47 protein-coding genes, 1 pseudogene and 1 riboswitch are annotated in these 54,542 nt (G+C 37.3%); of the genes and pseudogenes, 36 read left to right on the forward strand and 12 right to left on the reverse strand.

Annotation, left to right across the window (positions count from 1 at the left end; all coding sequences use genetic code 11):
- Positions 1 to 106 precede the first annotated feature (106 nt).
- Genes BALCAV_RS09005 through BALCAV_RS09015 form a run of 3 tightly spaced genes read left to right on the forward strand, consistent with a single transcriptional unit; the run spans position 107 to position 3,277 of the window.
- Complete coding sequence (locus BALCAV_RS09005) at positions 107 to 1,282, forward strand: DUF262 domain-containing protein (RefSeq protein WP_003321010.1); 1,176 nt, start codon at positions 107 to 109, stop codon at positions 1,280 to 1,282.
- Positions 1,272 to 2,393, forward strand: coding sequence for an AAA family ATPase (locus BALCAV_RS09010; RefSeq protein WP_003321009.1), 1,122 nt, complete (start codon positions 1,272 to 1,274; stop codon positions 2,391 to 2,393). The genes BALCAV_RS09005 and BALCAV_RS09010 overlap by 11 nt, the downstream gene beginning before the upstream one ends.
- A complete protein-coding gene (locus BALCAV_RS09015; protein WP_003321007.1) occupies positions 2,390 to 3,277 on the forward strand; it encodes a hypothetical protein in 888 nt (295 codons plus the stop codon). The genes BALCAV_RS09010 and BALCAV_RS09015 overlap by 4 nt, the downstream gene beginning before the upstream one ends.
- Before the next feature lie 1,031 nt (positions 3,278 to 4,308).
- Here BALCAV_RS09015 and BALCAV_RS09025 read toward each other — a convergent pair.
- Positions 4,309 to 5,528, reverse strand: a pseudogene (locus BALCAV_RS09025) (IS110 family RNA-guided transposase).
- Positions 5,529 to 5,840: 312 nt separating this feature from the next.
- Here BALCAV_RS09025 and BALCAV_RS09030 point away from each other — a divergent pair.
- The 4 genes from BALCAV_RS09030 to BALCAV_RS09045 all read left to right on the forward strand — a co-directional run bounded on the left by BALCAV_RS09030 (position 5,841) and on the right by BALCAV_RS09045 (position 8,890).
- Positions 5,841 to 6,620: a helix-turn-helix domain-containing protein gene (locus BALCAV_RS09030; RefSeq protein ID WP_003323595.1), complete on the forward strand. Its 780-nt coding sequence runs from the start codon at positions 5,841 to 5,843 to the stop codon at positions 6,618 to 6,620.
- Position 6,621: 1 nt separating this feature from the next.
- On the forward strand, positions 6,622 to 7,650 hold the full coding sequence (locus BALCAV_RS09035; protein WP_003323596.1) for a C45 family autoproteolytic acyltransferase/hydolase: 1,029 nt from the start codon (positions 6,622 to 6,624) through the stop codon (positions 7,648 to 7,650).
- Positions 7,651 to 8,012: 362 nt separating this feature from the next.
- The gene (gene rhuM / locus BALCAV_RS09040; protein ID WP_268746800.1) at positions 8,013 to 8,303 is read left to right on the forward strand and encodes a RhuM family protein; all 291 of its coding nucleotides are present in this window, start codon (positions 8,013 to 8,015) and stop codon (positions 8,301 to 8,303) included.
- Between the two features lie 182 nt (positions 8,304 to 8,485).
- Complete coding sequence (locus BALCAV_RS09045) at positions 8,486 to 8,890, forward strand: hypothetical protein (RefSeq protein ID WP_003323597.1); 405 nt, start codon at positions 8,486 to 8,488, stop codon at positions 8,888 to 8,890.
- Between the two features lie 255 nt (positions 8,891 to 9,145).
- Here BALCAV_RS09045 and rluF read toward each other — a convergent pair whose 3' ends face one another.
- The 5 genes from rluF to BALCAV_RS09070 all read right to left on the reverse strand — a co-directional run bounded on the left by rluF (position 9,146) and on the right by BALCAV_RS09070 (position 13,823).
- Complete coding sequence (gene rluF / locus BALCAV_RS09050) at positions 9,146 to 9,853, reverse strand: 23S rRNA pseudouridine(2604) synthase RluF (protein WP_003322653.1); 708 nt, start codon at positions 9,851 to 9,853, stop codon at positions 9,146 to 9,148.
- 165 nt (positions 9,854 to 10,018) lie between these two features.
- Positions 10,019 to 11,218: a M20 family metallopeptidase gene (locus tag BALCAV_RS09055; RefSeq protein WP_003322654.1), complete on the reverse strand. Its 1,200-nt coding sequence runs from the start codon at positions 11,216 to 11,218 to the stop codon at positions 10,019 to 10,021.
- Between the two features lie 19 nt (positions 11,219 to 11,237).
- A complete protein-coding gene (locus BALCAV_RS09060) occupies positions 11,238 to 12,110 on the reverse strand; it encodes a MetQ/NlpA family ABC transporter substrate-binding protein (RefSeq protein ID WP_003322655.1) in 873 nt (290 codons plus the stop codon).
- 47 nt (positions 12,111 to 12,157) lie between these two features.
- Positions 12,158 to 12,808: a methionine ABC transporter permease gene (locus tag BALCAV_RS09065; protein WP_040323819.1), complete on the reverse strand. Its 651-nt coding sequence runs from the start codon at positions 12,806 to 12,808 to the stop codon at positions 12,158 to 12,160.
- The gene (locus tag BALCAV_RS09070; protein WP_003322657.1) at positions 12,798 to 13,823 is read right to left on the reverse strand and encodes a methionine ABC transporter ATP-binding protein; all 1,026 of its coding nucleotides are present in this window, start codon (positions 13,821 to 13,823) and stop codon (positions 12,798 to 12,800) included. The genes BALCAV_RS09065 and BALCAV_RS09070 overlap by 11 nt, the downstream gene beginning before the upstream one ends.
- Positions 13,824 to 14,010: 187 nt before the next feature.
- Positions 14,011 to 14,120, reverse strand: a riboswitch (SAM riboswitch).
- 403 nt (positions 14,121 to 14,523) lie between these two features.
- Between BALCAV_RS09070 and BALCAV_RS09075 the strand changes: the two genes are divergently transcribed.
- The 6 genes from BALCAV_RS09075 (at position 14,524) to BALCAV_RS22260 (ending at position 19,123) form a co-directional block, all read left to right on the forward strand.
- Positions 14,524 to 16,056, forward strand: a complete 1,533-nt coding sequence (locus BALCAV_RS09075) for a malate:quinone oxidoreductase (RefSeq protein ID WP_003322658.1) — start codon at positions 14,524 to 14,526, stop codon at positions 16,054 to 16,056.
- Positions 16,057 to 16,179: 123 nt separating this feature from the next.
- Entirely contained in the window at positions 16,180 to 16,359 is a 180-nt protein-coding gene (locus BALCAV_RS21605; RefSeq protein ID WP_412142511.1) for a DNA glycosylase family protein, read from the forward strand.
- Between the two features lie 209 nt (positions 16,360 to 16,568).
- Complete coding sequence (locus BALCAV_RS09080; RefSeq protein WP_003322660.1) at positions 16,569 to 17,318, forward strand: methionine ABC transporter ATP-binding protein; 750 nt, start codon at positions 16,569 to 16,571, stop codon at positions 17,316 to 17,318.
- On the forward strand, positions 17,311 to 17,973 hold the full coding sequence (locus BALCAV_RS09085; protein ID WP_003322661.1) for a methionine ABC transporter permease: 663 nt from the start codon (positions 17,311 to 17,313) through the stop codon (positions 17,971 to 17,973). The genes BALCAV_RS09080 and BALCAV_RS09085 overlap by 8 nt, the downstream gene beginning before the upstream one ends.
- Positions 17,974 to 17,991: 18 nt before the next feature.
- Complete coding sequence (locus BALCAV_RS09090; protein WP_003322662.1) at positions 17,992 to 18,822, forward strand: MetQ/NlpA family ABC transporter substrate-binding protein; 831 nt, start codon at positions 17,992 to 17,994, stop codon at positions 18,820 to 18,822.
- Between the two features lie 157 nt (positions 18,823 to 18,979).
- The gene (locus BALCAV_RS22260; protein WP_160173396.1) at positions 18,980 to 19,123 is read left to right on the forward strand and encodes a hypothetical protein; all 144 of its coding nucleotides are present in this window, start codon (positions 18,980 to 18,982) and stop codon (positions 19,121 to 19,123) included.
- A 128-nt stretch (positions 19,124 to 19,251) separates the two neighbouring features.
- Here BALCAV_RS22260 and BALCAV_RS09095 read toward each other — a convergent pair whose 3' ends face one another.
- On the reverse strand, positions 19,252 to 20,859 hold the full coding sequence (locus BALCAV_RS09095; protein WP_003321989.1) for a glycoside hydrolase family 43 protein: 1,608 nt from the start codon (positions 20,857 to 20,859) through the stop codon (positions 19,252 to 19,254).
- Between the two features lie 47 nt (positions 20,860 to 20,906).
- Positions 20,907 to 22,088 (reverse strand): ROK family protein, encoded by a 1,182-nt coding sequence (locus tag BALCAV_RS09100; protein ID WP_003321991.1) that lies wholly within the window; start codon positions 22,086 to 22,088, stop codon positions 20,907 to 20,909.
- Between the two features lie 202 nt (positions 22,089 to 22,290).
- On the opposite strand from BALCAV_RS09100, the gene BALCAV_RS09105 reads away from it, so the two are divergent.
- From BALCAV_RS09105 to BALCAV_RS09115, 3 genes are all read left to right on the forward strand, one after another.
- A complete protein-coding gene (locus BALCAV_RS09105) occupies positions 22,291 to 23,589 on the forward strand; it encodes an extracellular solute-binding protein (protein ID WP_003321992.1) in 1,299 nt (432 codons plus the stop codon).
- Positions 23,590 to 23,666: 77 nt separating this feature from the next.
- Positions 23,667 to 24,545 (forward strand): carbohydrate ABC transporter permease, encoded by an 879-nt coding sequence (locus tag BALCAV_RS09110; protein ID WP_003321993.1) that lies wholly within the window; start codon positions 23,667 to 23,669, stop codon positions 24,543 to 24,545.
- Between the two features lie 12 nt (positions 24,546 to 24,557).
- The gene (locus tag BALCAV_RS09115; protein WP_003321994.1) at positions 24,558 to 25,379 is read left to right on the forward strand and encodes a carbohydrate ABC transporter permease; all 822 of its coding nucleotides are present in this window, start codon (positions 24,558 to 24,560) and stop codon (positions 25,377 to 25,379) included.
- Positions 25,380 to 25,391: 12 nt separating this feature from the next.
- On the opposite strand, the gene BALCAV_RS09120 is transcribed toward BALCAV_RS09115, so the two are convergent.
- Positions 25,392 to 26,009, reverse strand: coding sequence for a YesL family protein (locus BALCAV_RS09120; protein ID WP_003321995.1), 618 nt, complete (start codon positions 26,007 to 26,009; stop codon positions 25,392 to 25,394).
- Between the two features lie 121 nt (positions 26,010 to 26,130).
- Here BALCAV_RS09120 and xylA point away from each other — a divergent pair, with 121 nt between their 5' ends.
- Together xylA and xylB are read left to right on the forward strand one after the other, a co-directional pair.
- Complete coding sequence (xylA, locus tag BALCAV_RS09125) at positions 26,131 to 27,453, forward strand: xylose isomerase (RefSeq protein WP_003321996.1); 1,323 nt, start codon at positions 26,131 to 26,133, stop codon at positions 27,451 to 27,453.
- Positions 27,454 to 27,485: 32 nt separating this feature from the next.
- Positions 27,486 to 28,985: a xylulokinase gene (xylB, locus tag BALCAV_RS09130; protein ID WP_003321997.1), complete on the forward strand. Its 1,500-nt coding sequence runs from the start codon at positions 27,486 to 27,488 to the stop codon at positions 28,983 to 28,985.
- A gap of 101 nt (positions 28,986 to 29,086) precedes the next feature.
- Here the strand turns inward: xylB and BALCAV_RS09135 are convergent, their stop codons facing one another.
- A complete protein-coding gene (locus BALCAV_RS09135; protein ID WP_003321999.1) occupies positions 29,087 to 29,467 on the reverse strand; it encodes a VOC family protein in 381 nt (126 codons plus the stop codon).
- A gap of 197 nt (positions 29,468 to 29,664) precedes the next feature.
- Between BALCAV_RS09135 and BALCAV_RS09140 the strand changes: the two genes are divergently transcribed.
- From BALCAV_RS09140 to BALCAV_RS22265, 10 genes are all read left to right on the forward strand, one after another.
- Positions 29,665 to 30,594, forward strand: a complete 930-nt coding sequence (locus BALCAV_RS09140; protein WP_003322000.1) for an aldo/keto reductase — start codon at positions 29,665 to 29,667, stop codon at positions 30,592 to 30,594.
- A gap of 85 nt (positions 30,595 to 30,679) precedes the next feature.
- Positions 30,680 to 32,293: an ATP-binding protein gene (locus BALCAV_RS09145; protein WP_003322001.1), complete on the forward strand. Its 1,614-nt coding sequence runs from the start codon at positions 30,680 to 30,682 to the stop codon at positions 32,291 to 32,293.
- Positions 32,268 to 32,942, forward strand: a complete 675-nt coding sequence (locus tag BALCAV_RS09150; RefSeq protein ID WP_003322002.1) for a response regulator — start codon at positions 32,268 to 32,270, stop codon at positions 32,940 to 32,942. Before BALCAV_RS09145 ends, BALCAV_RS09150 begins: the two co-directional genes overlap by 26 nt.
- 203 nt (positions 32,943 to 33,145) lie before the next feature.
- The gene (locus BALCAV_RS09155) at positions 33,146 to 34,132 is read left to right on the forward strand and encodes a tripartite tricarboxylate transporter substrate binding protein (protein ID WP_040323822.1); all 987 of its coding nucleotides are present in this window, start codon (positions 33,146 to 33,148) and stop codon (positions 34,130 to 34,132) included.
- A gap of 13 nt (positions 34,133 to 34,145) precedes the next feature.
- Positions 34,146 to 34,604 (forward strand): tripartite tricarboxylate transporter TctB family protein, encoded by a 459-nt coding sequence (locus tag BALCAV_RS09160; RefSeq protein WP_003322004.1) that lies wholly within the window; start codon positions 34,146 to 34,148, stop codon positions 34,602 to 34,604.
- A 29-nt stretch (positions 34,605 to 34,633) separates the two neighbouring features.
- Positions 34,634 to 36,124 (forward strand): tripartite tricarboxylate transporter permease, encoded by a 1,491-nt coding sequence (locus tag BALCAV_RS09165; protein WP_003322006.1) that lies wholly within the window; start codon positions 34,634 to 34,636, stop codon positions 36,122 to 36,124.
- 707 nt (positions 36,125 to 36,831) lie between these two features.
- Entirely contained in the window at positions 36,832 to 37,002 is a 171-nt protein-coding gene (locus tag BALCAV_RS22540) for a hypothetical protein (protein WP_003322007.1), read from the forward strand.
- Between the two features lie 457 nt (positions 37,003 to 37,459).
- Positions 37,460 to 37,783 carry a (2Fe-2S) ferredoxin domain-containing protein gene (locus BALCAV_RS09170; RefSeq protein WP_003322008.1) on the forward strand — a complete coding sequence of 108 codons (324 nt, stop codon included), beginning with the start codon at positions 37,460 to 37,462 and terminating at the stop codon, positions 37,781 to 37,783.
- 56 nt (positions 37,784 to 37,839) lie between these two features.
- The gene (locus BALCAV_RS09175) at positions 37,840 to 40,272 is read left to right on the forward strand and encodes a heavy metal translocating P-type ATPase (protein ID WP_003322009.1); all 2,433 of its coding nucleotides are present in this window, start codon (positions 37,840 to 37,842) and stop codon (positions 40,270 to 40,272) included.
- Positions 40,269 to 40,421 carry a hypothetical protein gene (locus BALCAV_RS22265; RefSeq protein ID WP_160173397.1) on the forward strand — a complete coding sequence of 51 codons (153 nt, stop codon included), beginning with the start codon at positions 40,269 to 40,271 and terminating at the stop codon, positions 40,419 to 40,421. The genes BALCAV_RS09175 and BALCAV_RS22265 overlap by 4 nt, the downstream gene beginning before the upstream one ends.
- A 108-nt stretch (positions 40,422 to 40,529) precedes the next feature.
- On the opposite strand, the gene BALCAV_RS09180 is transcribed toward BALCAV_RS22265, so the two are convergent.
- Both BALCAV_RS09180 and BALCAV_RS09185 read right to left on the reverse strand, forming a co-directional pair.
- Positions 40,530 to 43,094 (reverse strand): ABC transporter permease, encoded by a 2,565-nt coding sequence (locus BALCAV_RS09180; protein WP_003322011.1) that lies wholly within the window; start codon positions 43,092 to 43,094, stop codon positions 40,530 to 40,532.
- Positions 43,060 to 43,758 carry an ABC transporter ATP-binding protein gene (locus BALCAV_RS09185; RefSeq protein WP_003322012.1) on the reverse strand — a complete coding sequence of 233 codons (699 nt, stop codon included), beginning with the start codon at positions 43,756 to 43,758 and terminating at the stop codon, positions 43,060 to 43,062. Before BALCAV_RS09185 ends, BALCAV_RS09180 begins: the two co-directional genes overlap by 35 nt.
- Before the next feature lie 219 nt (positions 43,759 to 43,977).
- Between BALCAV_RS09185 and BALCAV_RS23080 the strand changes: the two genes are divergently transcribed.
- The 8 genes from BALCAV_RS23080 to BALCAV_RS09220 all read left to right on the forward strand — a co-directional run bounded on the left by BALCAV_RS23080 (position 43,978) and on the right by BALCAV_RS09220 (position 54,125).
- Complete coding sequence (locus BALCAV_RS23080; RefSeq protein ID WP_268746799.1) at positions 43,978 to 44,103, forward strand: hypothetical protein; 126 nt, start codon at positions 43,978 to 43,980, stop codon at positions 44,101 to 44,103.
- Positions 44,104 to 44,516: 413 nt separating this feature from the next.
- Positions 44,517 to 44,891 carry a MazG nucleotide pyrophosphohydrolase domain-containing protein gene (locus tag BALCAV_RS09190; protein WP_003322013.1) on the forward strand — a complete coding sequence of 125 codons (375 nt, stop codon included), beginning with the start codon at positions 44,517 to 44,519 and terminating at the stop codon, positions 44,889 to 44,891.
- A 37-nt stretch (positions 44,892 to 44,928) separates the two neighbouring features.
- A complete protein-coding gene (locus BALCAV_RS09195) occupies positions 44,929 to 47,085 on the forward strand; it encodes a S9 family peptidase (RefSeq protein ID WP_235213096.1) in 2,157 nt (718 codons plus the stop codon).
- Between the two features lie 325 nt (positions 47,086 to 47,410).
- Positions 47,411 to 48,829, forward strand: coding sequence for a PTS mannitol transporter subunit IICB (locus BALCAV_RS09200; RefSeq protein WP_003322015.1), 1,419 nt, complete (start codon positions 47,411 to 47,413; stop codon positions 48,827 to 48,829).
- Positions 48,830 to 48,848: 19 nt separating this feature from the next.
- A complete protein-coding gene (locus BALCAV_RS09205) occupies positions 48,849 to 50,951 on the forward strand; it encodes a BglG family transcription antiterminator (protein ID WP_003322016.1) in 2,103 nt (700 codons plus the stop codon).
- The gene (locus BALCAV_RS09210; protein ID WP_003322017.1) at positions 50,948 to 51,379 is read left to right on the forward strand and encodes a PTS sugar transporter subunit IIA; all 432 of its coding nucleotides are present in this window, start codon (positions 50,948 to 50,950) and stop codon (positions 51,377 to 51,379) included. The genes BALCAV_RS09205 and BALCAV_RS09210 overlap by 4 nt, the downstream gene beginning before the upstream one ends.
- 2 nt (positions 51,380 to 51,381) lie before the next feature.
- Complete coding sequence (locus tag BALCAV_RS09215; RefSeq protein ID WP_040323823.1) at positions 51,382 to 52,509, forward strand: mannitol-1-phosphate 5-dehydrogenase; 1,128 nt, start codon at positions 51,382 to 51,384, stop codon at positions 52,507 to 52,509.
- 125 nt (positions 52,510 to 52,634) lie between these two features.
- Positions 52,635 to 54,125, forward strand: a complete 1,491-nt coding sequence (locus BALCAV_RS09220) for a methyl-accepting chemotaxis protein (protein WP_003322019.1) — start codon at positions 52,635 to 52,637, stop codon at positions 54,123 to 54,125.
- The last annotated feature ends 417 nt before the right edge of the window (positions 54,126 to 54,542 follow it).

Consider the following 54,542-nt stretch of genomic DNA (forward strand, 5'->3'; position numbering starts at 1 on the left):
TAGGAATAAAAACAATCAATTAATGTAAAGTGACAAGTTATAAATATTAAAGTTATTGATGGTATAATACCATTAACAACTATTTTCAGTTTGGGGTGATGAAGAAATGAGCCAATTAGAGGATAATTGGGATAATTTGGATGGACAAATAGAAAGCGATGTAGAAGATTTAAATGAGGAGTTCAATGATTCCGAAGAAAAACCATTTGATGCTGATAGAATAAGGGTTGATGTAAAACCAATATCTGTGCATCAGATGTGTCAGATGATTGATGCTGATGGTGGTCAGATCAACCTAAACCCAGAATTCCAACGTAGGAAAGTATGGAAAGAAAGAAAAAGAAAATCTTTACTTATAGAATCATTAATGTTGAGAATTCCAATACCAGTTTTTTATGTCTATGAGGATGAAGATTCTGTATGGCATGTCGTTGATGGATTACAAAGAATGAGCACTATCTATGATTTTGTTAAAGGGAACTTTAGTTTAACGGGTTTAGAATATCTAAAAGGCAGTAATAGCAAGTATTTTGAACAACTAGATCAAAAGTATAAAAATAGAATAAACACTACTACGCTAACTATAAATGTGATTGATTCTCTTACACCATCACAAGTAAAATTTGATATTTTTAGAAGAATTAATACCGGAGGAGTTCCATTAAACGCCCAAGAAATAAGAAATTCAACAGCTAATAAAGAAACTAGGAAATTCTTCAAGGAGCTTGTTCAATTAGAGTCTTTTCAGAATGCCACAAATTCAATGAATGATCTAAGGATGCAAGGACAAGAATTAGCTTTACGCTTCATTGCTTTTTATAGGAATTATAATCTTAAAACCGGTGAAGTTATATATAAAAAAGGAATGGATACTTACCTAGATAATGCACATGATTGGTTAAATAAGTCTTCCGAGAATGAGCTAAGGCAACTTATAGATGTATTTAACAATGCAATGAATAATTCTGACCTTTTATTTGGAAAGTTTGCATTTAGAAGAATTACCTTAGATGATTTAAATCCAGAAATAGATACTAAATTAAATCCTATAAATAAATCCCTTTTTACATGTGTTAGCGTTATATTACATAATATCCCTAATAAAGAGTTAAGAAAGTTAAAAATTGGGGATGGTATGTTAGTTAGATTGGCAAAAGAGCTTCTGCGTAATAAAGACTTTGACGAATCATTATCAAAAGGTACAGGAGATCCCTCAAGAATAAAAATCCAATTTCAAACAGTTCAAAAAATTATTAATGAGGTAATTAGGGATGTTAAATAAATTATTTTTAAATAACTTTAAATGCTTTAGATATAATGAAGTGAATTTTAAACCATTAACATTTTTGGTCGGTGGAAACGGAGTAGGAAAGTCAAGTGTTATCCAATCTATTCTTTTAGCAAAGCAATCTATAGATAACATAAAATTAGATGAAGAGGTTCCAAGTAGTTTTGAGGTTAAACTTAATGGCCCTTATCTACTGAATTTAGGTCTTGCAAAGAATATACTATCTAGTAATGCAACATCTCAAACCATAAATTTATCTCTTCTGAATGACTTGAATGAGGAAACAAAAATTAACTACTCCTTTGATGGGAAATATGGGGAGCACTTACTAGAAGGGTCTTTTGAAACATTAAATAATAAAAGAAATATCCCCTTCAGCGAAAACTTTAGTTATATAAATGCTGAGAGATTAGGGCCAAGGCAAGCTCTTTCTATGGGACCATCATTTAATTTAGAAGTCGGGTTCAAAGGTGACCATACTTCACATTCTTTATTTAGAGCAGACAATATTAACTTACAAGTACATGAATCTTTAAAAATTCAACAGTCGCTAAGGTTTTCCAGACAAGTTGAGGCTTGGATGAGTCTGATATTCCCTGATCTACAACTCGATTATAAAATGATTGAAGAAGTTAATATGGTTTCAATGAAGTATAAAAACGGAGCTTTAGATACTGACTTTTTTGCTGCTCCAAACAATGGATTTGGAATTAGCTATACACTGCCGATAATTGTCGCTGGTTTAATATTATCATCAAAAAATAATGGGGTTCTTGTTGTTGAAAATCCTGAAGCTCATTTACATCCTTTAGGTCAGTCGAGAATGGGCCGATTTTTAGCAGCATTATCATTGTCAGGAGTTCAAGTTATTATTGAGACGCATAGTGAACATGTAATAAACGGTTCTCGAGTTGATATGGCTAAAAGCAATCGAACCGAGGATCTTATGGTCAATTTTTTAGCAATTGAAAAAGATGGTGTAATGGTCCAAGAATTAACGATAAATAAGTTCGGTGAATTACTAGACTGGCCTATTGGCTTCTTTGATCAGGAACAACAAGACCTAAAAGAACTGTTTCTAATAAAGAGAGAAAAGAAGCAATGAACATATCATTAGTCCTGAAAAATGAATCCTTTAACCATATTGAAAATAAAAACCATGATGATCTCTATGAATTACTAATTGATCTCCAAGAAACTAAAGATAATATTAAAATTAGCGGGGAAAAAACATTTAGGAATGATGAAATATATAATGAAGAAATTAAAAAGGGAATAGAAATTTATAAAATAGTCTTTATGGAGGATCTTGACGGTATCTCCGTTGAAGAAGCGAAATTACTTTCGAAAATTATTAATCACACAACTCCTATGGACGATATCACTTACAATGACTTAAGCGGCAATATTGGAAATAGAAGTAATCCATTTGGTTTCCTGTGTTGTTTCTTAAACGATGATACTCCTTTGCATATTAATAATCCAACCCAAATTAGTTCAATAAGGAAGCATTATTTACATTTTATCACAGAACCAAGTAAATTCATCCAATCTTGTAAAATATGCTTTCCAAATCTTGCATTTCACGAAAGTGTTGCACAATCACTTAATAGTCTAAGTACTCCTTTAAATAACTACTCCCGTGAAATTATAAGACATCTAGAAGCTATTAATGATATTTTCCACCCATTATATAAAGAAACTAAACATGATGGGATGGTAGAAATTTTAAAGATTTTAAAAGCCCAAGCACCCTTAGAGTGTTCACTTGAAGGCGATGCAAAATCAGCTAGAAAAAGATTTCTATTTGAATTCATTAATGATTCGGGTGAGATTGAAGAACTAGTTTGTGAGCCTCATACTAAACTTGAGGGCACAGGAAACCCAGGTGACACTGAATACAGAACAGACCGTATTTACTTTCATGGTGGAAGGGAAAATATAGAAAGTGGAAAAACACTCATTGCACACATAGGGTGCCACTTATAAATCTGCAAAAATATTATTAGTTGGTCTAGATAAGGATTTTGAGATTTTATTTCTGAAAAGCTACCTGAGTGTAGGGTGTGTGCAATAAACTAGATAATTATACAAGAATAGCCATTATGGGACTTTTAACTGCTTGAGGTAACTTACCTTCTTAATATTGATTTGACAAGAAGCATATTAATAACATATAAAAGGAACACAAAATTCGTTACGAGGTTTTACTTACGTTTATTCTAATGTTTACTCAAAATTGTGTTCCTTCATTAAATTTTTGTGTATAAAAACTATAAGTGTTACTCTTCTAAATACTGCTAAGACTGGATACCAATAAACTTTGTATATCTTTAATAATAAAACATATAAAATAAACTTTTAGCTACCTTTAAATCACCACGGTGAACCGTATCACTAGTAAATGAGGTTTTTTAACCATTGCAAGGTCAGAGTATTAGTTATTTGATTAACAACCTTTGAGAGGAGAGGCTTTGACAAAGCCCACCTCTGATATGAAAAGCCGGTGACATTCTACTCATTTAAAATGTCACTGGCTTTCATGATCTTTATTTGTATTGGAACGGAAGTAGATAGCGTTCTTCTCACTGTTCCCGAAAATCATGCTCCACGTCAATCGCAAGGTGCCGAACTACCAGCCTAGTCGGTGGATTTCGGCTCTGCCACTACTTCCCATGGGAGTCTCCGTATGACCGTCCACTAGGGCATAGGGTAATCTTCATTTTTATAATTAAAGGTCCTAGCGTGAAGTGACTAAATTCCAAACGGAGAAATAAAGAACCGAAAAACAACTAAAATATGTTCTTTGAACTCGTTTTCTACTTTCTATAGCTAGTTATGTCTCAGCCTCTTTTCTTACGATTAGTCAAGAGGGTTGATTGAAAAACATTACTGAAGGTAACTATATCTTTTGAGTGAAAGGGGGTACCCCCTTTCACTCAAACATTTAAACATAACAAATAGACCTAACGATTTCCTTTTTTTCGAAAGGTCAATGTGCTATAGTTAATTAAATTGGGTTACGATTTTTGAGCTGGTAGTGCGGACTCATAATCGTACAATATGCCGTGTGTAATAAGCTGGAACGTCACTTTCAGGAACTTATTTATACACGCTATAATCGCGACCTTATGAGGCTTTCTCTGAGGTTGCGTTTTTAATTTATAATAATAGTCCACTAAGTGATTTGGTTTTTCTTTTGCCATAAGCATCGAGCAAATCATAAAAAACACTTTCGTAGCTTCTTATTCCCTCGTTTATTAATACGATCACGATATTGCATGTTACCAGATTGATAGCGCATAATATCGATGCCAGCGTAGGCGTTCAGTTGTTTAGCACTTTTAAAGCGGCGAATATGGCCTAGTTCGCCAATAAGTCGGCACGCTGTCGTATCTCCTATTCCTGGAAAAGAACGTAATACCTTATATTCTTTTTTCCCCTCTGACATAGCCACCATTTGTTTTACGAGCTGGTCCTTTTTCTCTATTAAATCTGCAATACGTCGAGCATAATCTCTTACTTGATCACAGCGAATGTCCGTTGGCTCAATTGCGGGATACGAGTTTTTCGCAACTTTTAATAAAATAACTGCCTTTTTCTCTGCACGCTCTAAAGATAAGTTTTTTCGGGTATTGCTTTTCAAGCGATTTTTGATGGTCGTTTTTGAATGTACTTGTAAAAGTGCTGGGTGTGGATAGAGCTGCACGACATTTAAAAATAATGCTGAACTCGGTGTAATCAGCTGTTCCAATTCCGGAAACGATAGATGTAAAATGGCATGCATTCGACTGCGTAATAGAATCATTTCTTCATCGATTTCATCATAGTAACGTGTAATCGCCCGCATCTGTTCATAATAGTCATTCTGTTGATATGTTGATTTACGGTCCATATTAAAATGGGTTTTCGCAAGCTCATGGGCATCGCTTAAATCCGTTTTATGACGACGCATCTTAGTCATTTGTAGATTCGCTTCGAGTGGATTCATACGGCAATATGGGTGACCGTTAATCGCTAGGAACTTTTCTACTGGTTTTGAGTAAATACCTGTTGCTTTGAATACAATCTCAGGGGCTTGTCCATCCAAAGCTGTCATTTCTTCAATACGTTGGTGAAGCCAATCAAAGTCGACACGTGTATGATTTAATTCCCCTTCGAATTCACATTGTTTATACCTATCATAAATGGCCATTGTACTTTTTCCTTTACTGACATCAAGTGCGATGACATGTTTCATATGAATCTTCTCCTTTTAGCCAATTATAGAAGTCTTCACAGCTCCTTGTCGATTCCATTTTCTTATACACGATCTCTTGGACCCAACATACTAAACTGATTCAAACAAGGGTGTGAAATTGGTCTGTTTTTAGTACGGACTCTTATTTGGTCCCAGAGGCTGGTCGACCTTCCTTCACTTCTACTATAAAAAAATAGTAGCACAAACCATGGCCTTGGTTTGTACTACTAATGTTAGTATGTTTATTTTGAAAAATTTACTTGACCTTAAAGTAACTTTAAGCTGTAACATTAGGTATAGGAGGTGCAATAATTGAGTAAGTTCATGAAAATACAAGATTTCTCTGAAACAACTGGAGTCTCCAAAAGTGCATTAAGATATTATGAGTCAATAAATTTACTACATTCTGTAGAAAGAAACTCCAGTGGCTATCGGGTTTATTCGGATGATCAAGTGGAAAAAATTAAGCTCATCTCTAGTTTACGGTTGGCTGATGTACAGATTAAAGACATTCAAGCATATTTAAAGGAAGAGGATGATAAAATCCGACAAAAAATGATGAATCGTTGGATCCAGTTGATAAAGGAAAGGTTAGATATCTTGAATGTAAGTTTAAGATATCTGGAAAGCGATTCAGCGAATAATCAACTTTATCTAATTGAAAAAAATGCGGAAACGATAATATGGTTCTCAGCCGAATCCGAAACTGGAAAGTTCAGAGAGCATTTTATCAAAAGAGGTAAAGAACTTGAAAATTTTAAAATTCCTATAAAAAGTTGTTATTTAAAATATTTATCTGGAAAAGAATTGATCAAAGCACAAATTGGTTTTCGTATACCATCTGAAATCCCAATAAGCGGACTGTCTGAAGTTGCTCTAATCGAACAGATGGATTCAAGTATATGTATTGCTTTACCGTTCAATGAACCGATAACAGAAATACAAAAAGGCTATCGAAAATTAATCAACTATGCAAACGACAATAAATGGATCCCAACAGGTCCTATACTAGAATGGTATCGTGGAGATGATTTCACAGATATCAATTTACTTTTGCCTGTCGCTCAAATGAATAAAAGAGAGGATATGTAAAGTGTATAAAAATGAAGAGTTGAATGTTAGAATAGCAGAATTAAGAGGTAACTATTACCAAATTGGTTTGGAACAAGGGAACGAATTAAAGTCATTACCAATCTTAAAACAACTGGAACAGCTTAAGGAATTGACGAAGAATTCCAATGTGCAATCGGCGAAACAAATAATTAGGAGTGCTTCACCAAATTTTTTTCAGGAACTAAAAGGCTTGGCAGCAGGTTTAGGCATGGATTTGGATTCGGCTATTCAACTTTTTAGTGGATATGATGTAGTATTTCCAGAAATGGGCTGTACTACATTGATAAATAATGGCTACTATGTTCGAAACTATGATTTTAGTCCAGAAATGTACGATGCAAGGCTTGTATTTATGAATCCTGTAGATGGCTATTCAAGTGTAGGATTTAGTCAGCAAGTTATTGGTAGACTTGATGGAATGAATGAAAAAGGCCTCGTTGTAGGCTTGCATTTTGTAAATAATAATCATAGGGAAGAGGGATTTATTGCAACGACTATTGTGAGAATGTTACTCGAACAGTGCACAAATATAGAAGAGGCGATAACCTTTATTACCAATATTCCTCATGGTTATTGTTACAATTACTCCATCACAGATCAAAGTGGAAAAAGTGTTTTAGTAGAAGCTGCTCCACAGCATCAGGTAATCAATTCCGTTAGTCCTCTCATTTGTACAAACCACTTTGAATCAGAAACACTAAGAGGGAAAAACAGGATGCAGATACAGGGATCAGTAAAACGGAAGGAGTATGTGAACTCCTTATTAAAAGAAAATCTAACAGCAATGTCTGCTTATTATCACTTTAATGAAGAAAGTTCCCCTCTATTTTTTAAATACTATAAAGAGTATTTTGGTACGTTACATACCGTTGTTTATTCACCAGAAGATTTAAGCATAATCATTGGAGTTGGCGGAAACAGTAAACCGATGGTGTTTTCTCTTATTGAATATATCGAGGGAAGAGCGAGTCTTCCTAAATTTATAAAAGGGATAATAAAGCATTCTTGATAAGATCGAGGTTTTCGAGGAGAAAGTATGGTTATACTTAAGGGTTTAAGGGAGCAAGAAAAAATTGTTTTAAAAGGTCAATCAAAATCGAGTAAATATAAATTAAAATAATGAGCCACAAATATTACAAGCAATTAAAAAATAATCTGAAACCTCATATACATACACCACGAAGAACCGTACCACAAGTAACTGCAAACCAATTTTTGAAATTTAATGAATGTTCATGACGCTTATGTTTATACGAAACGGTCTGGATGACACAAAAGGCGATTGCAGAGCTTTATCAAAAGAGTGTTAATACAGTTAATGAACATATTAAAAATATTTATGAAGAAGGAGAATTGTAGGAGTTAGCAACTATTCGGAAAAACCGAATAGTTCAAATCGAGGGTAAACGTGAGGTAGAACGAGAAGTTTCATTTTACAACCTCGGAATGATCCTTGCTATTGGCTATCGTGTTCGCTCACATAGAGGGACGCAATTTCGTCAATGGGCAACGGAGCGTTTAAATGAATATCTTGTCAAAGGCTTTACAATGGATGATGACCGTTTAAAAGAGATGCGTAATCTTGGACAAGACTACTTTGACGAACTTCTTGAACGGATTCGTGATATACGAGCATCAGACATTACAACTCCCTTTCCTTAATAGTCTTCCTGCTTATTCCTTCATCGACGTACTCTTTGGCAACTTGCCATCCGTGAAGTGCAGTATAGTTCCTTAAAGTTTGTAGGAACTATGGTAAGATTAATAGATGGAAAACTCTATCATGCAGATGCGGACTACAATAGATAAATGATAGAGCTCAATAATCTTAAGTAGGGTGTATTATGAATCGAAAAATCATTCTGACCTTTTTTTCAATGGCAATATTAGTTGTATTAGGAAGTGTATACATTATCAAATCACCTTCTCCAGGTGAGGTTTCATTAAAGATTATTAATCAAACGGATAAAGATATAGACGAGTTATTAATTACTTATAATAATGATATTGAAAATGGTGTTGAACTACCAATTGTTTATTCTAATGACGAATTAAAATATTTGGTTGATGTTAAGGAAACGTCTACTGAAGAGTTTTATGAGGGTTCAATGGAACTTACTTATTTAGATTCTAGTCAAATAATCATTCCTTACTTTGGAGAGACTTGGAGTGGCGAAGTAATCGTTGTTATAAACTCCATTGAAAATAATCAATTAGACATCACTATAGAGAAAACCGTTCAATTATAATAAAAAGAGGCTAGGACATAACTAGTTATAGAAAGGAGAAAACGAGTTCAAAGAACATATTTTAGTTGATTTTCGGGAGCGGTGAGTCGAACTCCATTCATCGCCATCCAATCCGTTCCAATAAATATAATGAAAGCCGGAGACATTTTAAAAGAGTAAAATGTCTCCGGCTTTTCATATCAGATAAGGGTTTTGTCTCTTAAATTGTCACGAGCAATCTTATCAAAAATAGTAAAAGATGGTCCCCAGCGTATTTTACCATTCTTTTGGTTCGTAGTTTAATTCTCTAAATAATTGAGTACGCTCTTTTTTGGACAAATCTTTCCATTGGCCAGGAGGGAGGTTGCCTAAATGAATATTCATGATTCGTGTTCTTTGCAATCGGTAAACGTCGTATCCGAGTTCAGCACACATGCGGCGAATTTGACGATTTAGTCCCTGTGTTAAAATGATTTGAAAATCAAATTTTGATAACTGAACAACTTTACAAGGGAGTGTTTTCGTCCCTAATATTTTGACACCTTCTGACATCTTTTTTAAGAATTCAGGAGTAATCGGCCTGTCTACGGAAACGATATATTCTTTTTCATGCTTATTTTCAGAACGTAGAATTTCGTTTACAATGTCACCATCGTTTGTAAGCAGTATTAAGCCCTCTGAATCTTTATCCAAGCGTCCAATATTAAAAACTCTTAATGGGTGGTTAACTAAATCAACAATATTTCCCTTTACGCCTTTTTCTGTTGTACTAGTAATGCCCACAGGTTTATTTAAGGCAATATAAACATTATTCCTTGCTACTCGAATTTGATTTCCGTCTACTCGTACGTCGTCGCCCGGTTCAACTTGGCTTCCGATCGTTGCCCGTTTTCCATTAATGGTTACTCTACCAGCCGTAATAAATTTATCAGCACCTCGCCTAGACGCTTTTCCTGATTCACTTATGAATTTATTTATACGCATATTGACACATCCTTAATCAGAGGATTGTTTGATTCGATACTAACTATACTTTATTTTAAGGATGAATCACAAACTTTTATTCCGGAGATTTAGAAGAAGTTAATGAACTTCAGTTGAGAAATGGAAAGAGCTGAAACGATTTGACGCCGTTTCAGCTCTTTCTCTTTATTTTTTTTCAGCAATTGCTTGCTCGTATTCTTTTCTCACTCGATGGAGAAGTTCAGAGTCTGTGAGCAAACGGTAACCAGTCGAGGTAAGTGATTTCGCTCCAGTGATCAGTGCCTGATTGCCTTGTTCTGATTTGGCCGCTTCTCTGAATTCGACCGTATGAGCAACGAGATCGTCTGGACCAATTTTAATATACCCATGGGCAGTGGGTACTTCATAGCTGATGTTTCCAGCGTCTGTGGAGCCTTTGCCTTTACGTTTTTCTGTATGCACGGTTTCGCCGAGTGCTTCGAGCTCTTCGTGTAAAGTTTGATCCAACACGGAATTGAGAACAAAATCTTTCACTTCATTTTGGAAACGCTCAATTTTCACAGTCGCTCCAGTCGCTAATGCGGCACCGTCAGCGACAGCCCGGACTTTCGTTGATACCTCTTCCGTCTTACTCCATGTTTCAGCTCGTATATAGAAGCGGGCTGATGCATACTCTGGAATAATGTTTGGAGCATCGCCGCCATGTGTAATAATGCCGTGGATGCGGACATCGGATGGGAGCTGTTGACGTAGGGCATTGATCCCATTAAATAATTGGATGACCGCATCAAGGGCATTGATTCCATTTTCTGGTGAGCCTGCTGCATGGGCAGGTTTTCCATAAAAATGAAAATCAAGTGGGTCAACGGCAAGTGTTTCACTAGTTAAGGCCGTTTTCCCTGCCGGATGAAGCATGAGTGCTACATCCACCTCTTTCAAAAAGCCATGTTTAACAAAACTTCCTTTTGCACTGCCGTTTGGTCCACCTTCTTCTGCAGGTGTACCTAGTACGACGACACGACCACCAGTATCAGGTAAGGCTTCTGCAAGGGCAATGCCAGCAGCCACACTTGTTGTCCCTATAATGTTGTGTCCGCATGCATGGCCGATTCCAGGTAGGGCATCATATTCGGCCAGAAATGCGACAGTTGGTCCGTCTTGGCCACTCTCCTTTACTGCATAAAAGGATGTTTCGTGTCCGGCAACAGCTGTTGTGACTTCAAAGCCTGCCTTTTTTAAAATCTCCACATGTTTCTCGCTGGCATACACTTCCTCATTTCCTATTTCAGGATTCGCATGAATGTCTTGGCTCGTTTTAATATAAAGCTCACGATTATTTTCGATGGAATGAAACAGTGCGTCTTTCGAGTAATTTGTAACGCTCATTGCAACTCCTCCTAAAGGTTTATTTTTTTAGTTCTTCAAAAGCGGCATCTAATTGTGCTTGAGTTAATTTAACAAGGATCGAACCGCCGTTTGTATCATCCTTGATTGCTTGTTCGATGTCCGCTTCTTGGTAAAGCTCCACAACACGTTTATAAGTTTTGTTCTCTTTATTTTCAGCACTTGTCGCAATGATGTTGACGTAAGGGTGGATATCGTCATTATCTTCATCTTCTTTCAAAATCGGATCATCAGCTGGTGATAAGCCTGCTTGTCCCGCAACTCCATTATTTATGATAGAACCCGCAACATCCGGTAGAACACGTGGTGTTTGTTGGGCAGTCATGGGGATGATCTCCAAGTTTAATTGATTTTCGGTAATCTTTGAAGGGTCGCCGAACATTCCAAAATCATCTGCCAGTTTAATTAAATCAGTACTCTCGAGGAGGCGGAGAGCTCGAGCTTGGTTAGAAGGATCATCTGGAATCGCAATTTTGTCCCCTTCTTTAAGTTCGGAAATATCTTCAAGCTTTTCGGAGTATAGACCCATAGGTGCAAACATCGTCGAACCAATTGGCAAAATGTCTTCTCCACTTTCTTTAACATATTGTCCAAGGAAAGCGATATGTTGGAATGCGTTAATGTCAATTTCACCATGTGCTAATGCGTTGTTGGGCAAGGTATAATCGGCAAATTCAATAAGTTCAATTTCAATCCCTTCTTTAGCAGCTTTCTCTTTTAAAAGCGGCCACTGAGCACCGTCTGCACCATTTACCCCAATTTTCACTTTGACGGGTTCATCCTCACTACTATCGGCGTTACTAATATTACTACCACAAGCAGCAAGAACTAAAACGGTTAATATAGTCAAACATAAAATCGAAAATTTCTTCATTTCAAAACAACTCCTAGTTTTATATTTTTGGGTAGATTAACGACGCATTATTTTTTTGAAAGGGTATTTCCAATCCATTGGGCCACTTGCACCAAGATAATCAAAATTAAAACCGTTACGAGCATGACACTACCATCAAAGCGTTGGTAGCCGTAAGTCATCGCGATATGTCCAAGGCCACCACCACCGACTGTGCCAGCAACGGCTGAAAAATCGATTAGCATAACCGTTACAAAAGTAAGGCCTAAAACGAGCGGGCCGAGTGCTTCAGGGATCAACACAGTGAAAATGATCCGAAGTGGACTAGCTCCCATCGCTTGGGCAGCTTCAATGACACAGGGGTCAATGCTGACTAAGTTATTTTCTACGACTCGGGCAATCGTAAAACTGGCGACAATGGTCATTGGAAAAATCGCGGCCGCTGTCCCGATGGTTGTTCCCATTACTAATCTAGTAAGCTGAGAAATCGCAACTAGGAAAATAATAAAGGGTATCGGCCGAATAATATTAATGATGATATTTAATACTTGAAAGATGATTTTATTTTCTAAAATATTATTTTCCCTCGTGACAAAGAGAAGTAGACCAAACGTAATTCCAATGATGGAACCAAAAATAAGGGTGGCGATAACCATGAAGAGTGTTTCCCCAGTGCCTTCGAGTATTCGTGGCCAAAAAGTGGTCCAATCAACATTCATGTTCTGTTACCTCCTCTAGTTCCACGATGGATTTTAGTGTACTTAATACGTTTTGAATCGCTGTCTGTTCTCCAATAAAGGAGATGATTAAGTTTCCAAATAGTTTTTCTTGTAGCTCTCGTACTGAACCGTAGACGATATTAAAATCGACCCCATGTTCTTTAGTAACCGTTGATAGAATGGGTTCATTGGAAACATCTCCTTTAAAGATGATTCGATACAATTTCCCACCACCTCGTGTTCGCCACTTTTCTAAAATTGTTTTAGATGGTAAGTCTTGCTGAACCGATTGAATAAATCGCTGGGTTGTTGGATGTTGCGGAGCAGTGAAGGTATCAAACACACTTCCGGCTTCAATGACCTCTCCGTTTTCCATAATTGCTACTTTGTCACAAATCGATTGGATCACATGCATTTCATGGGTAATTAATAAAATCGTGATCCCAAAATCTCGGTTTACTTTTTTTAATAACTTTAAAATATCAGCGGTTGTTTCTGGATCGAGGGCAGATGTAGCTTCATCACAAATAAGAATATCTGGTGAAGTAGCAAGGGCTCTTGCGATACCGACTCGTTGTTTTTGTCCGCCCGACAGTTGATCCGGGAAATCTTTTGCTTTATCGGCAAGTCCAACAAAATTCAATAATTCTGTTACACGTTCATTGATTTCTTTTTTTGGAACACCAGCCAATTTCAATGGGTAGGCAATGTTCCCAGCTACTGTACGTGAGTTAAATAAGTTAAAGTTTTGAAAAATCATCCCAATATTACGTCGTCTTGTTCGTAAGTCCTTAGAAGATAGCTTACTGACATCTATATCTTGGATAAAAACAGTGCCAGAAGTGGGACGTTCAAGCATGTTTACTAAGCGAAGCAGTGTGCTTTTTCCTGCCCCACTGAAGCCAATAATTCCGAAGATTTCCCCTTTGTTAATCGATAGGGAAACATTCTTAACGGCATGGACTTCTCGTTTTCCGAGAATAAAAGTCTTGGAAACATCTATAAATTCAATCATGTGTTGACCTCCTGAAGAGTTCTTCAATTCTATGTAGACAATGATGCATCCATCGAACTTTCTAAACTAGATTCGAAAATGAACAATCTATTTCATCACAACACCTAACAAAAATCTCCAACAAAAAAATCCCCCCTTTTCTCAATAAATAAGAAAAAGAAGGATTCTATAAAAAAGCACGATCTTTTTCTCATCTTTCAAATGCCTAAGCATTTGTAGGAGTTGGCACAGTTTTCTAATATAGAATCTGTTGCCGAGACGTCATAGGGCCTTTCCCTCGATCTCTCTTGATAAGAAAATGATGTATAGCTATTCGATTGTTACAAGAATTAATTTTCATCTTAGAGGGATTATGTAAAAAAGTCAACAAAAACTTTTATAAGATAAGTTTAGCTTTAAATAATTATACTAATATACCAAGTGTCAAGTAGAATAAAAGAATAGCGAGCAGGTAAAAAACAACAATGTAGTTAAGCCATTTTTCAATGGAGTGTTCTATAAATAAAATACGATTAGACAAATAGATAAACGTATGTCATATCTTTAGTTTACAAACATTTACTCTATGTAAAACGACAAGAAATATTTTAAATTTCTAACAATAGTGCTACAATGTGATTAGGTAATTAATCCAGAAATGATGTATGACAACTTGTGTTTACATTCTTTCTGCGAATTTTAACGTATAAGGAAGGAAAACATGACGAACAAACAAAATACAACGGACGTTATATTAATTGGTGCCGGAGTCATGAGTGCGACTTTGGGGATACTTCTGAAAGAATTAGTACCGGATTGGAATATAAAAGTATTTGAGAAGCTTTCAAACGCAGGAGAGGAAAGCTCTAACGAATGGAATAATGCAGGAACAGGGCATGCGGCACTGTGTGAGCTTAATTACACGAGTGAAAATCCGGATGGATCTGTCGATATTAGTAAAGCGATAAAAATTAACGAACAATTTCAAGTTTCTATGCAGTTTTGGTCTTATCTTGTTAATCATAATCTGATTCAGAATCCAGAAGATTTTATCAGATTATTGCCTCATATGAGTTTAGTACAAGAGCAACAAAATGTCGATTTTTTAAAAAGGCGTTTTAAAGCGCTTTCAGAAAATCCTTTGTTTAAGGGAATGGAATTTTCTGATGATGCCAAGAAGCTGATGGAATGGATTCCGCTAATTATGAAAGATCGTCCAGCGGATGAAGTGATTGCGGCCACTAAAATTGATTCAGGGACAGATGTCAATTTTGGAGCTTTAACGCGCAAGATGTTCGATCGATTAGAGAAGCAAAGTGTCGAGATTAACTATAATCATAGTGTCACAAATATAAACCGTACGAGTGATGGCTTGTGGGAATTAAAAGTACGGAATCATGAAAACGGTTCTCTTGACCATCATAAGGCTAAATTTGTCTTTATCGGTGGTGGTGGCGGAAGTCTTCATTTGTTACAAAAATCAGGTATTCCTGAAGGTAAGCATATTGGAGGATTCCCGGTTAGTGGAATCTTTATGGTCTGTAATAATCCAGATGTGGCAGAGCAGCATCATGCCAAAGTATATGGGAAAGCTAAAGTTGGGGCACCGCCAATGTCTGTCCCACACCTGGATACACGTTTTATCGACAATAAAAAAATGCTGCTCTTCGGACCGTTTGCCGGTTTTTCACCTAAGTTTTTAAAATACGGGTCGGTATTTGATCTGTTAACATCGGTAAAACCAGATAATTTGGTTACGATGTTGGCGGCCGGAGCCAAGAACATGTCGTTAACGAAATACTTGATTCAGCAAGTGATGTTAACAAAGGAACAACGGATGGAAGAGTTACGTGAGTTTATTCCGAACGCTAAAAGCGAGGATTGGGAGTTAGTAGTCGCCGGTCAACGTGTGCAAGTCATCAAAGATACGGAAGCTGAAGGAAAAGGAGCCCTTCAATTTGGAACCGAAGTCATTAGTGCAAAAGATGGTTCGATTGCGGCCTTATTAGGAGCCTCTCCAGGTGCTTCCACTGCCGTTCATGTGATGCTTGAAGTCATCCAAAAATGTTTCCCACAACATATAAAAGAGTGGGAACCGAAAATAAAAGAAATGATTCCATCCTATGGTGTGTCATTAATGGATAATCCTGAGCTTCTTGAAGAAATTCATGCTTCAACAGCAGAGTCGCTCGGCTTAAACGACAATAACCAAACAGATTCAAAAAGAAATTCTCGTTTTTTAAAGCAAGCATAGTATGAGGTCATTTTTAATAAGAGTGATAGAAGCGTCAAAGTACAGTTCATTGTCTTTGATGCTTTTTTTAGGTTCGTAATAATAGGTATCCCTGATTTATTTGAAGCTTTAACATGGGCGATTATAGGTCAACAAATTAATTTAACATTTGCTTATACTTTAAAGAAGCGGTTTGTCGAGCACTTTGGTGAAAGCCTAACTTTTGAAGGAGATAATTTCTGGGTATTCCCATCTCCTGAGAAAATCATAAGTATAAAGGTAGATGAGTTGAGAGACCTTCAGCTTGTCGTCAAAGTCTCGTAAAACGAGATAGTCGACAAGCTTTTTTATGTTGAGAGAGTAACCGTGCTAAACTATATTATTTAGCATATAGTAATTATTGGATAATTTTCTTTAGGAAAACATACATATCAAGTAAGTTGATTAAAACAGCGAAAGTGACATCCCTTATAATTTAAGCTATAATAATGAACGTTGTAATCACCTTTCAACCGATAGAAAGGGGTTTTTTTATGATTAAATTACGTCATGTTAGTAAAAGTTATGCACGGTTTGAGGCTGTTAAATCGGTATCTTTAACGATACATAAAAGAGAGATTTATGGGATTATTGGGGCAAGTGGAGCCGGTAAATCAACCGTACTACGGTTAATTAATTTGTTGGAAACACCAGACAGTGGAGAAGTGGAAGTGAATGGTCAAACGTTAACGAGTTTGAGCAGTCAAAAACTTCGCCAAGCTCGGAAATCGATTGGGATGATCTTTCAGCATTTTAACTTAGTGGCTAATAAAACGGTTTATGAAAATGTTGTCGTCTCATTAGAACTGGCTAATTATCCAAAAAAGGAACGAAAAAGCCGAGTGATTGAGTGTTTACAATTTGTTGGACTGGAAAGCTTTATTGATAAATATCCAGCTCAATTAAGTGGGGGACAAAAGCAACGTGTTGCCATTGCGAGAGCGTTAGCAAATAACCCGCAAGTTTTGTTATGTGATGAACCGACCTCTTCTCTTGATCCGAATACTACGGCTGAAATATTGCGTGTATTAGAAAATATTAATAAAAATCTTGGTGTTACGATTGTCGTTGTTAGTCATGAGATGGACGTGATTAAAAGTATCTGTCATCGTGTCACGGTCATGGCCGATGGAGAAGTTTATGAGACGATTTCAAATGAGCGAAAAGGAATCCCTCAAATCGGTATGGATCCTAAATATTTTGTCAAACAGCTAACTAAGGGCGGTGAAAGTGACCATGCCTGAAATATTAGTTCAATATCAAGCTGTAATTTGGCAGGCTATTGGCGAAACTTTTATTATGGTGGGTATTTCGATTCTAGCCGCGGTTCTAGTAGGACTTCCAGTTGGAACCTTGCTTTTTTTTACTAGAAAGGGGCAAATTCGTGAGAACCAATTTGTATACTCAACGTTTAGTTTGTTGGTTAATATCATCCGTTCTTTTCCTTTTTTATTGTTAGTAGTCTTCTTAATCCCATTTACAAGAATGATCATTGGGACGGCAATGGGGACCGCTGCGGCAACGGTTCCGTTATCGATTATTGCTATTGCCCATTATGCTCGTTTAGTTGAACAGTCTTTATTAGAAGTACCAAAGGGCGTTATAGAAGCGGCCATTTCAATGGGAGCTTCTGTAAGGGAGATTATGTTTAAGTTCCTTTTTGTAGAAGCTCGTTCAGGACTTGTGCTTGCGTTAACGACTTCGATTGTTAGTTTTATTTCTTATTCGACGATCATGGGAGTGGTCGGCGGAGGTGGGATTGGGGATTTTGCGATTCGATACGGCTATCAACGATTTCAAACTGATTTAATGCTATATGTCATTGTGATTATGGTCATACTGGTACAGCTCATTCAATTTACAGGGACAACTGTATCCAGGATGATCGACAAAAGATAAATAATAGGAGGTAATAAAATGAAAAAAATACTTGCTCTAATGTCGATATTTATATTAATTTTAGCAGCTTGCACCCAAAATAATGAAACGAACGATGGTGGAGATGTAGCTGAACAAGAGGTGGAAGAGGTAACGTTAAAAATTGCTTCGCTAATCCCGCCAATGACAGAAATCCTTGAGTTGATTCAACCAACATTGGCAGAAGAAGGTATTGAGCTAGATATCCTTGTTTTAAGTGATAATGTTCAACCTAATAGTGTTCTTGCAGCAGGGGAAGTAGATGCAAACTTCTTCCAGCATGTACCGTATATGGAGGAATTCAATCGAAACAACGCGGCAGAGATTGTGCCAATCGTGCCTATTTATTTCGCTAATTATGGTATTTATTCAAAAGAGTATGATTCAATGGACGATTTACCGGAGGGTGCTACAATTGCGATTGCCAACGACATTTCAAATATCGATCGTTCATTGGCATTGCTCGCTCAACATGAAGTTATCACGTTACAAGAAAAAACAGATACTTATTATACACAAGCTGATATTATCGAAAATCCCAAAAACTATAATTTTGAAGAAGTCGACTTATTAATGCTTGCGAGAACATATGATGATGCAGATGCAGTTGTGATGACTCCTGCGTACGCTTCACCACTTGGATTAACACCAAAAAGTGATGCGCTACTTACGGAAGGAATCGATAATGAATTTGCGATTACATTAGTCGCACGTGAAGACAACAAAGACTCAGCTCCGATTCAAAAGCTAGCTGAAGCGATGACAAGTCCAGAAGTACGCGAATTTTTAGAAGAAAATTATGAAGAAACGGCAATTCCAGCCTTTGAATAAGGTTTAAAGTAAAGGACGATTCGAGTTGTATTGACAACAATGAATCGTCCTTTTCTATTGAATGGAGTACTTTCGCTAATTTAATCTTTAAAAGCAGCACTATTGATGCTCTTACAGAATAAGTTAATGAAAAGTGGAACGAATGGAGGGCAAGCTGATGAAAAGGTGGTTCAAAGAGTTTTTCTTTTATCCAGACGTGCTTGTCATGGTGATATTACTTGCTGTTGGTCTAGTGTGGACGGTGCCACAGTTGGCGAGTGAAGAACCCTCGACTTGGCTTAAACAACATACAGAACCGTAGGAATCGACGGGGATAGCTTGGTCTATAAGAGAAACCTCTGTCGGCAAAGAAATGCGCTGGCAAGTACGCTCTGTTCCCAAGAATCTCCCACTTCAAGCGTTAGCTAAGTAGCGAGTAGTTCAACCTGTTTACTTCTTTTCCTCATAACTAAAGTAATCAAAATCGGCATGTAGATTAGCGCCAGATGTATCTTGGCATTGCATTCCAACGAAGGCTCCGGTAAAAAAGCCTCCACCTTGAATATAATCGTCTGATAGTTTATAGGATTCAAAGTCGATCTCGATTTGAGTCCAGTTTGTACCGTCAAATGAGTAGGAATAGCGATAAACGTCCGTTTCGACATCAACGCGTAAAGAAACGTATTCGACTTCATCTGGTATGACAATTTCGCGATTTAATAAAGGTCGAGCAAAAGTGAAATTGTCGCATGTCATGAGGTCAAGAATTCTTCCCTTTTCTTCATGCCAAGTGATTTGCAAGGCGGTCCAGTTTTGGGTGTTGTAGTAGTTTACAAGGCCAGCAGCTTGCTGAAAGCTTTCAGGGTTAAATTTTACTTTTGTTTCAGCATGAAAACGGAAATGTTGCCATCTTCTAGCGGCAAAAGCCTGTGTAAACTTAGATGTAAGAGACTCTTTCCCATAAAGGCGTAAATGTCCTGGGTTATCTTTAAGGGAGAGGATATTTTCTCCTAAGGGGATACGTAATGATTGAAAATGAAGGCTCAGCTCTTCAGCATCAAAGTCATCTTTTACGCTGTCTTGTTCCCATGGAGTTTCTGGAATATCAGGACCTTGTATTTCAAGAGCTGGTTCGTTTCCACCGACAACGTAAGGCCAGTCGTTTTGCCACTCTAATCTTTGAATCGCCGTTTCACGACCAAGTGGACAATATCCGCGTGGCAGCAATAAAGCCTGTCCTTCCCTTGGTAATGGTCGACCTGTTAAATGGACAAGGAACCACTCATCGGTATGCGTTTGGACAATAGAGGCATGTCCTGCCTTTTGTAATGGGTTCCTTGGCGAAGTGTAAGAGGTGATCAATGGATTCTCTGGATGAACTTCATAGGGTCCCCAAATATTTTTAGAGCGAGCAATCGTCGCTTGGTGCTCAAATTTTGTGCCACCTTCAGCGGTTAGTAAGTAATAATAGTCACCAATTTTGTATAGGTGAGGTGCTTCCGTTAATTTAATATCTGTCCCTGTAAAGATGATTTCTTTTTTACCAACCAATTTTTGTTTTTCTGGATCAAATTCTTGGAGAACAATTCCGTAAAAGCTGTGATTAGGTAAACGATGATCCCAAACCATATTAACAAAATATTTTTTGCCATCCTCATTATGAAAGAGGGAAGGATCAAATCCAGAGCTGTTTAAATGAACGGGTTCAGACCATTCACCATCAATTGTTTCACATGAAACAAGATAATTATGACAGTCCTTCCATTGTCCTTCCGTTACTTTTACATCGGTATAAATCAACCAAAATTTCCCGTCAGAGTAGGAGAGGGCAGGGGCCCAAACGCCACCTGAATCAGGGTTTCCACTCATATTTAATTGACTTAGTCGATTAAGCGGTCTCGAAACAAGACGCCAGTTTTTTAAATCCTTGGAATGGTAAATTCCTACTCCTGGAAACCATTCAAATGTGGAAACTGCAATATAATAATCTTCACCTGCACGGCAAATGCTCGGATCAGGATTAAACCCTGTTAGGATTGGATTTTGAATGAAGGACATGATAATTCCACCTCTCATAAGTGATTAAGTTAAAAAAGCTATGTTTGTTAGTTACTTCCTAAGTTAATCTTGATGAAGTTTTCCGTTGAAAAGGCTGCTACACCAAGTGCGGCAGAACGTTTTTCTAATTCAGAAAATTGCAGGTTCAGATTAGCTTGATGATTTGTTAAAGAAGACTGCTCTAGTTGAATCTTTAATTCTTCTGATAGCCATTTTTGCAGGGAGGCTAAGCGATTGCCAATAATAATTTGTTCAGGGTTAAAAATGTTAATGATATTATTTAGTCCAATCGCTAAATTTCGCCCAAGCTTATGAATGAGTTCAATGGTTTTTGCATCACCAGACTCAGCTAATGCAATTAAGGATTCAAGTGATAAATGGCTGTTGTCGGGCGTTGTAATCCCTTCATTTCGGGCTGACTGTAATAAAGCTTTTTCTGAAGCGAATAACTCCCAACAGCCTTTACTACCACAGTTACAAGGTGGTCCATCCGTATTAATCGTCATATGACCGAGCTCTCCAGATAAACCATTCTGTCCTAAATAGAGTTGGTTATTTAAAATAAGGCCAACACCAATCCCAATTCCACCACTTATATAAATAAGGTTAGTGAACTCTTGACCAGCTCCAAATTTCTTTTCCCCGTAAGCACCAGCATTCGCTTCGTTATGAATCGTAACAGGGAGGTTATACTTCTGTTCGATCACACTTTTTAAATTAATATTTTTCCAGTTGAGGTTAGGGGCGAGGAGAATTTCTCCATCTTTACTTACCGTACCAGGAACACCAATTCCAATCCCAACAATGCCATAGGGACTTTTAGGAACGGCGGCAAATAGGTCATCAATCACATTAAATAAAACCTCAGTCGTTTCTGAAAAAGTTAATTCATGAATCTCAATTTGTTTTTCATAACAAATCTTCCCTTGTAAATCAGTAAGAATAGCAAGGACATAATTAACGCCAATATCAATCCCAATTGAGTAACCAGCTGCTTGATTAAAAAGAAGCATAACAGGTCTTCTGCCACCACTTGAAATTCCTGGACCAGATTCGAGGATTAACTCTTCTTCTAATAGTTCACTAACTAATGAAGAGACAGTTCCTTTGTTAAGCCCTGTTTGATTCGCTAAGGCTGCTCTTGATATCGGGTAGGAATTCTTAATGGAGTTGAGGATAAGCGATTTGTTTCTTTGTTTGACTACATGTTGATTATATGTCTGAATCAAATAATCACTCCTTCTATAGTAAATAGCACTCGTTGTTAATCATTATAGTATAAACGAGTGTAAGTGCTTGCTAATACTTAAAATATAAAATCTATAAAGTTATTATACACTTAGTTTATCCACTAGACAAACGATGTTTTGCGTGATATTCTAAATTTGTAGTTAGGCTAAACTACGTTATACATTCAAGGGGGGAAATGCAATGGTTAAAAGGAAAGCGGTTACAAGTATGGTGGCGATATTTATGGTATTGCTCTTAGCGGTTGGTTGCTCTAATTCTTCCGGTGATGATACAGGTAGCACAGAAGGAACAGCAACAGTTGATTTTATGCATTTATGGCCACAAGGTAGCTCGGCTGAACACTATCGAATTGTCAATGAGATAATCGCAGACTTTGAAGAAGAAAACGAGATTAACATTAATTTACAAGTATTAAGTAATGAGCAATATAAGGATCAAATTACGATTTTATCAGCATCAAATGAACTTCCTGATGTTGGTATGACTTGGGCAGCAGGTTATTTAGATCCATTTGTTGAAGGAAATAAATTTACTCCATTAGATGATCTATTAGGTGATGGGTTAAGAGATGAATTTGTTGCTGGAACACTAGAAGCGTATGAAAAGGATGGGCAAACATATGGATTGCCTCTTGAGCTAAATACGGTATATGTCTATTATAATCAAGCGATTTTTGATGAACATAATTTAACAGCACCAGAAACATATGAAGAGTTAGAGCAAGTAGTAAATACATTAAATGAAAATAATGTAAATCCGATTGCATTAGGAAATCGTGATCGTTGGACAGGTTCGATGTGGTATATGTATTTTGCTGATCGAATTGGTGGAAGTGATACATTAACAAGTGCCATTGATCGTTCTGGTTCATTCGAAGACCCAGCATTAGTAGAAGCAGCTGCAAAAGTTCAAGAATTAGTAGAGAACGATTCATTTATTAGTGGCTTTAATGGATTAGCAGATGAAGAAGCGAAAAGCATGTTTATGAATGAGCAAGCAGCTATGTATATGATTGCTACTTGGGATCTGCCTAACTTTACAACTAATGAAGATGTACCACAGGAATTCAGAGACAGTGTTGGTTATTTCAAATTCCCAACTGTAGATGGAGTAGGAGATACAAATAGCTTCGTTGGTGGACCTGGTGTTGGTTTATTTGTAAGTGAAGATTCAGATGTACAAGAAGAAGCGAAACAATTTGCGAAGTATTTTGTTGAACAATGGGGAGAGAGAGCGGTATCAGAAGCGGGTGTTCTTCCAGCAACTATCGTTGATGGTGATAGCTTAGATTTACCAGATATGTATGTTGAAGTATTAAATGACTTAAATGAGGCGACGAATTTAACGCTGTATGCAGATGTACAAATGTCAGCAGCTGCCGCTCAAACTCATTTAGATTTAATTCAATCACTATTTGGTTTACAAATAACACCTGAGGAATTTGCAGAGTTACATGAAAGGGCTTTATCTGAAGAATAAAAGGTTTTGCTTTTAATAAAGGGCTATTTCTCGATTAGAATGGCCCTTTTCCACTCTTATAATTGGGGTTGTGTGAAATGAACAAAGTAATGTCCAATAAGTGGTTTATAACACTGTATCTATTACCAGCATTGTTATTAGTAGGTATATTAATCTTTATCCCACTTGTTTTAACAGGTTATTACGGACTGATGCGATGGGATGGAATCGGTGCGATGCAGTTTATCGGGCTCGATAACTATATAAATGTGGTTCAAGACAGCAAATTTTGGCAAAGTGCCGGCCACTCCTTTATGTTAGCTCTTTTTTCTACTTTGAGCTTAGTAATTTATCTACTTGTTTCAATGATTTTAGCTTCAAAAATTAAAGGGGCCAACCTTTTAAGAAAGTTATATTTAATACCAATGCTCTTATCGTCGGTTGCCATTGCCCAGCTTTGGATCAAAGTATATAACCCATCAAATGGGATGCTAAATACGATATTAAGCTGGTTTGGTGTTCAAAATCCTCCTTTATGGTTGGCGGATCCGAACATTGTTTTATATTCAATCTTTATTCCGATTCTTTGGCAGTACGCTGGTTTTTATATTTTAATTTATTATGCGGCATTAAAAGGAATACCAGAGTCGATTATTGAAGCGGCAAAAATTGATGGAGCCAACCCAATTCAAATCGCTTATCGGATTAAACTCCCTTTAATTATGGGAGTGGTGAAGGTGACGATTGTCCTTGCAGTTGTCGGATCACTAAAGTACTTTGATTTGATTTATGTAATGACCGGAGGAGGGCCAAACGGTGCGAGTGAAGTAATGGCCTCGTACATGTATAAGCTTGCTTTTGGAAATTACAACTTCGGATATGGTAGTGCAGTAGGGTTTATGCTACTTGTTATTACATTAGTCGTCACCTATATCGTTCGAAAAGTTACGGCCGATAAAGAAGAAATTCAATATTAATGGGGTGATTTGATGAGGAAATTAGGCTATTTTTTACTTTATTTCTGTTTAATTGGTGTCGCCATATTTCAAGTCTTTCCGATTGTCTGGTTATTTCTTTTCTCATTAAAGGATAATCGTGAAATATTTGCAGGTAATCCTTTTGCTTTGCCACAACAAATTAAATGGGAAAATTATTTAAGTGTTTGGGAAGCGGGAATTGGCAGTTACTTTTTTAATAGTATTTGGATTACAGGTGTCGCCATTCTCTTAACACTATTGTTCGCTAGTATGGCCGTGTTTGTTATTACGAGAATGAATTGGAAGTTAAACAAACTTGTATTAGGAATATTTATGATTGGCTTAATGATTCCGATTCATTCCGCCCTTATTCCACTGTTTAGTATGTTTTTGAATGTTAATTTAATTGATAATCCGTGGTCGATTGTTCTTACTTATACAGCCTATAACTTACCAATTACGATGATGATTCTTTTAGGATTCTATTATACGATTCCTAAAGAAATAGAAGAAGCGGCTATTATTGATGGAGCTTCATTACACCGTTTATTCTTTACGATTATTTTACCATTAACGACGCCAGTCCTTTCGACAACGGCAATCATCAATATGATTTATAACTGGAATGAGTTTGTTTTTGTTAATACTTTTATTAGTTCTGATAAATATAAAACATTAACGGTAGGGATACAGAATTTTGTTGGACAGTATATGACAGATTGGGGAGCAATTGGAGCAACACTCGTTATTAGTGTTTTACCGATTTTAATTGCTTTCTTATTCTTTAGTAATAAAATTGTTGAAGGCATTTCATCAAGTGCAGTCAAAGGGTAGGACAAAATGGAGCTAACTTTGTCCTAGTTGTTGCTTATCTTGAATTTTGTTAAAAGCTTTAATGGCAAACCAAAGGGTAAGAAATCCATAAAAACTAGCTCCAAAAATAAAAGCAATTGCTGGAAAGACATAAACAATCAACGAAGAGGAACCTATGCTAATGAGCATGGCCAACGATTGCAGCGGGCTTACGAGCATTATTAAAAAAGTATTTTTGATAAGAGGTAGAGTCTTAAGCTCAAAGTGGACGTAGGCTGGAAATAAATAAAAAAGAAACAGGACAAATAATATCATTCCAGCAAAAAGTGGAGCAGTCGCCCAGGTTAGTTGTTGTCCGATGTTCAAATATAAGAAAAAGAGGTTATAGCCAATAATAACAAAGGCGATATAGATCCAAATGGCTAAAAGGTTACCTTTTATAAATTCAGCTTTATAAACCTTCCAAAAGCTAGGGAAGATTGGCTGGTCATGCTCACCGATAATCCATTTTCTTATGACGGTAAACATCGCAATGGTTGCAGGGAAAAGGCCAAAAATAACGGCTCCTACAAGAGTGAAAGCGATCCATAATAAATTGATGTAGGCAAATCGTGTGATCCATTCTAATAGACGATAGAGTGCTTGGCTCATAGCTGTCCTCCTTATCAATGCTGCTTTTATTATATAGGAATGAATGAAGATTTTAAATCAAGTTTAGCTACTTTGTTTGTCTAATCGACAAACCTAAAATATATTTGAGGAGGAATTTACAATGACTTATTTTTCTAACATGTCCAAAATTCAATTTGAAGGTGCAAAATCAACGAATCCTTATGCTTTTAAGTTTTACAATCCGAACGAAATGATTGATGGCAAAACGATGGAAGAATATTTAAGATTTGGTGTCGCCTACTGGCATACTTTCACAGAGGATTTATCGGATCCATTTGGAGCAGGAACAGCAGTTAGACCTTGGAATCATTTGCAAGGACTTGACTTAGCGAAAGCGCGTGTGGAGGCGGCTTTTGAATTTTTTGAGAAGTTAGGTGTACCGTATTTTTGCTTCCATGATATTGATATTGCTCCTGAAGGGGACAGCTTACAAGAAAGCAATAAAAACTTAGACGTTATCGTAAGTATGATTAAAGATTATATGAAAGATAGCAAAACCAAACTGCTTTGGAACACAGTGAACAACTTCTCTAATCCTCGCTTTGTACATGGAGCTGCTTCGTCTAGTAATGCGGATGTGTTTGCGTATGCAGCAGCCAAAGTGAAAAAAGGTCTTGAAGTGGGTAAAGAGCTTGGAGCAGAAAACTATGTGTTCTGGGGTGGACGTGAAGGATATGAAACGCTTCTAAATACAAATATGAAATTAGAGTTAGATAATCTTGGCCGTTTCTTCCATTTAGCTGTTGATTATGCAAAGGAAATTGGCTTCGATGCCCAATTTTTAATTGAGCCAAAACCAAAAGAGCCAACCTCTCATCAATATGATTTTGATGTAGCGAGTGGGTATGCGTTTTTACAACATTATGGTTTAGAGAAGCAATTTAAATTTAATATTGAAGCGAATCACGCGACATTAGCGGGTCACACATTTGAACATGAACTTCATTATGCTCGTATTCACGGTATGCTCGGTTCTGTTGATGCGAACCAAGGTCATCCACTATTAGGATGGGATACAGATGAATTCCCGACAGATTTATATGCAACAACACTTGCGATGTATGAAATCTTAAAAAATGGAGGACTAGGTAGCGGAGGTTTGAATTTTGATGCGAAGGTGAGAAGAGGATCATTTGCACCCGAAGATTTATTTGAAGCTCACATTGCTGGTATGGATAGCTTTGCGATTGGATTGAAGGTGGCGAAAAAGCTACTTGATGACAAAGCGCTAGAAAATATTATTGAAGATCGTTATCAAAGCTTTACCGATGGAATTGGTAAACAAATTGTTGATGGTACAGTTGGTTTGAAAGAGCTTGAGGAATACGCGTTAAATTTAGGTGAAATTAAACAAACATCTGGCAAATTAGAGCGTATCAAGTCGACAATTAACCAGTATTTATTAACAGCTTATGCTGAATAATTTCTAATAAACGATGGCTGGATGTGATAACGATGAAATATGTTTTAGGAGTTGATTTGGGGACGAGTGCAGTTAAAATTGTACTCGTCAACCAAGCTGGAGAAGTTGTTCATGAAGTTTCAAAAGATTATCCTTTAAAGCAAATAAAGGCCGGGTTTAGCGAGCAAAACCCAAATGACTGGGTAGAGCAAACGCTTGCTGGACTTTCTGAGTTGGTGGCCAGTTTTGAAGGAAACGCTGAAGGGATTGAAGGGTTAAGTTTTTCTGGACAAATGCATGGTCTCGTATTATTAGATGAAGATCACGAGCCGCTTCGAGACGCAATCCTTTGGAATGATACAAGAACAACTGAGGAATGCCGAGCGATTTATGAAACATTAGGTCAAGAAACTTTATTGGAAATTACGAAGAATCCAGCTTTAGAAGGGTTTACTTTGCCAAAGATTTTGTGGGTCAAAAAACATGAACCTGAGTTATTTGCGAAAGTGAAGACCTTTTTATTACCAAAGGATTATGTGCGCTTGAAGTTAACTGGGAACCTACACATGGAATTCTCAGACGCAGCTGGAACACTTCTATTGGATGTAACGAATAAAAGGTGGAGTGAAAAACTTGCAAGTGTATTTGAGCTAGAGGAAAGCTTTTTCCCTCCGTTAGTCGATTCTCATCAAGAAGTTGGTCTTATATTAGCTGAAGTCGCTGCTCAAACGGGTCTCTCCGCTCAAACTCGTGTGTTTGCTGGAGGAGCGGATAACGCGTGTGGTGCGATTGGAGCAGGAGTGAATGAAGAAGGAAAAACGCTTGTAAGCATTGGCACTTCTGGTGTTGTTCTCTCTTTTGAGTCAGGTAGTGATAAAAATTTTGCGGGAGAGGTTCATTATTTTAATCACAGTGTACCAAATAGCTTTTATACCATGGGTGTTACGTTAGCAGCCGGTTACAGCCTTAGTTGGTTTAAAGATACTTTTGCAAAAGAGGAAAGCTTTGATCTCCTATTGGCTGGAGCTAAAGAGGTACCGGTCGGTTCAAATGGGTTACTTTTTACTCCTTATCTTGTTGGGGAAAGAACACCACATGCGGATTCTGCAATTCGTGCGAGTTTTATCGGCATTGATGGTTCTCATGAACGGGCACATTTTGTTCGTGCTGTTATAGAAGGAATTACCTTCTCATTAAATGAGTCGATTGAGATATTTAGAAGTTATGGCAAAAAAATCGATACGATTACTTCCATTGGTGGCGGTGCTAAAAGTGATTTATGGTTACAAATCCAAGCGGATATCTTTAATGCAAAAGTCGTGAAACTTTCAAGTGAACAAGGGCCAGGGATGGGTGCTGCCATGATCGCCGCATACGGCTGTGGCTGGTTCAAAACATTGAAGCAATGTGGAGATGCCTTTTTACAGGTTGATAAAGAGTTTGAACCGAGTGAGGAAAACGTCAAAACGTATCAAGAACTCTTTAAGGTTTATCAATCTGTTTATAGTGGAACGAAGGAAATGAACGAACAGTTAGTGGCCTTTAGAAATTAAATCGATGAATATAGTAGAAAAAAGAAGCAGGGTCATCAATTGATCCGTGCTTCTTTTTAGGTGGTTATTGACTTGGATGGAAACGTTCGAAAGGCGTAAGCTTAGTCTCCTGTTTGGACTTCACTCATTAAAGCATGAGTATTTTCTTCACTATCTTGAAAAAAGACCATCCAAGTTTCCTTGCTGCCGACTTTAGCGACAAAATGTGGCTCATCAATAAAGGATACTCCGTTGTTTAACATCGATTCGTAGCTTTCTTTAAGATGATCTACTTGAAAATAGAGAACAGAGCTCTTATGAGCAAATTCCTCTTTTTCTGGCAATGTTAGAAGCACAGTTTGTCGATCACATTGCAAAAAAGCCATACTATCAGTGTGAAAGAGCAGAGAAAGAGCAAGCTTTTTTTGATAAAATTCAATCGCCCGTTCTAATTTTTTGACAGGTACCCCGATTTGTCCGATCTTTTTAATCGATGTATTCATTTACAAAACTCCTTTCATAAATTCTTATCCGAACCAACCTTTATTTGAGTAGTAGATAGAATATTTAGATAGTTATAGTATATCGTAATTTTTTGAAATGGGGGAGGGGAGAAGAAAAGTGATGTATAGGTATACAGTTTGAATGAGCTTTAGTAAACTATTCAATAAGATAAAACTCATTACGAGGAGGAAAATAGATGAAACGATTAAATATAAAAGGAACGGACTTGAATGTTTCTAAGATCATTATGGGATATATGCGAATTGATAGTCTTTCATTAAAGGAAACCGAGCGTTTGATTCGTACAGCACAGGAGTCAGGTATTAATTTTTTTGACCACGCTGATATTTATGGCGGTGGGAAATGTGAGGAGCATTTTGCGAACGCAATTTCAATGAATTCGTCTATAAGAGAAGAAATGGTCATTCAAAGCAAGTGTGGTATCCGCAAGGGCGCAACTGGCTATTATGATTTTTCAAAAGAGCATATTCTCACTTCTGTTGATGGAATTTTAAAAAGATTACAAACAGATTACCTTGATCTTTTATTGCTACATAGACCAGACCCATTAATGGAACCAGACGAAGTGGCTGAGGCTTTTGACCAGCTTCATGAGTCTGGAAAGGTTCGTTATTTTGGTGTATCTAATCATAATCCGATGCAAATGGACCTTTTACAAAAAAGTCTTAACCAGAAGCTTGTCGTTAATCAAGTTCAGTTTAGCCTTGCTCATACACCACTTATCGACTCTGGAATGTCTTTAAATATGAATACGAATAATGCGATTGACCGTGCGAGTAGCACATTAGAGTATTGTCGATTAAATGACATTACATTGCAAGCATGGTCGCCTTTCCAATCCGGCTTTTTTGATGGGCCATTTGTTGGTGACACGAAAAAGTACCCTGAATTAAATCAAGTGTTAGAGAAAGTCGCGACAAAGTATCAAGTATCTCCGACAACAATTGCGGTCGCTTGGATAACACGTCATCCAGCCAATATTCAAGTCGTGTTAGGGACAACAAATGTAGGACGTCTACAAGAGTCTGCGGCAGGGGCAGAGCTTGAATTGACGAGAGAAGAATGGTACGAGCTATACTCAGCAGCAGGTAACATGATTCCATAGGGAAAGAGAAAAAACGTGGGACCTTGCTTTCTGCACGGTTTTACGTTTTTTTGTTATTCTCTAAAGGGAAGTTGGGAGGTGCTGAATGAATCAACATTGGTCATTAGAGCGAAAGTTCATGATCCTTATCTGTATATTAATCGCGATTATTATGTTTATGGTGACAGCTGTTTATATATATATTGAGCGAGAGCAGGCTCATGAATTAATTGGCCATCAAGCTTTAACGACTGCGGTTGTTGTATCTGAAATTCCTGAAGTGAAACAAGTGCTTACAATTGGCAGTAATCCTGAAGAGATACAGCCTTTAATCGAAAATATAAGAGTTCAATCTGGTGCGGAATTTATCGTGATCGGAGATGTTGAAGGAATTCGTTACACCCATCCAGAACCTGATAAAGTGGGGCAAGCGATGGTAGGTGGCGATAATGAAGGAGCTCTTGTATATGGAGATAGTTATATTTCTTTAGCAGAGGGTTCACTCGGTGCCTCAGTTCGAGGAAAAACGCCTATTTATGATGAATATGAACAAATTATTGGGGTCGTTTCAGTTGGATTTATGATTTCATATGTGGATTCAATATTTCGACAAGGATTAATGGGCTTTGTGCTTTGGTTAGTCTTGATTTTTATGGTCGGTTTAGTTGGAAGCATTCTTTTGGCAAAAAGTATTCGTCGTGACACTTTTGGATTAGAGCCTTATCAAATTGCCCGTATTTATAAAGAAAAAGGAGCTATTTTAGAGTCGATTAAAGAAGGGGTAATCGCGACCGATCAAAAGGGTTGTATCACCGTTCTAAATCAATCGGCTAAAGAAATATTAGCAATAAGTTCAGAGGCGGTAGGGCAACCAATTAAAGAAGTGATGTCCGAATCTGAAATAGCTCATGTGCTCGCAAGTGAAAAGGCGACAGGTCAATATGAAACATTTTATGGAGAAAAGCAATTGCTTGTTCGTTATCAAACAATCGATGATGATGGTATTTATGCTGGGAAAGTGGCCAGCTTTCAAGATAGGTTAGGTATTCAAGAAATTATAAATACATTGTCAGAAGTACAGCAATATTCCCAAGACTTAAGAGCTCAGACACATGAATATACGAATAAATTGTATGCGATTTCAGGGTGGTTACAACTTGGGCATACCAAAAAAGCGTTGTCATTTATTCATCAGGAAATAGGCCAGCAAAAAGAATATGAGCAAGTTTTATTCGAACAAATACAAGACCCAACAATTCAAGCGATCTTAATAGGGAAACTCTCGAAGGCTTCTGAGAAGAAAATAACCTTTTTACTTAATGAAGAAAGTATGTTGAACTACACATGGCCAGTAGAAACAACCGCAGCAATGGTTACCATCATTGGAAATGTGTTAGATAACGCTTTTGATGCAGTGAGTGAAGTGGTTGAACCTAAGGTCGAAATTTTCCTAACGGATATTGGTCATGATTTAATTATTGAAGTAGCAGATAATGGAGCGGGTATTACTTTGGAGAATATCGATAAGGTGTTAGAACAAGGGTTTACGACAAAAGAAGGGAGTCATCGTGGCTTTGGACTTGCCCTAGTGCAGGCGGCTTTAAAAGATTTAAAGGGTTCAATAGAAATAACAAAAAATGAGCCAAAAGGGACGATTGTAAATCTATATATTCCAAAAGTGAGAGGGGATAGCAATGAATGTCTTGATTTCAGAGGATGATTATCGAGTAGCAGATATTCATCGACAGTATTTACAAAATATCCAAGGGGTTAACGTCATCGCCGTTGCTAAAACAGCTCAGGAAACGTTAGAGCTCGTTCAACTTAAACAACCTGACGTAGTCTTATTAGATGTCTATTTACCTGATGAGCTCGGGATAAATATAATGGATGATTTAAGGAAAGCATGTTTAGGTTTACAAATTGTGCTGATTACAGCTGCTACTGATAAAGAGGTTTTACAAAAGGCTTATCAATATGGAGTAGTCGATTATTTAGTGAAACCTATTGCCTTAGAACGACTAGCTGATGCGGTTGCTAAGGCGAAGAAAAATCGACAGCTTCTTCACACAAGCAATGATGTTACTCAGCAATTATTGGATGAAATCTTTCAACCGATGGTCAAAAAAGCGAAGGAGCCGGATCTCCCTAAAGGAATCGATCAATTGACGCTTGAGAAGGTGAAGGCTTTATTAAAACAACAAACGGAAGGCATCACAGCAGAGGCACTAGGTCATCTTTTTGGAGCGTCTAGAACAACTTCCAGACGATATTTAGAGTATTTAATTTCAATCGATGAAGCACGCGCTGAACTCGTCTATGGAATTGTCGGACGCCCAGAGAGGAAGTATCAAGCGGTAAACAAATAATAAAATATACAGATCGAGTAGGAAGCTTTTTAAGGAGTATTTATTCCTTAGAAAGCTTTTTTTGGCGTGAACAAAATGAACGAAACATTCAGAATAATCTTAATGGACAATAATTTGAAAACGGTTACAAATCTAATGACTAAAAGTAGAATTAGTGAAAATATAGAAGGAGGCGACTTTCATTGCAAACGAGATTAATAACCATGATGTTCCTTGGACTCATTATATTAGTAGGCTGTACGATGCCTGTTCAAAGTGGAACGATAAATGAAGAGGGAGAGTGGGAACCAGATCGTTCGATTGAAATCATAGCCCCAGCTGCAGCGGGTGGTGGATGGGATACGACTGCTCGAATGTTAGCCCGTACGATCGATGAGGAAAATCTTAGTACACGTGGTTTTGGCGTTGTCAATAAGCCAGGGGGAGGCGGTGCAGTGGGGTGGGCTTATATTCATAAACGAAATGATCCACATAATTTATTTATTAGCTCACCACCATTACATTTTGTTTATCTTAATGGACAGTCACCATACGGGTATGAAGATTTTACTCCGATTGCTAATCTAATTGCCGATTATGGTGCCTTTGCCGTACGTGAAGATGCTCGTTGGGACACACTGGATGAACTATTTGCAGAGATGAGAGAGAATCCTGAAGATGTAACTGTTGTCGGGGTGTCTTCGCCTGGAAGTATGGATCATATGCAGTTTATTATGTTTGCAGAAGCGGCCGGCGTTGATATTACGAAGATTCGTTATATCTCTGACCAAGATGGAGGAGCGATGACAGCTGTATTAAATGGAAGTGTCGATGTCATCTCAACAGGGGTATCTGATGCGGCAGAACAAGCACGAGCAGGAAAAATGAAAGTTCTTGGAATTACAGCTCCAGAGCGGCTACAAGGAGATGAATTTTTAGAAACATTACCAACAGGAAAAGAGCAAGGAATTGAAGCTGAATTTGTCGTTTGGCGTGGGATTTTTGGACCTCCAGATATGACGGAAGAACAATTGGCTTATTATGAGCAGATCTTCAAAGCAACATCTGATTCCGAAGCTTTTGAGAAGATTAGAAAAATGTATGGATGGGATGAACAATACATGAATAGTACGGACTTTAAAACGTTTTTGGATGAACAGTCAAATGATTTAGAAGTTCTGTTAAAAGAGCTCGGCTTTTTAAGAGATTAAGGGGGGTGTCATTATGCGATTAACCGTTAATAAAACGATTTCGCTCGTATTAATTTTTGTATCGATTGCTTATTTAATCATGGCGTTTCGTTTACCTGAGTATGCATTTGTGCCTGTTGATGCTGATTTAATTCCAAAGATGTTAGGAGTTACGCTATTAATTCTCTCGATTTGCTTCTTCTTTAGCAAAGATGTCGATACAGAAGAACAAAAAAAGAAACGAGTCATCCCGAAAAAAGAGGCCCTGATGTTGTTGGGTGTAATGGCGCTTATTCTAATTTATATTACTGTTCTCGAGATCGTCGGTTTTGTCATTATGACCGCCGCTTTTATTATCATTTGCTCAAGGTTTCTTGGTTATAAAAAGTGGGGAGTTAATATCGCCACTGCTCTTATTTTTTCAGTCGGTGCCTATAGTTTATTTAATTATGGGTTAGCGATTCGTTTACCGGCAGGACTGTTACCATTTTAAGAATGATCGGAAAGGAGTGAGATAAGCCCATGTTTGATGGAATAATGCAAGGGTTTCAGGTAGCTTTTAGTTGGGAAGCGATATTGTTTGTTTTTATCGGTGTTTTATTAGGGACGATTATTGGAATGATTCCTGGCCTTGGACCGATTAGTGCGATTGCGATTATGATTCCAGTCACATATGGAATGGATCCAACGATTGCCCTTGTGATGATGGCCGGAGTTTATTATGGTTCGATGTATGGGGGATCGACATCATCGATTTTATTAAATGCACCAGGTGTAGCAGGGACGGTTGCCGCAGCATTTGATGGATATCCAATGGCTCAGCAAGGCAAAGCGGGTAAAGCCTTAGCGATATCGGCAATCTGTTCATTTGTTGGAGGAACGGTCAGTGTTATTTTGTTAATGATGTTTGCCCCAATGCTTGCTAGTGTGGCCATTATATTTGGACCACCAGAGTATTTTGCTTTAATGTTACTCGGCTTAACAGCGATCGCGAGTTTATCAGAAGGGTCGACCATTAAAGCTCTGATCTCAGCTGTATTTGGATTTATGATTGTGACAATCGGTATCGATTCACAAACGGGAACGAGTCGATTTACATTTGGAAGTGTGAACTTACTTGATGGAATTGACTTTTTAATTATTGCCCTCGGTGTCTTTGCGATTGCGGAAGTTTGTTTTTTAATTTTAAATCGAAAAGAAAAGTTGTCTGGTTTAAATAATATTGGCAGCTTGAAGTTAACAAAGGAAGATTTTAAAGAGATGAAAGGTCCCATGACAAGACAATCATTCTTAGGATTTATCCTTGGTGTTTTACCAGGTGCAGGAGCGACGATCTCGTCATTTGTCGCTTATATTACGGAAAAGAAAATGGCTAAAAAGCCTGAAGAATTCGGGAAGGGATCCATTAAAGGTTTAGCAGGACCAGAAACGGCGAACAATGCCGCAACAAGTGGAGCTTTTGTGCCCTTATTAAGTCTAGGGATTCCTGGGTCAGGAACAACGGCGGTTATGCTAGGAGCTTTTCTCGTTCTGGGTGTTCAGCCAGGTCCGTTACTAATGACAGAAAACCCGACAGTATTCTGGGGTGTTATAGCGAGTATGTATATAGGGAATGTCTTTTTATTAATTTTAAACTTACCGTTAATCCCTTATTTTGTAAAAATTTTAAAAGTACCCCGTCCGTTATTGATTTCATTAGTGATTATTTCAAGTTTAGTTGGGGTTTATGCTGTCAGCTTTAGTACCTTTGATCTTTATTTACTCGTTATTTTTGGAATATTAGGTTATTTAATGCGGATATTTGCTTTTCCAGCTGCTCCATTTATTCTCGCCTTTATTTTAGGTGGAATGATGGAACAAGCTCTACGCCAATCTTTAACGATCTCAGGTGGGTCATGGAATATTTTCACAAGCAGTCCGCTTGCGATGACGTTATTTGTCCTTACCGCATTATCGATTGTGATTCCAGCTTGGAGAGAGCGTGTTAGAAGAAAAAAAGAACCTGTAAGTTAAGTCGTTTTGGAAAAGTTCGTTTTATACATTATGGGGGTATCCAAATGCAGTTGGACTTTTGGATATCCTTTTTGATCGTATAGGAAAAGCTGTGCAGAGGAAGTACGGCGTATTTGGGTTTAAGAAGTTGAAAAAGAAGCCGAGCTAGCGGAAGTACGGCGTATAAGGAATTATGAAGTTGAAAAAGAAGCCGAGTAAGCGGAAGTACGGCGTATAAGGAGTCAAGAAGTTGAAAAAGAAGCCGAGCCAGCGGAAGTACGGCGTATTTGGAGTCATGAAGTTGAAAAAGAAGCCGAGCTAGCGAGAGTACGGCGCATAAGGAATTATGAAGTTGAAAAAGAAGCCGAGTCAGCGGGAGTACGGCGTATAAGGAGTCATGAAGTTGAAAAAGAAGCCGAGCTAGCGGAAGTATGGCGTATTTGGAGTCAAGAAGAGGAAAAAGAAGCCGAGCTAGACGAAACTCGGCTTATTTTGGCAGTCTTTCTCATTCTATTCCTTCTCCAACAAGGAGGCTATTTAACCTAAATTCTCATATCCAATAAAATAATAATCCTTTAGAAAATTTTATTATGAAAAAATCTTTTTTGACTTGTATATTTTTAGGGCATAAACAGACAATAAAAGTATATTCCTTATTAAAATGTGCTGGACCGGTTCACTGATTTGATAGGGTAGCATATCTAAAAATATGATTCATGAGGTGTAAAATGGGTAAACATAATAAAAAGCATAATAATCAATTTAAGGAAAATGAAAATAGTGGCGAACATAGAAATGGTCGTTTAAGCCAGTTTAAAAACCATAACGCAGTCGGAGGAGAACCAAATGAATACTTGAGTAGTCAAACGTCTGAAAATGGACAAGATGACAGGGAATAACACATAAAAGTCAACATGTCGACATTATGAGAATTTGCCGATAACCACATAGAAATATAAGAAGATGTCGTGAACGCTAACTAGGGCTTTGAGACGTCTTTTTTTGTTTTCTTATACCGACGAATTTTATTTATGGTGTGAGTAATTACATATGGATATATATGTTATTTTATGTATTGATTGATACGGGTGAAATGAAGTAGCAGGGCAATTATCAACGATTAATATACATAATGAGGGTATAGTTTTAAAGGTGGAAAAAGTCTGTATTTCACTTGAAGAGAGAGTGATTATAGTTGGGCAACTCCATTTGAGTGGTAGGCAAAATAAATTATTTTCTTAAATACCTTGAAATACATTAGGGGGGTATAGTATATTGGTGGTAGAGAGAAGCAACCATTATTAAGATGCCAGTACAATTTAATTTTATATAAGTTTGCTTAAAGGAGTTATCAATATGAACTTAAGTACAGTTTCCACTCATTTTCTTTTGTGTAATGGGAATTCTTGTACAAAGAATGGAGCGGAATCGGTGACAGAGTCGATGCGTTCAACAATTAAATCATGTCAGCTTCACACACAAATTCATACGACCAAGACACTTTGTAATGGGCAATGTAAAAAGGGGCCCATTGTAATCGAATACCCAAAAGGTGTATGGTATCAGCAAATGACTCCTGAGCTTGCTGTGGATTTAATTCAAGCCAAAAGAGATCAGAAACCATTTATCAAGAACCGTTTATATACTTATGTGAATGATTGTTTTAGGGTGGAGAAATAAGTCCAGCTATGTCCGTTAGAGAATAGGCTTTTTATATTGTTAGAGGAGGACTTCAGATGAAAACAAAAGAAATATCTTTACAAATAAGTGGTATGACTTGTGCTGCTTGTGCCAATCGAATCGAAAAAGGTTTATCCAAGATGGAAGGCGTACATGAGGCAAATGTCAATTATGCCGTTGAAAAAACGAAAATCATTTTTGACACTGAAAAAACAGATGTTCAACAATTTGAAGATAAAATTGAGAAACTGGGCTATGGCGTTGTTCATGAAAAAGAAACCTTTGATGTCACAGGTATGACTTGTGCCGCCTGTGCAACTCGAGTTGAAAAAGGGTTATCAAAAATGGATGGTGTCACAAGTGTAAATGTCAATTTAGCCTTAGAAACGGCTACAGTTGAATATAATCAAAGCGAAGTAACGATCGATAATTTGATCGAAAAAGTTGAGAAAATTGGATATGGTTTAAAGAAGCAAACATCAAAAGAAGAAACAGAAAACAGTAAAGAAAAAGAAATTGCTCATCAAACAGGGAAGTTTATTTTTTCAGCGATTCTAACATTGCCTTTGTTATGGACGATGGTTACACATTTTCAGTTTACTTCCTTCATTTATATGCCTGATATGTTTATGAATCCGTGGGTCCAGCTTGCTTTAGCAACACCAGTTCAGTTCATAGTTGGTGCCCAATTTTATCGGGGGGCTTATAAAGCTTTAAGAAGTAAAAGTGCTAATATGGACGTTCTAATTGCACTTGGGACAACGGTTGCTTATTTTTATAGCATTTTCTTAGGCTGGGAATGGCTTGCCCAAGGTCAGCAAGGTATGCCTGAATTGTACTTTGAGACAGCGGCTGTCATCATTACACTTGTTATATTAGGGAAGTTATTTGAAGTGAGAGCGAAGGGACGCACTGGTCAAGCGATTCAGAAACTATTAGGGATGCAAGCGAAAACAGCTAGAGTCGTTCGTGATGGTGAAGAAATGGAGATTGCCATCGAAGAAGTAATCGTTGGGGATATGGTTATTGTTCGACCAGGAGAAAAAATCCCAGTCGATGGAAAAATTGTAGACGGCCAATCTGCCGTTGATGAATCGATGATTACTGGTGAAAGTATTCCAATTGATAAAAAGCAAGGCGATACCGCGATTGGAGCTACGATAAATAAAAATGGCTTGTTGAAGATAGAGGCAACAAAGGTAGGCAAAGATACGGCTCTTGCCCAAATTGTCAAGGTTGTAGAAGAGGCTCAAGGTAGTAAGGCTGATATTCAACGGGTTGCTGATAAAGTGTCAGGTATTTTTGTACCGATAGTTGTTGCTTTTGCCATTGTTACATTTTTGGTTTGGTATTTTATCGTCGCACCAGGGGATTTCCGTTCCGCAATTGTTCCTTTGATTACAATTTTAGTCATTGCTTGTCCGTGTGCTCTTGGCTTGGCCACACCGACATCAATTATGGCGGGTTCAGGACGAGCGGCAGAAATGGGTGTTCTTTTTAAAGGTGGAGAGCACTTAGAAAATACTCGTTCAATTCAAACGGTTGTGTTAGATAAAACGGGTACAGTTACAAAAGGAAAACCAGAATTAACCGATGTTGTTGTCGCTTCTGCAATCGATGAAGAAGAAATGTTAGCTTATGTAGCTAGTGCTGAGAAAAATTCAGAGCATCCACTTGCTGAAGCCATTGTCAAAGGCGTGCAAGCAAAGGGTATCTCTTTGCAGCCAGTTAGTTTTTTTGAAGCGGTACCTGGTTATGGAATCCAAGCAGAAGTCGAAGGAAAAAAGGTATTGGTTGGAACACGTCATTTAATGGCACAGAACCATGTAGAAATCGCTCATTTTGAAGAGCGGATGAACGAGCTTGAAGAACAAGGAAAAACAGCGATGCTCGTCGCAATCGATGATCAGTTTGCCGGGATAGTTGCTGTTGCTGACACGGTCAAAGAAACATCAAAAGCAGCGATTAAGCGCCTCCATGATCTTGGTTTAGAAGTGATTATGCTGACTGGAGATAACAATCGAACGGCAGCAGCGATTGGAAAGCAAGTTGGCATCGATCGTGTCATTGCAGAGGTCGTTCCAGAACAAAAAGCAGATCAAATTAAAAAAATCCAAGGAGAAGGAAAAAAGGTGGCGATGGTTGGTGATGGAATCAATGATGCTCCTGCACTAGCTGTAGCCGATATCGGAATGGCAATTGGGACAGGAACCGATGTGGCGATCGAGGCTGCAGACATTACGTTAATGCGCGGCGACCTGCACAGTGTTGCGGATAGTATCGAACTAAGTGATAAAACGATGCGTAACATTAAACAAAACTTATTTTTTGCCTTTTTCTACAACACTGCATCGATTCCAATTGCAGCAATTGGCTTACTTGCTCCTTGGGTTGCTGGAGCGGCGATGGCCTTCAGTTCGGTCTCGGTTGTTTTAAATGCTCTACGATTACAAAGGCTCAAACTAACAGGAAGGAGTGAAGTCAAATGAAAATAAAAACATGGGTCATGAGTGGGATAGCCTATCTAGCCATTGTGATTATCGGCTTCACTCTCATTACAGGAGAAAATCCTTTAACGAGTACGGATATGAATCACGATGAACATAGTGAAGAACATGAGGAACATGATGACCATTAACGTTTAAAAAAAGAACCTCGAGTTATGTGGAAAACGACTCGAGGTTCTTTTACTTATTATCTTGAAAGATACTGTTCTTTCGGGCAATGGGCTAATTTCAATGGTTTCTTATTTTGTAGATTGATTTAATCTGATAGTTAATATCAAAAATATAATTATTAATATTACTAAATAAAAAGCTAAAGAAGTTAAAAAAATGAATAAACTGCTCTGAGGTGTAACCGGATAAAAGCTAAAGAATAAAAGAAAGCTTAAGATTGAACCTAGTAATAAAGCGATACCTGTCCATAAAGCCATTTCTTTCGTATAAAGGACTTTAATGGAAGTTATTTTCCATCCTAATATTTTATATGTGTCTATCTCTTTTTTTCGATTTTGTAGCATTGTGCTCAAGTTTTCAATAATGGTAATCAATGCAAGAATAAATGTACATATGATAATCAATTGATTCCAATTGCTTACAGATGCATTTATATGTTGACCTAGAAGGGTAAGATTTGTTTGAGCTACAGATTCTGTTAAGGACAGATAGACCAAAGAAGCTAAGCTGCTTACCATTAATATTTGAACAAAGGTAGCCCAAATACTTTGTTTATAGTAGCTAATATTCCTCCATAACAAAGATTTAGTGTGTTTGACCAATTTTGGATGTTGCTTTTTTTCTCTTTGTAAAAGGTGATTTACATGACGGTTGATCAGTAAATAAAGTAAAATTAAAGCGATCAATATAACAATAAATTGATAAAATAGTATTTGAAAAGACTGCTCTGTATAAAATATGACAGATGTTAATAGCCATATTGCGATCATAATCGCAGTAACAATAATTGAAAATACTTCTTTTAAATAAAGCTTTTTAATATCTTTATGTTCCCAACCTAGGATCTTTAATAAGTGAACATCAGCTTCTTTCTCTTTACTCCACACCTTAAGCCTGTTTACGATATAAATAATTGAAACGATAATAAAAGTAATGGCAAGTAAAGCGTTTGTAACATCCCATTGTCCAACAATTTGTCCAGAGGCCCCTAAGGTTGTCCAAGATTCTTGAACGGTTCCAACCCCTTCTATTTCAACATCGATTACTTGCAAAGAAGAACCGGCTACAATATCAACGTGAAGTCCTAAATCTTCTAGTTCAGTCGCTATCCTTTGGATTTCTTTTGCTGCATCAGGCGAGTATTCATTAAATCCAGCAATTTTCACTCTTATCGCATCAATTGGATTGTCACCCTTAATAAAACTGGCGGATTCAATATTTGTGATTCCTTCAGCAGGAGCGGTAACGTAACTACCTGCTGTAACGGTAGGTTTCATATTAATGGATTCTCCAGCTTCATTTATATATCTGACTGGTTCTAATTGATAAATACCAAGTGGGCTGGAGGCTAGACTTTCATCTTTATTCCCAATCTCATAAAAGCCAACTGCATCTATCATAATAGACAGCTCTGTGTCAGAATGCCAATGTTCTCTAATGCCTTCTCCCTGCTCTTCAATCGATCGATAAGTAGGGACACCTGCTTCTTCTCCAACTTGTTGAACCATTAATCCTTGTTCGGTTATGGTATATGGTACTGGATCAGCTAAATAATAGCGAGTAATATCGTTCCAACTAACACCACTTGCATAACTTACCTCACTACTATAGGTGTCGATATCAATGAGTTCTTGATTCTCAGTAACAACAAATCCTTTTGCTTCCGAATTAAAAGGTCTTAAATGCGGGCTTAAATCAATATGAGAACGAGTCGTATGAATCTCTGTATTGCTTAGTAATTCATGGAAAAAATGTTCGAATTCAGGTTCTAAGAAGAAACTAGAGAAAGTAGTCGTCCTATTATCAACTCCAAGTTCTTCTTCGAATATTTTTGTATCCTCTTCATTAAAGGGGAGTTCGCCAATTTCAATATTCATGTTGACTGATATTCCACTATCCTGCAGTTGTAAGACTGGAATAATTTCTACTGTGTCTAATATTTCTTGGCTGGAACCGAACCCTTGAGCACGTCCTTTCTTTTCTTCACCGAAAATGATGTCGGTGAAATCAATAGTTGTCAGCTTCTCTTCTTCTAAAGGGTCAATTGCTACTAAATGATGATATGTAACAGGAAGTGGAAAAAGAGCATGACGCCAATCAAGGTAAAAGAACATATCTTCATTTGTGACTAGGGGTATATAACTCCCAGAAATTTCAGGATCACCTAAAAATATAAGATCATAATTATTGTAAACATATTCATTGATTCCATCACTTGTTGTATATTCAACATGATAGGTTGAGGGTGCTTCTGGTGAGGGCAGAATTCCTAGTGTAGAATTTAAACCGGTAAAATAACCTAATGATGAAATAGGAGCTGCCACCTCGATATCTTCTCTTTCTTTAATTTGTTCCCAAGTCGAAAGAGAAATCCCTCCATTACCTCCACCTAAATAGTTTTCAGGTACAATATTTAATTCTTTTTCAATCTCAGTGACATTGGATGGTGGTCTTACTAAAATGTCGTAGCTTCCTCTTGAATGATTAATAATATCGGCATTAATTTGACTATGCATTTTTGTAATAGAGAACAGAGCAATAGGAATTACTAAAAAGATAATTATAAGGGAAATGATAAAATAAAAATTAGTATGTAATTTATTTGTAAGATTTTTTCTTATCATTCGTTTCATGGATATAATGCTCCTTTATATTACCATCTCGCATAGTTAGAATTTGATTTCCATAATGAATTAGTTTTTGATCATGGGTAACAAATAAAATTGTTATTCCCTTTGAGTGAGTAGCTTTTATAAGTTGCATAATGACATCTGTATTTTCACTATCTAGATTTCCGGTAGGTTCATCACATAGTAAAATTGCTGGTTCTGATAAAAGAGCTCTAGCAATCGCTACTCTTTGTTTCTCTCCTCCTGATAACTGTGTTGGAAAATGATTGGTTCTATGATCTAAGTTCACAGATGTTAACAAATGTTTAGCTTTAGTAATAAGATTTTTTTTATCTTGATAAGGCAATTGTGGCACAATTATATTCTCTAATACGGTATATTGATTAAATAGCTTAAAATCTTGATATATATATGAAATTGTATTTCTACGTAGTTCTTGAATCTCATTGTTATTGAGTTGAGCTAAATCTAAACCACTTATTTGAATAGCACCAGAAGTTAAAGGAAGTAAACCACCTACTACATTAAGAAGAGTTGATTTACCTGAGCCGGAAGACCCAACAATCGTAATCCAATCTCCTTGGTTTATTTTTAATGAGATTTTATTTAAGGCAATTGTAACGGGATTAGTTCCATATTTCACAATCACATCTTCTAAAATTATCATAATTAAATTCCTTTCTATTTATACAAATTACCCTTTAATAGAATGTTAAAGGGTAATTTGTGTTAAGTATTTTTAATTTAAGGGAGTCTATGAACTACTCTAGCAGATGTAACTTGTTGTGTTTGGTTAGATAGATTTGTTACGCTAAAATTTGCAGTCCAAGTTCTTAGTTGTTGGTTAGTTCGATAAGTATGCTGAATATTTCTAAGGACTCCAATTGTGTTATTTGAATCAATTGTTCTATTACCTGAACCATCACCTGGGTTGAACCTTACCGCATGTGCACCACTTCCTGACCAAGTAAGATTCCATGTAGCTGTACCAGTAGTACCACGTACTTCTTGATTTGATGGACTGACACTTGCTGCCTCACTTACACTTTGAAAACCAACGAACGAAGCAAGAGCTAAGGTTGCTGCAAAAATCTATTTTTTCATCTTTATTCCCCCATTATTATAAAATGACAGAAACAAATGATGTTTCTGTTAATTTATAATAACATAAAATAATGTAAATATGGTAATTTAATCAAAATAATATAAAATTTTGTGAGAATTTGAACGGATTAACTAATAGAAGAATCTCTTATTTGACTCAGGTTTTATTGAGTGCAAAAAGTATGAAAAGTTAAGCCTATAGACTTCTTAACATAGCGAGAAGTCTTAGCCGCTTGTAAACGAAAGTGAGCGGACGGAAAGTCTATGACTTTCCTTATGCTAAAATAAAAAGAAAAATCTGATAAGGAGTCGTTGTTTGCCATGAAGGAAGTTCAGCATTATTTAAAAGATTTTCAAAAAGAAAAAAATTGGGACATTCCAGAGAGTGAATTCCTCGAGACAAAAATGGCGATTTTGAACAATTATATGCTCCTAACAACAGAGGTCAGTGAAGTGGCAGAAGAATTTAGAGGGATTTTTACAAAGACAAAACAACTTCAGCAATCCGAGAATCTTACAGAGCAAGAAGCATTTTTACGAGCTAAAGAACTACATAAAGAAAACATAGGCAAAGAACTCGCTGATTGCATCGCTTATATCATGAAGTTTGCTAACTATTTCGAGATTGATATGGAGGAAAGCTTTTATAACAAAATGGAAGAAATCCAAAGGCGAATTTATATTGAAAGAAGATAACGAACAATGAAGATTATGGAGGAGGTTGATGGAGCGTTTGTTAACAGTTGATGAGGTTCTAAATATAAAAGAACCAGCTAGTTTGGTCCATATGTCAATATCTACCGATAATAAATGGCTTGCGTTTTGTTTAGACGAATATACAAAAAGTGAACAATCGATTGGTGTTTCAATGGCTGTCAAAGGTTATTCTCAATGGGTATGTAACCTTAAAACTAATGAAGCATTTCCTCTTACATCGGATGCGAATAGTAGTTGGGGAGGAGTCTGGTCCCCTGATGGGAAAACACTAGCCTTTTTTGCTGATATAAAAGGGAAGGCTCAGCTTTGGTTGTGGGATTCTTTAAGTGGAGAGTTAAATGTAGCATCAGACAAAATCGTACGTCCTTTTTTTGGGTTTGAAAAACCGATATGGATGAAAGATGGACGTAATATTATTGTGAAAACAATGCCTGATGGGCTATTTGAAGAAAGTAACTTTTATAATTTTGAAAATGATGAGTTGATTACTAATGAATCGGTTAGTACAGTTAAAGTATTTAAAACAAAAGAAGGAAATGGAACGGAAGGAGACTCGGATTTACTGCAATGGTTTAATCGGTATCGGGCTGATATAAGTGTAATCGATGTAATTAAAAGAGCTAAAACGATACTTTGTCGTGGGCTGAAACCAGTAGGAATGCAGTTATCAAAAGATGGTAAGACCCTTGCATTCACTAATTGTTTGGGGGAAGAAAAAAGAGATTCTCAACAAAATATTTATGAATTATGGGTATGTCGTTTGGTAATGCAAGAACGACTTCAACCCAAATGTGTGGCCACTAATATTCGAATGGAGTATGGTATTGGTTTTAGCTGGGGATTAGATAATCATTCTATATATTATACGACAAGTGGATCGCTAGCTGATGGTGGGTTGTGGGTAGTTCATACCTCTTCATTTGAAAAATCGCTTTTATATCATAATAAAAAGGTTCATTTAGGCCATGAATTTGAAATACCTAAACCTCTAGCTAATGGTAATGTAGCGATTGTTGCCAGAGGAAAGTTGTGGCATTATCGTTCTACATTGAACGAAATTGAAGAAGTTGTTACTGGGAAAGGACGAATAGTAGTTGCCGCTCTTGGTATAGATGGAGAGCATATTTTAGTTCAGACACATGAGTCAAAAGCAGCCTTATATGTTTTTTGGAAGGTTAACTTAATAACAGGAGAATTTATAAAGGTATTAGAGGAGCCTTTTGGTCACTTACCTTGGTTTGAAGGTGGGGCTGCAAGTAATTATCATAACGGAGAAGCGGTTCTTGCTTACTTTATTCAGAATGCTGACCAGCCACCAGCTTTGAAAGTACTTCATTTGAACACAAATGAATCTGAATTGGTAAATTTAACAACCTTAAATAATAAACAGCTCGGATCTTCCCAAATCCTGACTTGGAGTTTGAAAGGACGTAAGATGAGAGGGGCTCTACTCTTGCCTCAAAATATAAAAGAACCACTTCCTGTGATTATGAGAGTTTATGGGGGTGCTATGCAATCAGATTACATACGCCAGTTTGGATTAAGCTCTTCTAAATATGATAATCATCAATTGTTAGCATCCAGAGGTTATGCAGTATTTTTACCTGATTTGCCTATGTCTAGAGGAAATGAACCTGCAGATGAAATAACAGAAGCAGTTGAGGCGGCACTGGATGTGCTTGTTCAACATCCCAGTATAGATCCAGAGAGGATTGGCATCATTGGCCATTCATTTGGCGGCTACTCAGCACTTGTAGCAATCACAAGAATACAACGGTTTAATGCGGCAGTCGTCTCAGCTGGCATAGGTAATTTAATTTCTTTTTCGACCCACTTTGATGCTTATAATCCTGATCTTAACATGGTGTATGGTTTAGTAGAAGACGGACAATTTAACTTAGGTAAGAACTTATGGGAAGAAAAGGAAAGGTATATAAGAAATTCTCCTTTATTTGATTTTCATAATATTAAAACGCCTGTACTTATTATTCAAGGAACAAAAGATCATATATGTAAGGGAGAAGCTGGACCAATTTTTTCTGCATTAAATCGTTTAGATAAGACCGCACAGTTGGTTTTATATGATGAAGGTCATTGGCAAGGAGATTGGAAAGAGGAGAATATTAAGGATTATTATAAGCGAGTTTTCGATTGGTTTAAGTACTACCTTTAAGAGGGTAGAGCGAAAAAACACCTTTAAAGAGGTGTTTTTTTGTTGAGAAGTATTTGTAATTAAATTATATCTTCATTTTTTAGAGGGTTTAACTTGGGTGGATAGATTGTTTTATTAGTGAGAGATAATAAATAGTATTATATTTCTCGTGTGAAAAGTTAAAATTCTAAAAAAGACTTAGAACAAAAGCTTTATTAAATTTTGTCACCCTTAATTGTGACGAAATTGAGTTTTTATTTCATTGAGAGTGGCAGGGAAAGCGTTTACTCTAAAGGTAGAAATTATCTTAACTTTACTAACTCTTTATAATAAAAGGAGGATGAATATGTCGGAAAAGACGAGTTTTCGTACAAAGGTTCAACGTTTTGGAAGTAACTTAAGTGGCATGATTATGCCAAATATTGGTGCGTTTATTGCGTGGGGATTCATTACGGCGTTATTTATTGAGACGGGTTGGACACCTAATGAAAATTTAGCATCATTAGTTGATCCAATGATTCTTTATTTACTACCGTTATTAATTGGTTACACGGGCGGTAAGATGGTCTATGATGTCCGCGGGGGTGTCGTCGGTGCTACGGCTACACTTGGGGTTATTGTTGGTGCTGATATTCCAATGTTTATTGGTGCCATGATTATGGGACCACTTGGTGGGTACTTAATCAAAAAGTTTGATAAGTTAGTCGAAGGAAAAGTGAAATCAGGCTTTGAAATGCTTGTTAATAACTTTTCATCAGGAATTTTAGGGGCACTCTTAGCAATCTTAGCATTTGGTGGGGTTGGACCTATTGTTGTTACGTTAAGCGGTTGGTTAGCAAATGGTGTAAATACAATTATTAATTTAGGTTTATTGCCGCTTGCGAGCATTTTTATCGAACCAGCGAAAGTGTTATTCTTAAATAATGCAATTAATCATGGGATTTTAAGTCCGATAGCCTTAGATCAGGCAGCTTCAGCAGGGAAATCGATTTTGTTCTTATTAGAGACAAATCCTGGTCCTGGTCTCGGTATTTTATTAGCTTTTTGTATCTTTGGTAAAGGAATGGCGAAACAATCAGCACCTGGTGCCGTTGTAATTCATTTCTTAGGGGGAATTCACGAAATTTACTTCCCATACATTTTAATGAAACCTGCCCTTATTTTGGCGGCGATTGCAGGTGGAATGAGTGGAGTCTTTACATTTTCCCTACTTAATGCAGGGTTAGTAGCAACACCATCACCAGGAAGTATTATCGCATTAATGGCGATGACACCACGTGGAGAATACTTTGCTGTTTTAGCCGGTGTAATTGTGGCGACTGCTGTTTCCTTCTTAATTGCATCGATTATTTTAAAAACGGGTAAACAAGAAGAAGAGGATTTATCGTCTGCTGCGCAGAAAATGGAAGGTTTAAAAGGGAAAAAGAGTAGTGTTGCTTCTTCTTTTGAACAACAAAAAGTAGAGGCAACTCCTGCTCAAGAAGCAACAGACATTAATAAAATTGTTTTTGCTTGTGATGCTGGAATGGGTTCAAGTGCAATGGGGGCTTCTTTACTCCGAAATAAGTTAAAGAAAGCAGAAATTACGATGGATGTTACGAATACATCTATTAATAATTTGCCGGCGGATGCGGATGTAGTAATTACTCACAAAGATTTAACAGACCGTGCTCGTGCAAAAAATCCAAATGCGGAGCATATCTCAGTAGAGAATTTCTTAAACAGTCCAAAGTACGATGAGTTAATTGAGCGATTAAATAAATAAGGGAAAAGAGGGAGTTGCGTTGTACATTTCCGCACGAGAACGTTCGATATTAACGTTAATAGTGAAGCAGAACGATGGAATACCATTATCTGATATAGCTAAGTCGTTGGAAGTTAGTACACGCACGATCCAACGTGACCTTAAAGGAATTGAGGATATATTAGCTGAGTTTAACTTGTCCTTAAAAAAAAGTATAAATGGGTTTGGGGTTGTAGGAAATCTAGATGACCGCGTAAATTTAATGTCTTTTCTAGGGACATTAGACCATGAAGAATACACCCCAGAGGAGCGCCAAGTTGTGCTCCTCTCTCACCTTTTACACGTGCGAGAACCTGTAAAGTTGTATGCATTAGCGAATGAATTGAATGTGACGGTCGCGACCGTCAGTAATGATTTAATTAAAGTAGAAAAGTGGCTTAATCAATTCCAGTTGACCCTAATAAAGAAGCGTGGTTATGGGGTTGAGGTAGTTGGTGATGAAGTAATTATCCGCAGAGCTTTAAGTAAATTAATTAGTGAAAACTTAAATGAGGATTACTTCTATCAAATCCTTAGTGGTGTGGAAGAAGAACAAACGGCTATTTCAAGAGTTGTCTTAAAGCGTCTGATGCATTATGTCGATTTGGCTACTGTAAAAAAGGTAAAAGATACGATCGACAAATGGCGGATTACTTTAGTTGAGGAGATGGTTGATAGTTCATATGTTGGTTTAATCGTTCATGTTACATTGGCGATTGAGAGATTAAAACAAGGTGAGAGAATTGAGTTAAGAGGAGAGTATCTCGATTCTTTGCAAACGTATAAAGAGTTTGCCCTTGCCAAATCTTTAGCAGATGAGCTTGAAAAAGTGATGGATATCCAGATCCCAGATGAAGAAGTTGGCTATATCTCGATGCATTTACGAGCTGTAAAATGGATGAATCAAAAAGAAGAGGTATTAGAAGGTTCAGATTTACAATTAGCTGTGACGGTTAAGAAATTTATTGATGAAGTAGGGAAGGAACTTAATCTCTCTTTAGCAGATGATGCTCTTTACCAAGGACTAGTCGCTCATTTAAAACCGGCAATGTATCGAATGAGTCAAAGGATGAAAATTCATAACCCTCTTTTAGAAAAAATAAAAGACGATTATGCAGAGCTTTTTCACGCCGTCAAAACGGTTGCTAAACGTATCTTTCATTCGTTGGATATTCCAGATGAAGAAATTGGTTTCCTTGTTATGCATTTTGGTTCTGTATTAGAAATTAGGCGTAAGAAAGCTGAATTAAAAGCATTGGTTATTTGTTCTAGTGGAATCGGCTCATCAAAGTTGTTAGCAAGTCGATTAAATAAGGAATTTCCGGAGATTACAATGTTGAAAAATGCCTCTCTATTTGAATTAGGACAGTTTCAACTTAATGAATATGATCTAGTCATTTCAACGGTTCCATTACAAGGGGTCGACCATTACTTTCATGTGAAGCCGTTTCTATCAAAAGATGAAGTGCAAACAATAAGAAACTATCTTGATAACGTCTTAACTGAAAAAGCGGTTGTTTGGAAAGAGAACGCTCTTCAACCTAAAAAAGGAACAGCCCCACCATACAGTCAGCATTTTTTTAAAGTGGTTGGAGACATTAATGAAGATATCCAATTCATCTTACAACAATTTGAAGTCAAAGATTTAAAGCCTGATATTTTAGAGAATAACTTGGCATATTTATGCAAATCGTATCAAGAAAAGAAAATGATTGACTCCTATCAAGAGGTATTGTCAGCCTTGCTTGAACGAGAGAAATTAGGTGGTTTAGCGATTCCTGGAACGACATTAGCCTTGTTTCATACGCGACATCGACAAATTAAACAGCCGTTTTTCTCTGTTTATGACTTACAAGAACCTCTTTTGAGACGAGGGATGGATAATCAAAGCATTTTAGTAAAGCGAATATTGATTTTATTAGCGCCAGAGGAATTTGCAGAACATCGGTTAGCTCTTATGAGTTATATTAGTGCTTTAATTATTGAAAGTGAGTCAACAATCCAATTGTTTGAGCAAGAGGAAGAAATAGAGATAAAACAATTCCTTGCCAATCAATTTAAAACCTATTTGCAAGATATTTTTGAAAAGGAGTGGACAACATGAAACAAATTTTAGCAAAAGAAAACATTCAATTTAATGGACAAGCAAAAACAAAAGAAGAGGCAATTAAAGAAGTAGGAGCGATTTTAACAGAAAAAGGGTATGTAAATCCAACTTATGTAGACAAAATGTTAGAAAGAGAAGAGCTTACTTCGACTTTTATGGGGAATATGCTAGCGATCCCTCATGGAACAGATGATGCCAAAAAAGAAGTGATAGCATCTGGATTGGCCGTTCAAATTTATAAAGAACCGATTAATTGGAATGGTGAAAAGGTTCGTCTTGTCATTGGGATTGCCGGAGTTGGTGATGAGCATTTAGAAATTTTGTCTCAAATTGCCATTGTTTGTTCAGAAGAAGAAAATGTGAAGAAAATTGTTGAGGCGAGAGAGCCGAGTGAAGTATTAGCCCTATTCGAAGAGGTGAACTAATGATGAAGGCGGTCCATTTTGGAGCAGGTAATATCGGGAGAGGGTTTATCGGGTCTCTTTTACACCGTTCGGGTTATGAGGTTGTTTTCGTAGATGTCAATGCTGAAATAATTGATGAATTAAATCAAAAAAAGGCCTATACAGTTCATATTGCAGAAGAAAATGGACAGAATGAAACCGTCACAAATGTTAGAGGTTTAAACAGTCAAACTCAAATAGAGCAAGTGATTGAGGAAATTGCTTCCGCGGATATTGTGACGACTGCTGTTGGTCCAAACATTTTAAAATTCGTCGCCGAGCCGATTGCAAAGGGGTTAAAGCAACGAGCAGGGAAAGATGTATTTGTTATTGCTTGTGAAAATGCGATCGGGGCAACAGAGACGTTAAAGTCCCATATTGAGACGTATTTGACGGAACAAGAAATGGCCGAAATGGAAAAGGTCACAAGCTTCCCTAACTCAGCGGTTGATCGAATTGTACCGAATCAACAGCATGAAGAGCTTCTAACGGTAGCGGTTGAACCTTTTTATGAGTGGGTTATCGATGAAGCGGCGATTCATACGAGTCGACCTGAAATTAGTGGTGCCACCTTTGTTCAGGACTTAACGCCTTATATTGAAAGAAAGCTATTTACGGTTAATACAGGACATGCGATGGTTGCTTATTTAGGATTTGCTAGAGGGATTGAAGCGATTAATGAAGCGATTGCTGATGAGACAATTGAGCGTATGGTCAGAGGGGCTTTAGAGGAAACGTCGACCTTATTAACGGAGAAGTACGGCTTTGATCGTGCTGAGCATAAAAGGTATGTAGAAAAGATTTTAAACCGATTCAAAAACCCATATCTCTCTGATGATGTCAAACGAGTGGGGAGAGGTCCACTTCGAAAGCTTAGTTTTAATGAAAGATTTATTAAACCGGCCCGTCAATTAGTTGAACTTGGATATGAACCAAAGGCCTTATTAGAAGGAATCGAAGCGGCGTTTCAATTTGATGTTCAATCCGATGAGGAAAGTGTCCAGCTACAACAAATGTTGGCACAAAAAGAGCTAAAAGAAGTCATTGTTGAAGTAACAGGGTTAGATAAAAACAGTGCTCTTGTTGAAGAAATTGAGAAAAGAATAAGCTAATTAAAAGTCGGTAGGGGAAACTTAAAGCGTTTCTTCACCGGCTTTTTTGTCGAAAATAAAGACTATCAAAAACAGGTCATTTATATTAGGATAAAGGTATTGATAAAAAAACGAGGAGGAATAAGATGGAAATTCGTGATACATATAACACAAAAAGAGTTCATCTTGTTAGCTTAACATTAATTTGTATTTTGGTGCTGTTGTTAATTGTTCCGGTTGTCATGGACAGAGGTTTGCAGGATACTATTCCAATAGTAATTGCTTGTGCTGGGATCGTTCTACTAAGTGTTTTGAATTATTTTCTACCAATTTCAGAGTATTTGAAAGGGTTTACATTTGCTTTAATTCCAAATTGTGCGGCTCTTATCCTCCTTGTTTTAGACGGCTTCACTTTAAATAAGCATTATATTATTATGGTCACCATTGGTGTAGTTGCCCTTTATTTTAAGAAAAATTTGATTCTCTCTTTTGGTATCTTTTTAAATATTGGTTTAATCACCATTTATCTAATTGGACCAGAGCAATTACTTGGAGCCGACCATCAACTTAAGGCGATGGTTACGATTTTAGCAATGATGAACGGTATTTTAGTAGTCTTATATTTATTAACCAAATGGGGACGTGAATTAATTGAGCAATCGTATCAGAAGGAATTAAGAGCTAATCAATTATTAGAGCAGCTCCAAGAGACGTTCGAAGCGATCGAAAAAGGGACAGATCAATTAGAAGATAACGTCACTCACTTTAATACAAATATCGAGACTATTTATGAATCCAGTCACCATATGCTCGATGCTGTACAGCAAATGACCGCAGCGATACAGGAGGAATCCAATAGCCTCCATGTGGTGAATATAGCAATGGGGAATTCGTTACAAAAAGCGAATGAAACAGTCAACATATCAGAAGGAATTGTTGAAACATCTAATTCAATGAATGGACGAGTAGCGGATGGTTTAGAAAAAATAAAACAAGTCTCCAATCATGTGGGGACTGTGCATTCGTCGATTCGTTTAACGACAACAACCGTTACCGATTTACAGGAGAGTTTAACTAAAGTCAATAGTTTGTTAGATGGGGTCAAGAAGATTGCCGAACAAACGAATCTATTAGCCTTAAATGCCGCAATTGAATCGGCACGAGCAGGGGAACATGGTAAGGGTTTTGCGGTAGTCGCTGATGAAGTTCGTAAATTAGCGGAGCAAAGTGAAGAAATAACCGTAACGATTACAGATGTGACAACGACCCTCTTTGAGAAATCGCAACTTGCCCAAGAAAAATCAGTAGAAGGTGAACGTGCTGTTAAAGAGGGGGCACACTTACTGGACGCTGTTGCTGACTTCTTTTACGAAATTAAAAATTCTTATCAACAGACGAATGTGGAGCTCACAAAGGGAATGGATGAAATTAAAGGGGCAACTGAGCATTTTATTGATATTCAAGCACAAATCGAGAATGTCGCCAATATATCAGAAGAAAATGCAGCTTCAACAGAAGAAATATTATCAACCTTAGAAAATGAGCACAACTTAATAACGAAAATGAACCAAGCGATAGTGGAGATAAAAGAATTAAGTGCTGAATTAAGAGCCCTCGTTCATCATGAGAAAAAATAAACAGGACCACCGTAAGAAACATTAAATGAATTGGGAAAGCGATGAGAAGGTTAAATCACCTCTCATCGCTTTTTTGGCAGCTTTAGGAGCATACTTCTTTTAGGGTGGAGGGGCAATTAGTTTAAGAGAAGATGCAGGCACAGGTTCAGACTTTAGGGAGGAAAGTCAGAAGGAGAGGCTGTGCACGCGTCGGCAGGTTCAGACTTTAGAGAGGAAAGTCAGAAGGAGAAGCCCCGAACGAGTCGGCAGGTTCAGACTTTAGGGAGGAAAGTCAGAAGGAGAAGCTAGGTACGCGTCCGCAGATTCAGACTTTAGGGAGGAAAGTCTGAAGGAAAAGCTGTGCACACAGCCACAGATTCAAACTTTTAGGGAGGAAAGTCAGAAGGAGAGGCTGTGCACGCGTCCGCAGGTTCAGAC

The sequence above is a fragment of the Alkalihalobacillus alcalophilus ATCC 27647 = CGMCC 1.3604 genome (genome assembly GCF_000292245.2).
In the GTDB taxonomy this organism is placed as follows: Bacteria; Bacillota; Bacilli; order Bacillales; family Bacillaceae_D; genus Alkalihalobacillus; species Alkalihalobacillus alcalophilus.

Bases quoted from the DNA above. Each gene is read 5' to 3' on its own strand.
- BALCAV_RS09110 (WP_003321993.1), top strand. From the start codon at position 23,667: ATGAACAAAGTAATGTCCAATAAGTGGTTTATAACACTGTATCTATTA.
- BALCAV_RS09080 (WP_003322660.1), top strand. From the start codon at position 16,569: ATGATTAAATTACGTCATGTTAGTAAAAGTTATGCACGGTTTGAGGCT.
- BALCAV_RS09135 (WP_003321999.1), bottom strand. From the start codon at position 29,467: ATGAATACATCGATTAAAAAGATCGGACAAATCGGGGTACCTGTCAAA.
- BALCAV_RS09215 (WP_040323823.1), top strand. From the start codon at position 51,382: ATGAAGGCGGTCCATTTTGGAGCAGGTAATATCGGGAGAGGGTTTATC.
- BALCAV_RS09165 (WP_003322006.1), top strand. From the start codon at position 34,634: ATGTTTGATGGAATAATGCAAGGGTTTCAGGTAGCTTTTAGTTGGGAA.
- xylA (WP_003321996.1), top strand. From the start codon at position 26,131: ATGACTTATTTTTCTAACATGTCCAAAATTCAATTTGAAGGTGCAAAA.
- BALCAV_RS09115 (WP_003321994.1), top strand. From the start codon at position 24,558: ATGAGGAAATTAGGCTATTTTTTACTTTATTTCTGTTTAATTGGTGTC.
- BALCAV_RS09010 (WP_003321009.1), top strand. From the start codon at position 1,272: ATGTTAAATAAATTATTTTTAAATAACTTTAAATGCTTTAGATATAAT.
- BALCAV_RS09190 (WP_003322013.1), top strand. From the start codon at position 44,517: ATGAAGGAAGTTCAGCATTATTTAAAAGATTTTCAAAAAGAAAAAAAT.
- BALCAV_RS09210 (WP_003322017.1), top strand. From the start codon at position 50,948: ATGAAACAAATTTTAGCAAAAGAAAACATTCAATTTAATGGACAAGCA.
- BALCAV_RS09045 (WP_003323597.1), top strand. From the start codon at position 8,486: ATGAATCGAAAAATCATTCTGACCTTTTTTTCAATGGCAATATTAGTT.
- BALCAV_RS09060 (WP_003322655.1), bottom strand. From the start codon at position 12,110: ATGAAGAAATTTTCGATTTTATGTTTGACTATATTAACCGTTTTAGTT.
- BALCAV_RS22260 (WP_160173396.1), top strand. From the start codon at position 18,980: ATGAAAAGGTGGTTCAAAGAGTTTTTCTTTTATCCAGACGTGCTTGTC.
- BALCAV_RS09055 (WP_003322654.1), bottom strand. From the start codon at position 11,218: ATGAGCGTTACAAATTACTCGAAAGACGCACTGTTTCATTCCATCGAA.
- BALCAV_RS09185 (WP_003322012.1), bottom strand. From the start codon at position 43,758: ATGATAATTTTAGAAGATGTGATTGTGAAATATGGAACTAATCCCGTT.
- BALCAV_RS09120 (WP_003321995.1), bottom strand. From the start codon at position 26,009: ATGAGCCAAGCACTCTATCGTCTATTAGAATGGATCACACGATTTGCC.
- BALCAV_RS09015 (WP_003321007.1), top strand. From the start codon at position 2,390: ATGAACATATCATTAGTCCTGAAAAATGAATCCTTTAACCATATTGAA.
- BALCAV_RS09070 (WP_003322657.1), bottom strand. From the start codon at position 13,823: ATGATTGAATTTATAGATGTTTCCAAGACTTTTATTCTCGGAAAACGA.
- BALCAV_RS09005 (WP_003321010.1), top strand. From the start codon at position 107: ATGAGCCAATTAGAGGATAATTGGGATAATTTGGATGGACAAATAGAA.
- BALCAV_RS09170 (WP_003322008.1), top strand. From the start codon at position 37,460: ATGAACTTAAGTACAGTTTCCACTCATTTTCTTTTGTGTAATGGGAAT.
- BALCAV_RS09105 (WP_003321992.1), top strand. From the start codon at position 22,291: ATGGTTAAAAGGAAAGCGGTTACAAGTATGGTGGCGATATTTATGGTA.
- BALCAV_RS09145 (WP_003322001.1), top strand. From the start codon at position 30,680: ATGAATCAACATTGGTCATTAGAGCGAAAGTTCATGATCCTTATCTGT.
- BALCAV_RS09200 (WP_003322015.1), top strand. From the start codon at position 47,411: ATGTCGGAAAAGACGAGTTTTCGTACAAAGGTTCAACGTTTTGGAAGT.
- BALCAV_RS09220 (WP_003322019.1), top strand. From the start codon at position 52,635: ATGGAAATTCGTGATACATATAACACAAAAAGAGTTCATCTTGTTAGC.
- BALCAV_RS09075 (WP_003322658.1), top strand. From the start codon at position 14,524: ATGACGAACAAACAAAATACAACGGACGTTATATTAATTGGTGCCGGA.
- BALCAV_RS09095 (WP_003321989.1), bottom strand. From the start codon at position 20,859: ATGTCCTTCATTCAAAATCCAATCCTAACAGGGTTTAATCCTGATCCG.
- BALCAV_RS09155 (WP_040323822.1), top strand. From the start codon at position 33,146: ATGATGTTCCTTGGACTCATTATATTAGTAGGCTGTACGATGCCTGTT.
- BALCAV_RS09160 (WP_003322004.1), top strand. From the start codon at position 34,146: ATGCGATTAACCGTTAATAAAACGATTTCGCTCGTATTAATTTTTGTA.
- rluF (WP_003322653.1), bottom strand. From the start codon at position 9,853: ATGCGTATAAATAAATTCATAAGTGAATCAGGAAAAGCGTCTAGGCGA.
- BALCAV_RS09140 (WP_003322000.1), top strand. From the start codon at position 29,665: ATGAAACGATTAAATATAAAAGGAACGGACTTGAATGTTTCTAAGATC.
- BALCAV_RS22265 (WP_160173397.1), top strand. From the start codon at position 40,269: ATGAAAATAAAAACATGGGTCATGAGTGGGATAGCCTATCTAGCCATT.
- BALCAV_RS09085 (WP_003322661.1), top strand. From the start codon at position 17,311: ATGCCTGAAATATTAGTTCAATATCAAGCTGTAATTTGGCAGGCTATT.
- xylB (WP_003321997.1), top strand. From the start codon at position 27,486: ATGAAATATGTTTTAGGAGTTGATTTGGGGACGAGTGCAGTTAAAATT.
- BALCAV_RS09180 (WP_003322011.1), bottom strand. From the start codon at position 43,094: ATGAAACGAATGATAAGAAAAAATCTTACAAATAAATTACATACTAAT.
- BALCAV_RS09090 (WP_003322662.1), top strand. From the start codon at position 17,992: ATGAAAAAAATACTTGCTCTAATGTCGATATTTATATTAATTTTAGCA.
- BALCAV_RS22540 (WP_003322007.1), top strand. From the start codon at position 36,832: ATGGGTAAACATAATAAAAAGCATAATAATCAATTTAAGGAAAATGAA.
- BALCAV_RS09065 (WP_040323819.1), bottom strand. From the start codon at position 12,808: ATGAATGTTGATTGGACCACTTTTTGGCCACGAATACTCGAAGGCACT.
- BALCAV_RS09175 (WP_003322009.1), top strand. From the start codon at position 37,840: ATGAAAACAAAAGAAATATCTTTACAAATAAGTGGTATGACTTGTGCT.
- BALCAV_RS09150 (WP_003322002.1), top strand. From the start codon at position 32,268: ATGAATGTCTTGATTTCAGAGGATGATTATCGAGTAGCAGATATTCAT.